We start from the raw sequence: 55,870 nt of genomic DNA, 5'->3' as shown, positions 1-55,870 counted from the left end.
AAAACGGCGGTCGTTTCCGTGGTCGGCCGCCCGAATGTGGGGAAATCCACCCTGACCAATAAGCTGGTAGGGCAGAAAGTGGCCATTGTGTCCAGCAAGCCGCAGACCACGCGCACCCGCATCACCGGCATACTCAACCGAGACGGCACGCAGTATGTGTTTCTGGACACGCCCGGCCTGCACAAGCCGCGCAGCCGTTTGGGCGACTACATGTGCAAGGTTGTGACCGACACCGTATCCGAGGTGGACGCGGCGGTGCTGGTGGTCGAGCCGATCGCCAACATCGGTCCGGCCGAGGAGAGCCTGATCGCACAGCTCAAGCAGCACCGCATGCCGGCTATCCTGGCGATCAACAAGATCGATACGCTGAAAAAGGAAGAGCTTCTTGCGGTGATCGCTGTTTACGCGCAGGCGCATGACTTTGAGGCGGTCGTCCCGATCTCCGCGCGCACGGGGGAGGGGCTGGACGAGCTGCTGGCCGAGATCGGCAGATACGCGGTCGAGGGTCCGCAGCTGTTTCCGGAGGATATGGTGTCCGACCAGCCGGAGCGCCAGCTTGCGGCCGAAATCGTGCGCGAAAAAATGCTGCGCCTGCTCGACCGCGAGGTTCCGCATGGCGTGGCGGTCGGCGTCGAACGCTGGAACGAGCGGGAGGACGGCCTGATCGAAATCAACGCGGTCATCTATTGTGAAAAGGCGAGCCACAAGGGCATTATCATCGGCAAGCAGGGTGCGATGCTGAAGGAGATCGGCCGGCAGGCCCGCGCGGATATTGAGCGCATGCTGGACGCCAAAGTGTTTCTCGAGCTTTGGGTCAAGGTCAAGGAGGGCTGGCGCAACAACCAGTACCAGATGCGCAATTTCGGCTACGAGGAGCTGTAAATGGCCGAGGTCAAGCTGCGCGCGCTCGGCCTGCGCGAGGTGGATTTCGGCGACTACGACCGTTATCTGACCGCGCTGACCGCGGATGGCCGCAGGATAGAGATTTTGTGCAAAAACGCGCGGCGGGGAAAAAAGCAGAATCCCGCCGCGCGGCAGTTTTGCTATTCCGAATTCATTCTGTATGAACGGGGTGGGAAGTATACGCTGCGCGAGGCGGGGCTGGTCCACTCGTTTTTTCCGCTGACGCAGGATATCGAGCGGTACGCGCTTGCCTGCTATCTGGCGGAGCTGGCAAGCGCGCTGGCCACGCCGGACGAGGACAGTCCGGCGCTGTGCGTCCTGCTGCTGTACGCGCTGCGCGCGCTGGAAGGCGGCGGGCGCGAGCCGGGGCTTGTCAAGGCTGCGTTCGAGTGGCGCGTGATGGCCGAAAGCGGCTATGCGCCCGACCTTTCGGGCTGCGGCGTGTGCGGCAGGGGGATCGAACGGCCGCCCGTGTATTTTTCCGTCCGCGCGGGTAATGCGGCGGACGGCGCGTGCGCGGAGCGGGTGGGCGGCTATGAGCGCCTTGCGGATTCCGCGCTGCGCGCGCTGGCGCATGTGTTGACGTGCGACGCCCGCAGGGCGTATGCGTTTGCGCTGACCGGACCGGCGCGCGCGCAGTTCTGCCGCATGGGCGAGGCGTATGTGCTGTACCACCTCGGCCGTGGGTTTGACAGCCTGGCGTTTTACCGGTCGGTCGCGCCGCAGGCATAGCTGCTTCATGCTGCAAGAGGGGGAGGCAGGTAAGACATGAAACTCACACGCAAACAGACCGCGCTGCGATACAACTGGTATGTGCAGCTCGCTGTGGATGCGGCGGCGCTGCTGGTGCTCGCGCTGAGCTGGCACAGGGGCGCGGTGCTGTTCCCGTGGGTGGCTGCGCTGCTTCTGCTCTCGCTCGGCAATGTGTTTGCGTGCGGGCGCAGCCTGCTTGGCACGCTCAAGCGCATGCTGCCGAATGAGGAATACCAGCGGCTTGCCGCACGCTATTTCCCCTATGGGAACCGCTGGCTGTGGACGCTGCTGCAATACAAACAGATGAAAGGCATGGCCGGCGAAACCGGCCGCGCGGTCCTGCGCCTGTGGCTGGGTGTGATCGGCGTGTGCGCGGGGTCGATGCTGGCCATCTATCTGGCGGCATATCTGCTGACAATCGTTTTATAATACGCTTCAGGAGTAAACCATGAACAGATTAGGCGAAAAATCCTTAAAAACATTGGAATATTACGAAATCCTCGACCGGCTCGCGGCACAGGCCGCGTCCGAGGCGGCAAAGGAGAAGTGCCGCGCGCTCCGGCCGCTGGACGACCATGAGCAGGCGCAGGTCTGGCTGGATCAGACGACCGACGCGAAAAACCGGATGATCCGGCAGGGCAGCCCGGGCTTCGGCGGCATCCGCGCGGTGGGCGCGATTTTGCTGCGCGCGGACCGCGGCGGCACACTCAACCCGCGCGAGCTGCTGGATGTGGCGAGCCTGCTGCAGACCGCGCGCCGCGCGCTGGTATACGACGCGGAGCAGGAGGAAAAAACGTCGCTTACGCCGATTTTCGGCCTGCTGACCGGCAACCGTGCGCTGGAGGAGGCCATCACAACCGCGATTGTCTCCGAAGAGGAGATTGCGGACGGCGCAAGCCCCGAGCTGCTCTCCATCCGCCGCGAACTGCGCCGCATCTCAGGCAAGGTGCGCGAGACGCTCAACCGCCTGATCGCGGGCGAGCGCTCCAAATACCTGCAGGAAACCATCGTCACCCAGCGCAACGGGCGCTTCGTCGTGCCGGTCAAGGCCGAGCACCGCGGCGACATCCCGGGCCTGGTGCATGATACCTCGTCCACCGGCGCGACCGTGTTCGTCGAGCCGCAGCAGGTGGTTGAGATCAACAACCAGATCAAGGTGCTCGAGGGCCGCGAGGAGGCCGAGATCGAGCGCATCCTGGCCGAACTGTCGGCCGAGGTTTCCATGCACAGGAGCGCGATCGAGCAGGATTATGACGCGCTGACAACGCTTGACTTTATTTTCGCGCGCGCAAAGCTCTCGTTTGAAATGAACGCCGCGCCGCCCGTGCTGGCCGCCGGCGCGAGCCGCTGCCGCCTGCTGCGGGCGCGGCACCCGCTGCTCGATAAGGACAAGGCCGTCCCCATCGATATTGCAATCGGCGGGGAATACGACACGCTGGTTATCACCGGCCCGAACACGGGCGGCAAGACCGTGTCGCTCAAAACGCTCGGCCTGCTGTCGCTGATGGCGGCGAGCGGACTGCACATTCCGGCGAACGAGCAGTCCGAGATCGGCCTGTTCGAGCATGTCTACGCGGATATCGGCGACGAGCAGAGCATCGAGCAGTCGCTTTCGACCTTCTCCGCGCACATGAAGACCATTGTGTCCATCATGGATTGCTGCGGGCAGGGCGATCTGGTGCTGTTTGACGAGCTGGGCGCGGGTACCGATCCGGTCGAGGGCGCGGCGCTCGCGGTCGCGGTGATCGGCTACGCGCGCCAGATGGGCGCGTGCGTGGCCGCGACCACGCACTACGCGGAGCTGAAAACCTTCGCGCTCACCACCGACGGGGTGGAGAACGCCTCGTGCGAGTTCAACGTGCAGTCGCTGCAGCCGACCTACCGCCTGCTGACCGGCATCCCCGGCAAGTCCAACGCGTTCGCCATCGCGGCGCGGCTGGGCCTGCAGCCCACCATCATCGAGCGGGCGAAGGAGCAGGTTTCGACCGAGGACGCGCGCTTTGAGGACGTGCTGGCCGAGCTGGAGCGCGAGCGCCGCCGCATCGAACAGATGAAGGAGGAGGCGCAGAAAATGCGCGCCGCCGCGCAGTCCGAGCGGGACAGGATGCGCGCCGAGCGCGACGCGGCCGAGGCGCGCGCGGATAAGCTGCTCGAGGGCGCGCGCAGCCAGGCGGACCGTATTCTCAAGGACGCGCGCATGACCGCCGAAACCGTGTTCGACGAGCTGGAGGACATGAAAAAGAAAGCGCAGAAGGATACGGCCGGACAGAATCTGGCCGCGGCCAAGGCTGCGCTGCGCGGCGTCATTACGCAGACCGAGAACGAGCAGCGGCGCGGCATCCAGAAGCGCGTGATCGAGGCGGACGAGCAGCGGCCGGTCAAAAAGGGCGACCGCGTGCGGCTGATTAACGTGGGCGGCGTGCTGGCCGACGTGCTCGCGCCCGCGGACAAAAGCGGCAGCGTGCAGGTGCAGGCTGGACCGATGAAGATGACGGTCAAGGAGAACGAACTGCGCATCGTGGAGGAGCAGGCGCCCGTGAAAAAGCCGGTTCAGCCCCGCCGCGACGCGCCGAAACGCGAGTTGAACATCCGCTCGGCGGAGAGCGAGGTGGACGTGCGCGGCATGAGCGCGCAGGAGGCGCTGTTCGAGGTGGATAACTTCCTTTCCCGCGCGCTCATGGCCGGCCTGCCCTCGGTCACGGTCATCCACGGCAAAGGGACGGGCGTGCTGCGGGGTGCGGTGCAGCAGCACCTGCGGTCAAACAAGCGCGTCAAGAGCGTGCGCAGCGGTGTGTACGGTGAGGGCGAGCAGGGCGTGACCATCGTCGAATTGCGGTAAAAACGCACCGTTTTGGGAATAGAAAACCGATGTGCAGGGCAAAATGCCATATATTCCGGAAGAATGCAGGAAAAATTTCATTAAAAATACAAAGGGTGCGCGGGCATTTTATCCTTGACGAAACTGACAAAAGGCGCTATGCTATATATATCGGATTTGAAGAAATAGGAGCGATGCAGATTATGTATTCGAAAGAGGTACAGGTTACCAATCAGGTAGGCTTATATGCCCGACCGGCAACTTTTTTTATTCAGAAAGCCAATGAATTCAAGAGCACGATTCTGGTAGAGAAGGAAGAGCGCCGCGTGAATGCGAAGAGCCTGCTCGGTATCCTTTCCCTTGGCATTACCAAGGGTACTACCATCAACCTGATTGCGGACGGACCGGACGAGGAAGAAGCAGTATCCGCACTGGTTGAGTTGATTACGTCCAATTTCACCGACTGATTTTATCGCATCCTGCAAAAAAGCGCCGATATCGCATCGGCGCTTTTGTTTTACCCTGCGGCTTTTGCCAAAAGGGGGAAGCGGGAGGCTGGCGCTTTTTCAGCGCGCCACAAGGAAGAAAGGGGGCGGCCCGCCATAAACAGGGAGCAATTAAAAGAGCGTGTGCGCAAGCTGCCCATGCAGCCGGGCGTATACCTGCACAAGGACAAAACCGGCAAGGTGATCTACGTCGGCAAGGCGAAGCTGCTGAAAAATCGGGTGTCCAACTACTTCCAGGCGCCGGAGCGCCTGAACCCGAAAACGCGGCAGCTTGTCAGCCATATCGCGGATTTCGACATCATTGTGACCGAGACTGAGTTCGAGGCGCTGGTGCTGGAAAATTCGATGATCAAAAAGTACAAGCCCAAGTACAACATCCTTCTTAAGGACGATAAGGGCTATCCGTATATCCGGCTGAATATGGACGCGCCGTATCCGGCGTTTTCCGTGGTGTCCAAGCCGGGGTATGACGGGGCGCGGTATTTCGGCCCCTACCCGGGCCGCGTGGCCGCGCGTCGCGCGATCGATACGATCAGCGAGGCGCTGCATCTCAAAACCTGCTCGCGCGTGTTCCCGCGAGACATCGGCAAGGACCGGCCGTGCCTGAACCAGCATTTGGGGCGCTGCTGCGCGCCCTGCACGGGCAAGGTCAGTCCGGAGGAGTACCATGCGCTGATCGGCCAGGCAGTCGCCCTGTTTGAGGGCGACGCAAAGCGGCTGGAAAAGGAACTGACGGAGAAAATGAATGAAGCGGCCGAGGAGCTGCAGTTCGAACGCGCGGCGCTGCTGCGCGACCGCCTGCGCGCGGTGCAGCGGCTGGGAACGCGGCAGCATGTGGTCGCGGGCGCATTCGCGGAGCTGGACGTCGCGGCGTTTGTGCAGGGGCAGACGCGCGCCTGCGTGTGCGTGCTGCACTATGGCGGCGGCGCGCTGCAGGACAAGGAGTACACCCTGTTCCATCTGACCGAAAGCGATCCGGCCGAGGTGTTGTCCTCGTTCATCAAGCAGTATTATGCGCAGCGCGGCGCGGTGCCGAAAACCGTGCTCCTTTCGCATGAGCTTGAGGAGCAGGAGGCGGTGGCGGAATACCTGTCTTCAATTGCGGAGCGGCGGGTCGAACTGGCGGTCCCGCAGCGCGGCGAGCGCCGCGTGCTCGCCAGGCTTGCGGAAAAAAACGCGCGCGAGGAGATCGAGCGCAGGGAAAAGCAGTCCGAGCGGCGGCACAAATCGCTCGAGCTTCTGCAGAACGTCACCGGCATGATCGCGCTGCCGCTGCGGCTCGAGGCGTACGATATCTCCAACTTCGCGGGGCAGGATACGGTCGGCTCGATGGTTGTGTTCACGGAAGGGCAGCCGAAAAAAAGCGACTACCGCAAATTCCGGATCGCCTGCGCGGCCAACGGGCAGGACGACTACGCCTCCATGCGTGAAATGCTCACCCGCCGCGTACAGCGCTATGTGGACGGGGACGAGAAATTCACGCCGCTGCCGGGCGCCTTTTTGATCGACGGCGGCCTGGGGCATGTTCGCGTATGCAAGGAGGTGCTGGATTCGTTCGGGCTGACGACGCCCTGCTTCGGCATGGTCAAGGACGACCATCACCGCACGCGCGCGCTTGTCGCGCCGGATGGGCGCGAGTTCGGCATCTCGGCCACGCCCGCGCTGTTCGCGCTGATCGGCCGCATCCAGGAGGAAGTACACCGGTTTGCCATCGAGTATAACCGCAAGCTGGGCGGCAAAAAGGTGCGCGGTTCAACGCTCGACAAGATCGAGGGCATTGGGGACAAGCGGCGCGCCGAGCTGCTCCGGCACTTTGGCAGTATCGAGAACATCCGGCAGGCGAGCGAGCAGGAGCTTGCGCGGGTGCTGCCGCGCAATGCGGCGCAGGCGGTATACGATTTTTTCCATAAGGAGGACTGAAGCATGCGTGTGGTATCCGGCTCCGCGCGCGGCTGCAAACTGCAGCCCGTACCCGGCATGAGCACCCGCCCGACGACCGACCGCGTTAAGGAAAATGTATTCAACCTGATCCAGGAGCATGTCCGCGGCGCGGAGGTGCTCGACCTGTTTGCGGGAACGGGGCAGCTTGGGATCGAGGCGCTTTCGCGCGGCGCGCGGCACTGTGATTTTGTGGAGCGCGATAAGGCGGCATACAATATCGTGTGTAAAAATACAGAAACCGCCCGCGTGGCCGACCGCGCCTCGCTGCACCGGAAAGAGGCGGCCGACTTTGTTTCCCATGCCGGAAAGCGGCGCTACAGCTTGATTTTCCTCGATCCCCCTTACGGCGGCGAAATTCTGGAAAATGCATTATTACAAATAGAAACGTTTGACATTCTCTCTACAAATGGTATAATAATATGCGAAAGTGCAGTAGAGGACCGGTTTGCGCACGGGTTTGAGGTCGTCCGCGAACGCCGCTACGGCGCGACTTTGATTACCGTTCTGCGGAACGGCGAAACGGATGAAAAGCATGAGAGTAGCGATCTATCCGGGCAGCTTTGACCCGGTCACCCTGGGACATCTGGATATTATCCGCCGCGCGTCGGTCGTGTTTGACCGGCTGATCGTTGCGGTGATGCATAACCAGAATAAAAAGCCGATGTTTTCGGTGGACGAGCGCATGGATTTCCTGAAGCGGACGACGGGCGACCTGCCTAACGTGGAGATCGCGTCGTTTGGCGGCCTGCTCGCGGATTATGCGAAGCAGGAGGGCGCCTGTGCGGTGGTCAAGGGCCTGCGTGCAGTTTCGGATTTTGAATATGAGTTCCAGATGGCGCTGGCGAACCGGAAGCTTAATCCTGAATTGGACACGGTGTTCCTGATGACGAGCGCGGAGTATATGTATTTATCCTCGTCCGTAGTAAAGGATATTGCGGTGCATGGCGGCAGCGTTGCCGGATTTGTCCCTGCAGAAATCATAGACGATATTGTGCGCCGCACAAGAAAGGAAGGCTAACGATGGCAACTTTGGACGAACTGATCAACAGCATGTACGATATGGTACAGGACGCGAAAGGCATCCCGCTGGCGGGCGAGAAGTGCATCTTGGAGCGCGACCGTCTGCTTGATCTGCTCGATGAGCTGCGCGCCACGCTGCCGAACGATTTGAAAACAGCGCAGGACATCGTTGAGAAACGCAGTGAAATGCTTGCCTCCGGCAAGCGCGAAGCGGAATCGATCCGCCGCCAGGCCGAGGAGGATGCCCGGCAGATGGTTTCCGAAACCGAGATCGTCGTGGCCGCGCGCCGCAAGGCAAAGGAAGTGCAGGGCAATGCGGAGATCCAGGCCCGCGAGCTGCGCCGCGTGACGAACGAATACTGCGAGGATACGCTCAAGCGCACCGAGGAGGCGGTGGCGCTTTCGCTGGAGGAGATCCGCAAGGTGCGCCAGCGCTTTAAGAGCATCGCCAAATAAATATTTTACAGCCATCCGAAAAGCCAGGTTTTTACCTGGCTTTTTTTGCTGCGTTTTGCCGGTGAAATAAGATGGAATAAACTGTAAAATAAGGGAAGGGTGGGAAAAGGGCGCGGCGCGGGCGGAAAGAATGCGCGTTTTTGTGGGATTTCTCCCCACCGTTCGCGCAGCCGAAAGAGGCGTTTGTGGAAAGGGAAAATAATCGAACAAGTGTTTGAAAAATTGCAAAAATCGCTGTTTTTTCATTTTACCGCCATAATCTTCCGCAAAAAAATACGAAAAAATTCTTGCAATCTGGAGGGCTTCTCGTTATAATGGATTCAAGGTGGTGAGAAGTGGGGTAAAGTGTCACGGATTCCACCAAAGGGAAAGCGTGGTGTGAATCGGTGAAAGGCGAATACAAGCATTCCATAGACGCCAAGGGGCGTCTGGCGATGCCGGCCAAGCTTCGTGATGAGCTGGGCGAACGCTTCACCGTCACCAAAGGGCTGGACGGATGTCTGGCCGTTTATCCGGAAAAAGAGTGGGAGGGGCTGGAAGAGCGCATCCGCTCCCTGCCCATGTCCAAATCCCGCGATCTGCAGCGCTTTTTCTTCTCGGCCGCGTTCGACGCCGAGCTGGACGCGCAGGGCCGCATCCTGCTGCCCGCCAACCTGCGCGCGTACGCAGGGCTGGGCAAGGAGACGGTCGTTATCGGCGCCTCCAACCATGCAGAAATCTGGGACGCCGCGAAATGGGCGGCTTACAATGACAACATCACCGATGATCGCATCATGGAGGCCATGGAGGATCTCGGGTTCTAAAAAGCGCCGGACAAGGAGGGTCAGCGTATGGAATTTCATCACGTTTCCATTTTGCTCGAACCCTGTCTGGAGGCGCTGCATATCAAGCCGGACGGCGTTTACGTCGATGCGACGACGGGCGGCGCCGGACATTCGCTCCGCATTGCGGAGCGTTTGCATGATACTGGGCGCCTGGTCTGCATCGATCGGGACGACGAGGCGCTGGAAAACGCAAAGGTGCGCCTGAAGGATGTCTGGCAGCGCGTATACACGGTGAAAAGCGACTTCCGCGAGATCGATCGGGTGCTTGCCGGCCTGGGGCTGGCGGGCGCGGACGGAATCCTGTTCGACCTGGGCGTTTCGTCGCCGCAGCTGGACCATGCGGAGCGGGGCTTTTCCTACATGAAGGATGCGCCGCTCGACATGCGGATGGACCGGACGCAGGCGTTGACCGCGCACGACGTGGTAAACGGCTGGAGCAGGGAGGAGTTGCGCCGCATCCTGTTCGAATACGGCGAAGAACGCTATGCGCCGCTGATCGCCGCGGCCATCGAGCGGGAGCGGGAAAAAAAGCCGATAGAAACGACGGGAGAGCTTGTCGAAATCATAAAGGGTGCGATGCCGGCCAAGGCGCTGCGGGAAAAACAGCATCCGGCCAAGCGCAGTTTCCAGGCGATCCGCATAGCCGTTAATGACGAGCTTGGCGCGGTGCGGGAAGCGATGGACAAGGCGATCGACTGCCTGAACCCGGGCGGGCGCCTGGCGGTGATCACATTCCACAGCCTGGAGGACCGCATTGTCAAAGCCGCGTTCCAGCAGGCGGCGCAGGGCTGCACCTGCCCGAAGGATTTTCCGGTCTGCGTCTGCGGCGGGAAGCCTAAAGTCAGGCTGACGCCCCGCAAGCCGATTCTGCCGGATGAGAAAGAACTTGCAGACAACCCGCGGGCGCGGAGCGCAAAGCTCCGCGTGTGCGAAAAGATAGGAACAGACGCATAGGACAGAAAGGAAATGCAATGATGACTGCCAGCAGGGAGAGCGTAGCGTACAAACAGTATGAAGAGCGCATGGCGCCCGTACAACAGGAAAGAACACGCGACCTCCGTGCAGTCCCGACGCCGCGCCGCCGCAAAAAAGCCGCCGTGCGGCTGAACGTGTTCGTGTGCGTCAGCGTCATTGCGATCGCAGCGGTGTATATCTTGTTCTGCCAGATGCAGCTGACCCAGCTGACCGCGCAGGTCAGCACCCAGACCGAGGCGCTCGACGAGCTTGCGGCGGAAAATGTTTCCCTGTCAAGCAAGCAGATGAACAGCATGGACATGACGCAGGTGGAGGAATATGCGGTGAACCGCCTGGGCATGGTAAAAATGGACAATTCACAGATCGAATATGTGGAACTGACCAATCCGGATACGGTCACGGTGGCGCAGAGCGGGGTGTCGCTGGACGCGCTGTTTTCCGGCCTGGCCCGTAGCTTTTCTGCGGCCCTGGAATATATCCGGTAAGTAAATGAATAGGATGCGTAATAGGGGAGTGAGAGGTGGAAACTTCTGACTCCTTACGCTTTTTTTCGACCAAACGGCAGTGGAGGGATGCAACGCAAATGGCAGCAAAGGGACCGAACAATTTAATGCGCTCGCGCATCGTGATACTCACGCTGGCGTTTGTGGTGATCGGCTTTGGCCTGGTCGCCGTGCGCCTGCTGTATATGCAGGTGTTCCGCAACGACTTTTATGTGCAGCAGGCGACAACGCTGCAGACGCGGGACACGCTGGTCACGCCCAACCGCGGCACGATCTATGACGCGAACATGCAGGTGCTGGCCGAATCGGCCTCAGTCGCCCGCATTACGGTCAATCCCAAGGCTGTGATCGACGAGTCCAAGGTGAACAAGGGGATACCGGCGGAACAGCAGCAGCAGGAGCTGGCGCAGATCCTTGCCGACACGCTGGAGCTGGACTACGACACCGTGCTGGGGAAAATCAAAAGAACCGATACCCAGTATCAGATCATCGCCCAAAAGGTAGATAAGGACACGGAAAACGTCCTGTATGAAAAGCTCGAGGCCGCGGGCTGCGGCAACGCGGTCTATTCCGAGCCGGACACCAAGCGGTATTACAAATACGGCGCTTTCCTTTCCACCGTGCTGGGCTATGTCAACGACGATAACGTGGGCGTTTACGGCCTGGAATCCGAATACGAGAGCGAGCTTGCCGGTACTGCAGGGCGCATCGTCCGTGCGCAGAATGCCAAAAACCAGGATATGCCGTATGATTATCAGCAGTACATTCCGGCAACGGACGGAAACTCGCTTGTGCTGACGATCGACAGCGACATCCAGAATATCCTGGAAAAGCATCTGGAAACCGCGCTGGCGGATAATCCCAACGCACGCGACGGCGTATCGGGTATTGTAATGGATGTCAAGACCGGCGCGGTGCTCGCGATGGCCAACCTGCCGGACTTCGACCCCAACCAGCCGCGCGTGATCTCGGACGAACGGTACCTGAACGAGCTGAAGGAGACTGTGCAGAAGCTTTTGGAGGAAGCCGGCGTATCGGCGGAGATCCCTGACAAATACTATCAGGAGGGCGGGCTGGATAACCTGCCGGAGAGCGTGCAGAACAATGAGGCCCTGGTTGACGCGCTGACGGACGCGCGGACCGAGGAGCTTTACAAGATGTGGTATAATCCGGTTGTGACCGATACCTACGAGCCGGGCTCGACCTTCAAGCTGATGAACGTGGCGACCGCGTATGAGCTGGGCGTGGTGCATGCGGAGGATACCTTTTACTGCGGCGGCTCGATGATGGTCGGCGACTGGAAGGAACCGATCAAATGCCACAACACCAACGGGCATGGCTCGCAGACGCTGACGCAGGCGGTGATGAACTCCTGCAACGTGGCGATGATGCAGATTGTGGCAAAGACCGGCAGGGAACGCTTTTACGATTTTTTCAAGGCGTTCGGCATGAACAGCAGGACTGGCATCGACGTGCCGAATGAAAGCCCGGGCATCTTCTTTGACGTGGAGGACAGCACCTCGTGGAACGAGGTGGCGCTCGCGGTATCCTCGTTCGGCCAGCGCTTCCAGGTAACGCCGATCCAGATGGCGAGCATGATTTCGGCCATCGTGGACGACGGGAGGCTGAAAAAGCCTTATCTGGTCCGCGAGGTGCTGAATGCGGACGGTTCGATCAAATCCACGACCGAGACCGAGGTTGTCCGCCAAGTCATTTCGGAGGACACCTCCGCGTACATGCGCGATACAATGCTGCAGGTTGTGTCCAGTGGCACTGGTAAAAACGCCTATGTACCCGGCTACCGTGTGGGCGGCAAAACCGCGACCTCGGAGATTCTGAAAGAGGCGGAGGACGTCGAGGACCGCTATACGGCTTCGTTTATCGGCGTGGCGCCGATGGACGATCCGCAGATCGTGGTGCTGGTCGCGATCAGCGACCTGCCGGAATCCTCGCCGCACGGCGGCGGCGCAATCGCCGCGCCGGTCGTCGGCCGCATCATGGAGGATGTGCTGCCGTATATCGGCGTGACGCCGGTGTATACCGATGAGGAAAACGACCGCCGCGAGCTGACTGTACCCGGCGTGGTCGGTTCCACGCAGGAGCAGGCGGCGAGCACGCTGCAGCAGGCGGGCTTTGCGTACCGCGTCGTCGGCAGCGGCGACACGGTCACCGACCAGGTGCCGGCCAGCGGCGTGCGCATTCCGGCCAGCGGCAAGGTTATCCTGTATATGGGCGAGGATAAGCCTGCGGAGCAGATCGAGGTACCTGACCTGACCGGACTGACGCCGGACGAGTGCCGCGACACGCTGGAGCAGTACGGACTGTACCTCAAGCAGAAGGGGGTCGCCTCCTCGCAGATCACAGGCAATACCACCGCGAGCCAGCAGAGTCCGGCAAAAGGGACCAAGGTGAATATCGGCGCGGTGGTCACGGTTGAATTTTCCGACACAACGGGTGTCGACGACCGATAGGAGGAACGGAATGAAATTACAGGAATTGCTGGCCGGCGTTGCGGTGCAGAGCCGCACGGCGGCGCCGGAGCTGGAAATCGGCGAGGTGCGGTATGATTCGCGCGCGGTGGAAAAGGGCGACCTGTTCGTCGCCATCCGCGGCTATGCGACGGATGGCCACCGGTATATCGAAAAGGCGCTCGCGCAGGGCGCGGCGGCGGTCGTATGTGAAGAAGCGCCGGCGGGGGTGCCGGCGGTCGTGGTGGAGAACTCCCGCCGCGCGCTGGCGGAGATCGCGGCCAACCGCTTCGGCCATCCGGCGGACAGCATGGTCATGCTCGGCGTGACCGGAACGAACGGCAAAACCACCACGACCTACCTTGTCAAGCATATTCTGGAGCAGGCGGGGCATACGGTCGGGCTGATCGGCACCAACCAGAACCTGATCGGAAGCGAGGTCATCGAAACCGAACGCACCACGCCGGAGAGCTATGAGCTGCAGGCGCTGTTCGCCCGCATGCGGGACGCCGGCTGCACGCATGTGATTATGGAGGTGTCCTCGCACTCGCTCGTGCTCGACCGCGTACACGGCATCCGCTTTGCGGTCGGCGCGTTCACCAATCTGACGCAGGACCACCTGGATTTCCACAAAACCATGGAGGAGTACCGCAGGGCAAAGGCGCGTCTGTTCGCGGTCAGCGACAGGGGCGTGATCAATCTGGACGATCCGGCGGCCGGCGCCATGCTGGCCGACGCCCTGTGTCCATGCCTGACGTTTTCCTGTGAAAAGGACGCCGCCGACCTGACCGCCAGAAATATCGGCCTGCATGCGGATGGCGTTTCCTTCCTGGCCAACACCAGGGGCGAGCTGGCGCGCGTCCGTCTGGCGATACCCGGCCATTTTTCCGTGGAGAATGCGCTGGCCGCGCTGGGGATCGCGCTGCAGCTGGATATGCCGCTCGCGGATGCCGCGAAGGCGCTGGCCACGGCAACGGGCGTGAAAGGCCGCGTCGAGGTGGTGCCGACCGATACGGATTATACGGTGCTGATCGACTACGCGCACTCGCCCGACGGGGTGGAAAACGTCCTGCGCGCCGTGCGCGGCTTTGCCAAGGGGCGGGTCGTAGCGCTGTTTGGCTGCGGCGGGGACCGCGACCGGACCAAGCGGCCTAAAATGGGCGCGATCGCGGCGGCGCTGGCGGATTTCTGCATCGTGACGAGCGACAATCCGCGCACCGAAGAGCCGCAGGCCATTATCGACGATATCCTGGAGGGCATGAAAGACACCAAAACGCCGACGCAGGTCATCGTCGACCGGCCGGAAGCGATCCGGTGGGCGCTTGCGCACGCCAGGAAAGAGGATATCATCGTCCTGATGGGCAAGGGACACGAAACCTATCAGGAGGTCAACCATGTGAAGCATCATATGGATGAACGGGAGATTGTCGCGGATTATTTCGCGGATAGGAAGTAAGAAAAATAGCTTGGGGGAATCGATTGATGGAACGCTTTACACTGGCGCAGGCAGCGGAATGGACCGGAGGGGAGGCGCACGGGGCGGCGTCCCTGTCGTCGGTCTCCACGGATTCCAGGCAGATACCGCCGGAAACGCTGTTCCTGCCGCTCAAGGGCGAGCGCTTCGACGCGCATGACTTTATTGCGAAGGCGGTGGATAACGGCGCCGCGGCCGTGGTGTCGCACCGGCAGAACGAAACCTATCCGGTGCCGGCCCTGTATGTGGAGAACACCGCGCAGGCGCTGTTGGATCTGGCGGGCGGCTACCGCCGGCTGTGCGGCGGCAAGGTGGTCGGCGTGACCGGCTCGGTCGGCAAAACGACGACCAAGGAGCTGCTTTACGCCGTGCTCAGGCAGCAGTTCTGCGCACAGAAAACCGAAGGCAACCTGAATAACGAGGTCGGCCTGCCCCTCACCCTGCTCCAAATGACCAGGAAAACCGAGGTTATGGTTGCGGAAATGGGCATGAACCATTTCGGGGAGCTGTCCCGCATGACCGCGGCCGCGCAGCCGGATATCGCGGTCATCACCAATATCGGCACCTCGCATATTGAATTTCTTGGCTCGCGCGAGGGCATCTGCAGGGCGAAGCTCGAGATTTTGGAGGGCCTCCGGCCGGACGGCTGCGCTGTGCTCTGCGGAGACGAACCCCTTCTCTGGGAGAAGCGGGACGCGCTGGGCTGCCGGACGGTTACCTATGGAATAGAAAATCCGGCGTGTGATTTAACGGCATACTTGCATGAAGACGGTGCATTTGATATAGTAAATAACGGTCTGCCGGCGGCCGCATTGCCGCAGGGCGGACGTTTTTCGGCAAAACTCAGCATACCGGGCGCGCATAATATACTTAACGCGCTTGCGGCGGCGGCGGTCGGCCTGCTGCTGGGCGAGACGCCGGAGCATATCGCCGCAGGGCTTTCCTCCTATGAGGCGAGCGGCATGCGGCAGAATATTTACGAGCAGAACGGCTACTGCATCTTTGCGGACTGCTATAACGCCAGTCCGGACGCCATGGAGGCGGCGCTCAAGGTGCTCGGCGGCATGGCGGAAGGCGGGCGGCGGCTCGCGGTGCTTGGCTCCATGCTGGAGCTGGGCGGCTATGCGGAGGAGGGCCACCGCCGCGCGGGACGCGCGGCCGCGGAAAACGCCGACGCGCTGTATGCCTATGGGCCGGACGCGGGCGCGATGGTCGCGGGCGCGAAGGAGCGCGGCATGGCCGCGGCGTATGCGTTTGACGACCAGGCCGCGCTTGTCGCGGCGCTGCGGCGAGATGCGGAAAAGGGCGACGCGCTGCTGTTCAAAGGCAGCCGCGGCATGCGGATGGAGCGCGCGCTCGCATGGTTCTTAGGGGAGGACGTGGAAGAATGACACCGATCAATATCCGGACTGCGCTGATTGTCTGCGCGGTCGCATTTGTGATCACGGCGGCGATCGGGCCGGCGGTGATCCGCTATCTGCGCAAGATGAAATTCGGCCAGAAAATATTGGAGATCGGGCCGAAATGGCATATGAACAAGCAGAACATCCCGACGATGGGCGGGTTTATGTTTATCATCGGCATTGCAGTGGCGGTGCTGGCGGGCAACACGCTGCTGGGAGGGGTTTCGGTTTCCTCGCTGGCGGTGCTGGGCCTTGCCGCAGCGTACGGCGCGGTCGGTCTGGTGGATGATTACGCCAAAATCCGCAAAAAGGAAAACGCGGGGCTGACGCCCAAGCAGAAGCTGGTGCTTCAAATTCTGGTGGCGGGCGCGTTCATCCTGGTGCTGTTTCTGGAGTCAGACGGACTGCCCGCCCTCTGGATCCCGTTTACCGCTGTGGCGATCCCGCTTCCCTGGCCGCTGTACATCATCTTCGCCGCGTTCGTTATCGTGGGCGCGGATAACGCGGTCAACCTGACCGACGGTATCGACGGCCTGGCCGCAGGCGTGACCCTGCCGGTCGCCATCTTCTTTGTGTTTGTCGGCATTGCGCGGCAGGACGCTGGCGTGATGCTGTTCGCGGCGGCGCTCGCGGGCGGCCTGGCGGCGTTCCTGATCTATAATTTCAATCCGGCCAAGGTTTTCATGGGGGACACGGGCTCGCTGTTCCTTGGCGGCGCGGTGGCAGGTCTGGCGTTTGCCTGCGATATGCCGCTGATCCTGCTGCTGGTCGGGCTGATCTATATTATCGAAACGCTGTCCGTCATCCTGCAGGTGACGTACTTCAAGGTTTCCGGCGGCAAGCGCCTGTTCAAGATGGCGCCGATCCATCATCATTTTGAAATGTGCGGCTGGGGCGAAAAGAAGATCGTGCTGATATTTTCCGGCGCGACCATTCTGCTCTGCCTGCTGGCGTATTATGTAGCGCTGGCGCCGGTCCTGTAAACTGTTTGTAATTCAAAGCCCGTTCGGAGGTGTCCACATGGCAACGACAACCAGACAAGCGCGCACGGTGCGCAGGATGACCGCGGGACCGCGGTATGCGGACCGTCCCGCCATGCGGGCGGAAGAGAGGGGCGAGGCGGCGCTGCAGCCCTCGGACGGCCGGCTCCGCGAGCGGACGCGCGTGCGCGCCCATACCTGGGACGCGGGTATTTTCTTTTCGGTTATGCTGCTGCTGGCGATCGGTCTGGTCGCGCTGTTTTCCGCGAGCTATTCGACCGGCTATTACAATTTCAAAGGCGATTCCCTGCATTTCGTTACGCGGCAGGGCATGGTCGCCGCGGCCGGCGTGGTCGCAATGATCGTTATTTCCAAGTTCAGCTATAAGCTGTACGCCAGGTTTTATAAGCCGTTTCTGGCGGTGTCGGTCGTGCTGCTGATCCTGGTTGCGATACCGGGCATCGGCACCTGGTATAATGGCGCGCGGCGCTGGCTGTTCGGCTTTCAGCCGTCCGAGCTGGCAAAGCTTGCCGTTATTGTGTGCTTCGCGTATTGGATTGCGCGCGACGCGCAGAGCGTGCGCAGCTTTAAGGGGCTGCTCCGGCCGTACGGCTTCCTGCTTGCGGTATACGTTGTGCTGCTGGCGCTCGAACCGCACACCTCGGCGATGATGATTGTCTGCGGCATCGGCGTGTGCATCCTCGTTGCGGGCGGCATGCGGCTGTGGTATTTCGTTCCGATCGGCGTGGTAGGCGCCGGAACGCTGACGGCGTTTTATTTCATGTTCTCCCATGTGCGGGACCGTTTCGCGGTATGGCTCGACCCGTTTTCGGATATGACGGATAAGGGCTTCCAGGGGGCGATGAGCCAGATTGCCATCGGCTCGGGCGGCTTTTTCGGCTTTGGGCTTGGGCAGGGACGGCAGAAGCACCTGTACCTGCCCGAACCGCAGAACGATTTCATCTTTGCCTCGTGGTGTGAGGAAATGGGCTTTATCGGCGCGCTGCTGGTGATTTTGCTGTTCGCTTATCTGATTTACCGCGGGTTCCGCGTCGCGCGGGCGGCGCCGGATAAATTCAGCGCGATGCTGGCGACCGGCATTACCGCAAAGCTGGCGATACAGACATTGATGAACCTGTTCGTCGTTACGGGCATTATTCCGGTGACGGGCGCGGCGCTTCCGTTTTTCAGCTATGGCGGCACGGCGCTGCTCATGCAGCTCGGAGAAATGGGGATACTGCTGAATATATCGCGGTATATGCGGATAGACGCGCGCAACGAAGAATGAAGCGATAGGGGGAAATCAGGTTTGAGGCTGTATATCACTGGCGGCGGCACGGGCGGGCATGTGACGCCCGGGCTTGCCATCGCGCGGTATTTTGAGCAGAAGCATCCGGATGCGGTCGTCCGGTTCGCGGGATCGGCGCGCGGTATTGAAAACAAGCTGGTCCCGCGCGAGGGGTATCCGCTGGATACCATTGAGATCATCGGCTTGTCCCGTTCCATGAGCCCGAAGGGGCTTGCGCACAACCTGAAAGCGGCGCGGCTCGCCGTGTCCGCAGTCGGCAAGGCGAAAAAGCTGCTGCGGGAGGCGCGGCCGGACTGCGTGATTGGCTGCGGCGGCTATGCGTCGTTCGCGGTCGTCCGCGCGGCGCAGCAAATGGGGATACCGACCGTGCTGCTCGAGGTCAACGCTCTGCCGGGCAAGGTGACGCAAATGCTGGCGAAAAAGGCGGACCGCGTGCTGGTCTGCTTTGAGCAGGCGAAAACGCTGCTCGGCGGCGGCGACAAGGTGGTCGTGACCGGCGCGCCCGTGCGCGGCGAGATTTTGTCAGCGGACCGGAAAAAGGCGCGCGCCCGCTTCGGCCTGTCTGAGGACGATCAGCTTGTCGTCTCGTTCTGGGGCTCCATGGGCGCGAAATATATGAATGAGCACATGGCGGGTACGATCGCGCTGGAATGCAAAAACAATGTGCCGTACCGGCATGTACACGCGTCGGGCGCGGCGGCGCGCGACTGGATGCCGCGGCTTGCGGAGGAGCAGGGCGCGGCTTTGCGGGAGCATCCCAATATCGAACTGACCGAGTATATTTACGATATGGCAGACCGCATGGCGGCGGCTGACCTGATCGTCTGCCGCGCGGGCGCGGCGACGATGGGCGAGCTGTGCATGCTGGGGCGGCCCGCGCTGCTGGTGCCTTCGCCGTTCGTGGCGGAGAACCATCAGGAGAAAAACGCGCGCGCGCTCGAGCAGGCAGGCGGCTGCCGCGTGCTGCTGGAGAAGGACGCTTCGCCCCAGCGGCTGTACGACGAGATCGGGGAGCTGCTGTCCGATCGGGAACGCCTGCGGCAGATGGGGCGCGACGCGACGCGCCTGGCCGCGCATGACGCAAGCGAAAAAATTTACCGCGAGATCATGCAGGCTGTCCGCGAGCGGCAAAAATAAGGCAAAGGGGCGCTTGCATGAGACGCAGGAAGCGAAAACAGAAAACGCCGGAACAGATGCGGAAACGGGCGAACCGGCGGCAGCGGTTTTTCCATACGGTCGGCCGGCTGCTGTTTGTCGGCATACTGCTGTCGGCCGCCGTGCTCGCCCTGACGGTCTTTTTCAAGGTAGACACGATTTCCGTGGAGGGGTCCACCAAATACACGCCCGAGGAGATCGTCGCGGGCATGGATGTGAAAAAAGGGGACAACCTTTATCTTTGGAATAAGGTAAAAACGACAAACAGCCTGCTGGAGCAGTTTCCCTATCTGGAAACCGTGCAGATCCGGCGACACCTGCCGGATGCGCTGGTCGTCACAGTGACCGAATGCCGGGCGGCAGTGGCCGTTTCCACCAACGGCGTGTACTATCTGGTCAGCGCGCAGGGCAAAGTGCTGGAGCAGGCGGCGACGGATAACGGCCTGCCGGTCGTGGCCGGCGTGACGCTCGAGGCGGTCCAGCCGGGGCAGATGCTGGAGCCGGCTGCGGATGCCTATGTGGACGCGCTGCTGACCGTGCTGCAAACGCTGGATGCGGCGGACATGCTCTCGGAAACCGATTTCATCAACCTGCAGTCGCTCACCGATGTGCGCGTCGGCTATCTGGACCGGTTCGATATCCGCGTCGGTACGATGGAGCAGCTTGCCTACCGGCTGCGCTTTGCGCAGACTGTGATCGATGGGCGGCTCTCGCCCTCCGATATCGGGCGGCTGTACTGGGATGCGAAAAACAGGCTGCATTTTGTGCCGGATACCGCGGAGAACATCGCGCGTTCCGCAACCGGACAGGAGACGGATGACAGCCCGATTGTCGATCCGGACGCGCTGGACGCAGCCGGCGGAGACAATACAGGAGAAGCCGACGGCGGGGCGGACAGCGGCGCCGCCGGTTCGGAGGGTCCCGAATGACCGGCACGCCGCCCTGTCCCGTTAAAAGGCTGCAGCGCCCGCACAAGGCTTTTTCACGGCGGAGAGATACACGGATATTGGTGAAAAATACCGGCGCCGCCTTTGGTGGAAAGATACAGAAAAACTCAATATTTTTTTGAGGGATTCACTAATATGTGTTGCAAAATAGAACAAAAAGAGGTAAAATTAAAACAATAGGGGCTGTCTGTCCATTCCGCTTCCGGAGAGGGACAGGCCGTTGATATTGTGTAACGAAGATAATCTGAAAGATTTTTTATCATAACGGAGGATGGCAACAATGGGTTTTGAGTTTGAACAGGGCTTGGATAATGTAGTAAATATCAAAGTCATCGGCGTGGGCGGCGGCGGCGGCAATGCGGTCAACCGCATGGTCGAAAGCGGCGTGCAGGGCGTTGAGTTTATCTCGATCAATACAGATATGCAGGCGCTGAACTTCTCTCAGGCCGGCACCAAGATCCAGATCGGCGAGAAGCTGACCAAGGGACAGGGTGCGGGCGCAAACCCGGAGATCGGCCGCAAGGCTGCGGAGGAGAGCAAGGAGCAGATCGCCGCGGCGCTGGCCAACACCCATATGGTGTTCATCACCGCCGGTATGGGCGGCGGCACCGGCACCGGCGCGGCGCCGGTTGTGGCGCAGATCGCCCGTGAAATGGGTATCCTGACGGTCGGCGTTGTCACCCGTCCGTTTGCGTTCGAGGGTAAGAAGCGTCTGGAGCAGGCGTTGGGCGGCATCGACGAGCTGAACAAGAACGTCGATTCGCTGGTCATCATCCCGAACGAGCGCCTGAAATATGTTTCCGAACAGAAGATCACGTTCAAGAACGCGTTTGAGATTGCGGACGGCGTGCTGCGGCAGGCGGTCGCGAATATTTCCGAGCTGATTACCGTGCCGGGCTTCATCAACCTGGACTTTGCGGACGTTACCTCGGTGATGAAGGACGCGGGCTATGCGCATATCGGCACGGGCCGCGCCGCTGGGAAGGACAAGGCGGCGGAGGCCGCGCGCATGGCGATTTCCAGCCCGCTGCTCGAAACCTCGATCGATATGGCGCACGGTGTTATCGTTTCTGTTATCGGTTCGGATGATATCGGCCTGGATGAGGTCGAAACCGCTGCGACGATGGTCCAGCAGGCGGCGCATCCGGACGCGCATATCATCTTTGGCGCGTTTATCGACGACACGATGGACGACGAGATCCGCGTAGTCGTTATTGCCACCGGATTTGACAACATCCCCAATTCCGCGAAGCTGAATATGGATGGAAAGGCTCCGGAGCCGGCGTCCTCCGGCTTGTTCACCGAGGCGTCGACCGCGGCAGCGGAGGACAAGTCCGCTTCCGTCAAGAGCAGCCAGTCGAACGAGCTTGGCTCGGACGACGCGGCGTTCGACGTGCTGATGCGCATTTTTGATAAGGATCACCGCTGATTCTGTTGATGCTTGTATAATCATGCAAAACAGCCCTTTACAGGGCTGTTTTGGTCTGAAAAGGCCTTGTAAAGTTCGTGTAAAAGGAGTGTGATCACCGTGAGTGCGGACCCTCGAAGTATGAAAATAATAAATGCTCGCGGTGGCGCAGAGGGATAATTGCCGCCGCAGAAAGGCGGTAAGATATGGTAGAATTTTACAAGACGATCGACGGCCGCGTAACCGAGCTTTCGGGCTTTACGGAGGGCTGCTGGGTCAATATGGTGCATCCCAGCTCGGACGAGCTGGAGGAGATCGCGCGGGTGGCGCGGGTGGAAGAGGAATTTATCCGCGCGGCGCTCGATCCGGAGGAAAGCTCCCGTGTCGAGACGGAGGACGACCAGCTTTTGATGATCGTCGACATTCCGATGGTGGAGAAAAGCTCGGTCGAAGATGGCGGGCAGATGTTCAGCACCCTGCCAATGGGGATTGTAGTGGGGCAGAACGCGGTTATCACGGTTTGCCTGGACGACAGCATCATCCTGCGGTCGATCGCGGAGGGCGCGGTAAAGGGCGTCCATACGGCGATGCGCACGCGGTTTGTGTTCCAGATCTTGCTGCGGGTGGCGGGCCGCTTCCTGAAAAACCTGCGCATGATTGAACGCGACTTCACCCGAATCGAAAAGCGGCTGTATGATTCGCTCAAAAACGAGGAGCTGATCCAGCTTCTGGGCCTTTCCAAATCCCTGGTATACTTTTCCGCTTCCCTGAAGGGCAACGAAGTTACCATGGAAAAGGTGCTGCGCGGACGGGTGCTCAAGCTGTATGAGGACGATCGGGATATCCTGGAGGACGCGCTGATCGAGATTCGGCAGGCGATCGAAATGGCGGGCATCTATTCGAGCATTTTGTCCGGCACGATGGATGCTTACGCGTCGGTCGTTTCCAACAATCTGAACATCATCATGAAGGTGCTGACCGTGCTGACCATCATCATGACGATCCCCAATATCATCTTTGGCTTTTATGGGATGAATATAGAGGGAGGACGGATACCGGGCGATTTTGTCTGGTGGATTCCGCTGGCGATCTCGGTCGGGGGCTGCTTTTTCGCCTGGTTCATGCTGAAAAAGAAAAATCTGGATTAACCTATTGCGCCGCGGATGCGGCGCTTTTTCTTTGCCGGTTTGACGGATGGGTCCCGCCATTATATAATGAAAGGGCAGAGATAAAAACACGGTCCGGTTGGTAGTCCGGACGCGGCGGGGGGACCGCCGCCAGTAACCTGCCTCCTTTGGTTGTCCGTTCTCTGTGCGCAGAACCAATAAAGGAGGAATTTCTATGCGCACAGTCAATTGCCGTGTGACCGTGTATTTTGACGACCCGTTCTGGGCCGTGCTGTATGAGCGGGAGAGCGGCGGCTGGTATGAGGCGAGCCGGACGGTGTTCGGCGCGGAGCCCAGGGATCACGAGGTGTATGCGTTCCTGCTGCAAAGCTGGCGGCGGCTGCGGTTCAGCCCGCCGATACCGGCGGGCGAGCGGCCGGCGCGGCCGGATAACCCCAAGCGCCGCCAGCGCGCCGCCCGTCAGGCGGTGGAGCGGTCGGGGACCGGTACGCGGGCGCAGCGGGCGCTTGCCGCCCAGCGCGAGCAGGGGAAAACCGCGCGCCGCATCCGCACACGGGAGGAAAAAGCGCGGGAGGCTGCGGAACGCTATGAAAAGCACCGGCAAAAGCGCAGGGAAAAGCACAAGGGACACTGAATCGTGTCCCTTGTGCTTTTTAACGGTATAACGGCGCTCCCTTTCATCACGATAACAGTTAAACGGCCCAATGTGACGGACGGCAGGGAAAAATATCAAAAAAATTAAGAAATCCTTCATGGAATCCGTCCGGTTTTCTGCTATACTGCAATAAATAATGTGACAGAAATACGACAAAAAAGTATGATGAAAATTACAGAAAAAATATCTGGGTTTTTGTGCGAACAGTGAAAAATGCAAGGAGGTGGTGAATTTCCAGCAAAAACTTATTGCATAATACGGCAATAGTGCTATGATAGTACAAGGATTAGAGAGAGTAACTTTGCGAGTGGGAATGAAGGAGACGAGTTTTCGCCATGCTTCGCTTTTTAGAAAGTTTACAGTTTGTTTTATTCATATTTTTTACCGCAGCCTATGCATACCAGATCGTTTACCTGCTGGTCGGCTTTTTCGGAAAGGGGAAAGGCGGGAAGCAGGCCCCCGCGCTGCACCGCTATGCGGCGATCATCGCCGCGCGCAACGAGGAGAACGTGATCGGCGACCTGATCAAAAGCCTCAAGCGGCAGGACTATCCCGCCGAGCTGCTGGACGTGATCGTGATTGCGGATAACTGCACCGACCGCACGGCGGAGGTATCCCGTCAGGCGGGCGCGATCGTTTACGAGCGCTTTAACAAGGTGCAGGTCGGCAAGGGATATGCGCTCGACTATCTGTTCCGCCGCATTTTCGAGGACCAGGGCGAGCAGGCCTACGAAGGCTTCTTCGTGTTTGACGCGGACAATCTGGTTGACCCGCAGTTTGTGCGGGAAATGAACAAGATGTTCGACACCGGCGAATACGCGGCCCTGACCAGCTACCGCAATTCCAAAAACTTCTGTGACAACTGGATTTCCGCGGGCTATGCGCTGTGGTTCCTGCGGGAAGCGCGCTACCTGAACCGCCCGCGCACCCAGCTCGGGGTGAACTGCGCGGTTTCCGGCACCGGCTTCCTGGTCGCGGCGGATGTGATACGCGAGGATGGCGGCTGGCCTTACCATCTGCTGACCGAGGACATTGAGTTTTCTGTTTCATGCGCGATCCGCGGCCGGAAGATCGGCTACTGCGGCACGGCCGTGATCTACGACGAGCAGCCGACCGTGTTCCGGCAGTCGTGGGATCAGCGAATGCGCTGGACCAAGGGCTTTTACCAGATCGACGCGCGCTATACCGGCGCGCTGCTGGGCGGCTGCCTGCGCGGCGGGCGCCGCAGCATGTCCTGTTATGATATGCTGATGACGGTCGCGCCCGGCAACCTGGTCACGCTCGGCGTGCTGGCGCTGGCGCTGATCGCCTGCCTGAGCAGCCTTGCGCAGCCGGCGTTTATCACATACCGCGTGCTGCGTATGCTGGGCCGGATTATTTGGATGACGGTTAAGGGGATTTCGTTCAGCCTGTTCCTGTTCGGGGCGGTCACGATGCTGTCCGAATGGAAGAAAATTGATGGTCCGGCATGGAAAAAGATTGTGTTTATGTTCACGTTTCCGCTGTTTATGCTGACGTACATACCGATCTCGCTTGCCGCCCTGGTGAACAAGGTGGAGTGGAAGCCGATCCGGCATGGCTTGGCGGCCAAGGCGGAAAAGGGAAAAGAACGGGCATAAAAGACTAAAAAGCCTGCTGCGGGGAACGCAGCAGGCTTTCATTATTCTTCGATGCGGTGCGGCCGGCCGCCGGCGTAAAGCTCCCTGCGGATCGCGGCGAACATGCGCTCGGCCATATCCAGATACCGCCGGATCTCGTGCTCGTCGATCTCAAAAGGGAGGTCGGTGGGGTAGCGCGTTTCAATATAAAGGTCGTTGAGCGCCGCGCTTTCATCGAGGTATTCGGTAAACGTATCCGGATCGATGCGGATGGCCTGCCGGCACAGATAGGTGAGGTTGTGTCCGTCAAAGTGTCTGCCGGTGCGGTAGAGCAGATAGCCCTTGAGCGCTTTTTCAATCGCCTGCTGGCAGTGGAACGCGGTGTTGTAAGGGTCGCCGCCATAGGTCAGAAGCAGGCGGGCGCACTGCAGGTCGCACAGCGCTTTGTCCAGCCATTTGTAATAGAAATGACTGTCGGAGGCCCCTTTACGTCGTCGGCTCATAGATTACCTGGCCTTTCCGGGCGATCCAGGCGGCGTACGAGGTTTCGTCGGCGCACAGGTCCTCCCATTCCTCTGCGGTGTATACGCTCAGATTGACCGGCACATCGGCCGAGATCGCAAGGTGCAGGCGCGGCCGCAGCTTGCGGCAGTCCACGTCGTCCGGCACAATGACGCACAGGCTGAGCGCTTTGAGCTTGCCGGTCGCCATCGTGCGTTTTTCGGCAAAAAGGATGATTTTTTCCGGCCTGCAGATCCGCAGGATATCGTCGGCCGTTTGCTTTATCAGATCGGTCATGCTTCAGGACACCTGCCTTTCCAGAGGGGACAATGTGGCGAGCGCTTCAAAATGCGGCTTTCCATCCGCCTCGCCGCGGACGTAGCGGGCCGCGCCCACCGTGCCGCAGAGAAGCGCGAGCTGCTCGCCGAACGTGGTTTCCGCCGTGTAGTTAACCTGCAGCTCGGAGATAAAGCCCGGCTGCCGCTGCAGGTCGAGCGCGTCCGAGATCAGCTCGACGACGCGGACGTTGTTGACATGGTTGTTGACGTCCAGATCGGAATACAGGACGGGGTGGACATGATGCGGCTTGACAGACGCGCAGGAGAGCTTGGGCAGCGGGTCGAATAACGCGCCGCGCGCCGTATGCAGGTAATCCGCGGCCGCTGGGAAGCCGCTGGGACGCAGGATGCGGTGGGTCTGCGGGTCAAGCGTCACCCACATGGACTGGGCCTCGCCGACCAGCTTTTCGTTGGCAAAAAACGCAAAGCAGCGGTACCAGCTTGCGCCGCGGATGCCGGGACACCAGGTTTCGCAGCGGATGCGCTCATAGGGCAGCAGCGGCCGCAGGAGCGTGGCGCGCATTCGAGACAGGACCCACAGGATGCGAAGCTCTGCGGGGCCGAGATGCAGCGCCTCCGCGTGTACGGTCGCCGCGTCCTGCATGATGTTCCACAGGAAAGACGGCTTTGCGATGCCGCGGTTGTCAACATGGCTGTAATTGACCTCATATTCACGGGAAAGCAGGTCGGCCAAGGGAATGCGCCTCCAATCGGTTAATAAAACAGGCTGGTGATAAAGCGGGAAAGGATTTCCAGCAGACTGCTGTGCTGCGCGGACTCGCCGGCGGCGTCTCCGGGCGGGACGCCGTCAATCTCGGTATAGTGCTCGGTCAGCATGGACGAGCAGTTGGCGGTATCGATCAGGGAGGAATAGCTGAAAAACACCTCGCCCTGCACATCGATGCTGCTTTCGATCATGTCCAGCTGCCGCTCCAGTTCGGCCGTGCCATACCAGACGTCGCCGGGCTGCGCCTCGGCCGCGCGGTACGCGCCGATGCCGATATAGAGCGCGACGTCGCTGGTTGCCACAACGTTCTGCCACCAGTCGAGCAGGATCTCGAAGTCCGCGATCTCGTAGCCGATGGACCAATAGAGCTGAGGGCAGATATAATCGACCGTGCCGGCCTCGATCCACTCGACCGAATCGCAGTATATCTCACGGTAGGAGGAGCGGCCGTTGGTTTCGCTGCCCTCGGGATTGGAGGAGCGGTTATCCCAGATACCCGCGGGGCTGACGCCGAAAGAGAGGTCGGGGTCAAGCTCATGCAGCGCCGTGTCGAGCGCGGCGATCAGCGTGTTGACATTGTCGCGCCGCCAGTCCCCGATATCCTCAAAATCGCCGCCGTAGCGCGCGAACGAGGTGGCGTCGTTAAAATCCGGCCCTGGATAAAAATAATCGTCAAGATGGATGCCGTCCACCTCGTAATTGCGGACGATTTCCTCCGCGCCGTCAATGACGAGCTGCTGCACGGCGGACAGGCCGGGGTCAAAATAGTAATTCCCATCGTACTGCACGACCCATTCCGGATGCTGCTTGGCCGGACTGCTTTCCGGCAGCGCGGCCCATTCCGCCTCGCCGTCCTTGGTGATGCGGTAAGGGTTGATCCAGGCGTGGAGCTGCAGGCCGCGGCTGTGCGCGCCGTTTACCCAATAGGCGAGCAGGTCGAGGCCGCCGTCGGGCGCCTGACCCGTCGTGCCGCTCACATAACGGCTCCAGGGGAAAAGGTCGGACTGGTACAGCGCGTCCGCGGAGGGGCGGACCTGAAAGAACACGGTGTTCAGGCCCATGGACGCAATGTTGTCCAAAATCGCGTCCGCTTCGCTTTTGAGTTCGTCCGCGGTCATGCCCTGTCGGGTGGGATAGTCGATATTATAAACGCTGGAAACCCAGACGCCGCGGATACCGTCCCTGGCCGCGCTGCCGTTTGCGGCCGAAGCGGTGGGAAGCAGCAGGGCAAGCAGGAGAAAAAGCGATAAAATACGTCGTTTCAGCATGAAAATACTCCTTTGGTAAATGCGCGTAGCTTTATTCTTATTTTACCATTTTGGCCGGCGGAAAGCAAGGAATACGTCGTCCGGCTGCGGAAAGGAGCATTGACTTTGCCGGCGATCCATCGTATGATGGACAGGGAAAAGGATGTGAAAGGCTTTCATGCAGAAAAAAGTTTTGGCGCTGCACGACCTGTCCGGATTCGGGCGCTCGTCGCTCGTGCCGATCATTGCGGTGCTTTCCGCGGCGGGGCATCAGTGCGTGCCGCTGCCAACAGCGGTGTTTTCCACCCATACGGCGATCCCAAACTGGGTGACGACCGACTTAACCGGCGCGATGCAGGGAACAATAGAGCAGTACGACGCGCTGGGGCTGCGGTTTGAAGCGGTCTATGCGGGTTTTCTTGGCTCCGCGGATCAGATCGATCGGGTGCGGGAGGCGGCGCGGCGGCTGAAGGCCGTGGACGGGATCACCCTGATCGACCCTGTGATGGGCGACAACGGCAGGATATACGACACCTACACGCCCGAGATGTGTACTCGCATGCGGGAGCTTTGCGCCATCGCGGATATCATCACCCCCAATACGACCGAAGCCGCGATCCTGCTCGACCGCGACCCGTCCGGCAAGCCGCGCGGCGCGGAGGAGGCCTGGGAATGGATGCGCGCGCTGCGCGCGCGGTATGGCGCGCAGGTTGTGCTGACCGGCCTGGATTTTGCGGAAGGGCGCGTAGGCTCGGGTTGTCTGACGGCGGAGGGCGGCGCGCTGAGTCTGCACCGCCGCATCGACCGGTACTACCCGGGAACAGGGGACCTGTTCGCCTCCGTGATGCTGGGCAGCCTTCTGAACGGGGAAAAGCTGGCCGCGGCGTGCGACCGCGCGGGCGAATATGTCAAGGACTGCATCGCCTATACGGCGGCGCAGCAGACCGACCCGATGCACGGCGTACAATTTGAAAAGCTGCTGTATCATTTGGCGGGAGGATGCGATGAAGCACAAGGAAGAACTGAAGGAGATCATTAAGGCTTACCGCGATCGGGGCGCTGCCCGTGACCAGAACGAGCTGATCCAGCTTTTGCGGGAGGTCCAGACGCTGTTCGGCGGCGTGATACCGCAGAAAGCGCTGGAAAGGACCGCGGAAAAGCTGGAGCTGAAAATGACGTTCATCGATGCGCTGCTCAAGCGGTATCCGTCGATCCGAACCGAGGACGCGCCGCATACACTGTCTGTCTGCGGCGGGAAAAACTGCGCCAGACAGGCGGCGTTATCGGATTTTGTGGAACGGACCTATGGCGTGCAGGCGGGCGGCACGGCGGAAGCCGGCTTCCGCTACAAGGCGGCGGGCTGCATGAAAAAATGCGGCAAAGGCCCCTGCGTCAAATGGGACGGCGATATCCATACAGGGATGACGGAGGAAAAGCTGCGCAAGCTGATCGAGGGAGAATGTTAAAAGCGGGCGGCCTTTTCACAGGCCGCCCGCTTTTTGCGCGGAGCGAAACCACGCGATGACGGAAACAAAAACGCCTGTCCAAAAGACAGGCGTTTTTGTTTATTGGAGCGGCTGACGAGGCTCGAACTCGCTACCTCCACCTTGGCAAGGTGGCGCTCTACCAGATGAGCTACAGCCGCAGGCTATCGCGCCGGACTTATCAGCGCGATATTTATTATAGCAAAGGTGTGATGAACTGTCAAGCATAAAAATGAAAAAACAGAAAAATTTTCAGCCCTTGCCGCCGCGTGTGCGAAGCTGGATACGCAAGCATACGAACAGGTACAGCGCGAGCGCCAGGGGGAACTGGAGCAGGACGCTGACGGCGAACCGCTGTGCGGCCAGCCACAGTATCATCCAGGCTGCCCACATGCAGGGCATCAGCGCGAGCGGGAAGATGTTGCGCCGCCAAAAGCGGGCCCGCAAAGCGAGGCCTTTTGCGGCGTCCTGCGACCCGATCGAGCTGCATAAGCCCAGGAACAGTGCGCACATCCCGATCTGGATCAGCAGGCCGAGGATAGTGGGGATGCAGTAGTAGGTCTGCTGCCACCAGTCGAATAGCAATAGCGCCGCGCCGAACACGCAGCCGCCGGTCGTCAGGTCGAGCAGCATGGGCGCGCTGCGCAGCATATCGGACAGGGCAGGGACAGCGGCCCCGCCGTCCGCCTGCTCCGCCGGCGGCTCGATATCCCGCAGCAGCCAGTCGGTCGTGACGTCAAAATAGTCTGCGAGCGCGATTACCTTATCCGTGTCCGGCGTGGCGTCCTCGGTCTCCCATTTGGAAACCGCCTGCCGCGATACGCCGAGTGTGATGGCCAGCTCCTCCTGCGATAAGCCGCGCTGTTTGCGCAGGCTGATGATTTTTTCTCCAAGCGTCATGTTTGCTTACCTCCTTGCTTGATGAGACTAATTTTACCGGAAAAAGCGGTTGCATGCCACCAAGCGGGGCTGGAAATTGCGCAACCGGCGGTTGCAGACAGGAAAAAGGCGCGTTTTTCGCAAAACGCGCCGGAAAGATCAATAGCCGAGCGGCTCGCCGATCAGCACGACCTCGCACTTTTCCATTTTGGTGGGCGGCCCCATGTGGATCACCATGGCGCGGCAGAGCTTTTCCACAATCTCCGGATCATCCTTTCCGGACAGTCGTTTAGCGTTGAGGGGGGCGGCGACGTTTTTCGCGCGGTCGATCGCGCTTTCCAGATCGGGACACAGCTTGTTGATGCCGCAGACAAAGATGCAGCGCTTCGGGCCGAACAGCGTACCCGCGACGCGGTTGCAGGTGCCGTCGATATTGACGATCTCGCCGTTTTCCGACAGGCCGTTGGCGGAGCAGAGATAAATGTCGGGCGTCTGGAAGAATTCACCTGGCTTGAGCCAGTGCCAGTGGACAGAGGTGTTTCCGGCAAAGGCTTCCGGAAAACCCAGCTCCTTGAGCGTCATCGAGCCGCCGAGAGAAACCGATTTGCCCGCGCAGGCGTCGGTCAGATAGCGCTGCGCCTCCTGCGCGGTGGGGAAGTAAGTAAAGCCGAAGCCGCGCGCGGTGAAGGCCCTGCAGATCGCGTCCACCCCCGGCAGGCCGCGTTCGAACATCGGCAGCAATTCGGACGGGTCGCTTACCAGTGCCTGCGCGCCGGCGGCTTTCAGCTCCTCGGCCGGACGGAAGCCCCAGGTCACGCCGACAGCGGTCAGGCCGGCGTTTCGCGCGGTCTGCATATCGACCGCGCTGTCTCCGATGTAGAGGGCGGTCGCCGCGTCGCCGCCCAGCTCGCGCAGCAGTTGGAGCGCGCTGGTCGGATCAGGCTTGCGGGGGGTGTCCGGCCGCTCGCCGCAGGTGACCTGCACCAGATCACCGAAATAATGCCGGATCAGCCCCTTGGCGGCCAGATCATATTTGTTGGAAAGCACGCCGACCGAAACGCCGGCTTTTTTCAGCGCCTTGAGCAGCGGGAGGATGCCGTCATACGGTTGGGTGCGGTTCATCATGCGCTCGTTATAGGCGGTGCGGAAGTCGTCGAGGCAGGCGTCAACCATGGCCTCGGTGCGTTTGTTTTCCGGAATGCAGCGCTCGACCAGCTTGCGCACGCCGTTGCCCGCGCGCTTGCGCGTCTGCTCCTCGGTCACGGCGGGGAAGCCGCGCCGCATGACCGCGCAGTTGACGCTGTCGCACAGGTCGCCGAGGGTGTTGAGCAGGGTGCCGTCCAAATCAAAGATTGCCGTGTTGATTTTCATGCTATCGCTATCCTTTTTATCTGTTTGGGTGGGCGCGGCTTCAGCCGCGCATATAGGTTTGCGTGATCTCGGCCAGCAGGGAGGAAACCGTCGGGTTGAGCGCCTCCCGCCGCACGCGCCAGCGCCAGTTCTTGCCGCCGATCGTCCCGGGCGTGTTCATGTGCGCGTCCGCGCCGAGCGAGAGCAGGTCCTGCAGGGTGGTCATGGCGATGCACGCGGGCGAGGCCCAGACGCTTTTGATCGCGCTCCAGCCCATGGCCTCGCTGTGCGAGGTGCGCAGGTACCGGTAGGCAAACTGCTTTTCCGGCTCGGTGCAGATATCCATGATCTGCTCGCATACGGTCTGGGAGTCGTGCGTGGAGGTGTAAACGATGCTGTTCGGCACGAAGTTATGCGGCAGGTGCTCGTTGTCCTCGGCCGGCGTGAAGCCGAAGATCAGCACCTTCATGCCCGGCAGGCCGCTTTCTGCGAGCAGTTCGCGCACCTCGTCGGTCTGCACGCCCAGATCCTCCGCGATGAGCCGGACCGGACCGAGCGCCTGTTCGATGGCGCGGAGCAGCTCCATGCCCGGGCCTTTGCGCCAACGGCCTTTGATCGCGTTTTCCGATCCGGCCTTGACCTCCCAGTAGGCCGCGAAACCGCGGAAGTGGTCGAGCCGCACCACATCGAACAGCGCCATGTTGCTTTTCATGCGCCAGATCCACCAGGCGTAGTTCTCCGCGCGGTGCGCATCCCAGTCATACACCGGATTGCCCCAGAGCTGGCCGGTGGCCGAATAGTAGTCGGGCGGCACGCCCGCGACCAGCTTGGGGCTGCGGTCGGCCTTGAGCTTGAACAGTGTCGGGTGCGTCCACACATCCGAGGAGTCCGCGGAAACGTAGATCGGGATATCCCCGATGATCTGGATGCCTTTCTCATTGGCGTAGGCATGCAGCGCGTTCCACTGCTGGAAAAAGACATATTGCAGGAAGATGCGGAAGTCGATCTCGTCCCGCAGCTCGGCGGCCGCCTTTTCAAGCGCGGCGGGCTTGCGGTCGCGCACCGCCTTGTCCGGCCAAAGATAGACCGGCATATTGTGGTATTTTTCCTCCTTGAGCGCCATAAACAGCGCATAATCCGGCAGCCAGGCGGCATTTTCCTCGCGGAACGCGTCGATCTTGGCGCGCAGCGCGTCGTCTGCGCGGCGGTACGCCTTGCGGAACAGCGGCCAGCGGGTATCCGCGAGCTGTTCGAAATCCGCCTCGTCCGGTGAGGCCTCGAAGTCGCCGGCCCTGACCTCGGCCGCGGTCAGCAGGCCGTCCTCCACCAGCAGGTCGAGGTCGATCAGGTACGGGTTGCCCGCCGCTGCGGAAAAGCACTGATACGGCGAATCACCGAAACCGGTGTGGCCGAGCGGCAGGACCTGCCAATAGGTCTGACGGGCGGCGGCGAGAAAATCCACAAAATCATACGCGGCCTTGCCCATGGTACCCACGCCGTGCGGCGAGGGCAGAGAAGTGACGTGCGCGAGCACGCCGCTGGAGCGTTTGAACATACTGCGTTCCCCCAATTCAATATGACTCATTATAACACAGTTCGGCCGATTTCCCAAGAGTTATTCTTGCCGGCAAAGACTGGAAGCGGACGAGGGCAACGGGAGACCGTGCGGAATCCGCTTGCAAACGGCTGGCCGGCAGGCTATAATAAGAGGGTTAAAAACACAAAAAAGGGGAATATCAACGCATGAGAATGCGCAAAAAGAAAAACCTGGACGTGCGCTTTGCCGCGTGCGCGGATGTGATGGCGTTCAAGCCGAAGGAAAAGCGCGGCCGCTGGCGCGCGCTGTTCGGCAACGACCACCCGCTGCATGTGGAGATCGGCTGCGGCAAGGGGCGCTTTGCGATCGGCATGGCGGAGCAGCATCCGGAGATCAACTTTATCGCGGTCGAACGGGAGGAGGGCGCGCTCATCATGGCGGCGGAGCGCTGCCAGCAGCACCCGCTGCCCAACCTGCGGTTCGTATCCTTTGACGCGGCCGAGCTGCGCGAGGTGTTCGCCCCGGGCGAGGTGGACCGCATCTACCTGAACTTTTCCGACCCGTGGCCGCCTAACCGCCAACGCAAGCGCCGCCTGACGTGGCGCGCGTATTTGGAGGTATATGACGAGCTGCTGAAGCAGCAGGGCGACCTGTGCTTCAAGACCGACAACCAGCGCTTTTTTGAGTGGACGCTCGCGGAGATCTGTCAGTACGGCTGGCTGCTCCAGAATATCTCGCTCGACCTGCACCACTCGGATTTCGAGGGCAACGTGATGACCGAATATGAGGAGAAGTTCTCGTCCGAGGGCGCGCGCATCTACCGTCTGGAGGCGCGCCGGCGGCTGCCGGAATTTTTAAGAAAATAGAGGGAGGATGAAAAGCGGCCGCAGGGCCGCTTTTTCCTGTGGAAAATAAAAGTTATTGACATATGCCGGAAAAGTGCTATCCTATATTTATAACCGGCATATGCCGAAAATGAAAAACGGAGGCGCAGCTATATGAAAATCGCAGTCACTTATGAGGATGGACAGATATTCCAGCACTTTGGGCATACCGCCCAGTTCAAAGTATATGAAACAGCGGACGGGAAAATCCTTTCCTCTCAGATCGTTGATACTAATGGCAGCGGGCATGGGGCGCTTGCGGGCTTCCTGGCGGCGCAGGGCGTGGATACGCTGATTTGCGGCGGCATCGGCGGCGGTGCGCAGGCCGCGCTGGCCGATGCCGGCATCCGCCTGCTGGGCGGCGTGCAGGGCGGGGCGGACGAAGCGGTCGGGGCGTTCCTGTCCGGCTCGCTCCAGTATGATCCGGATGTCCGGTGTAGCCACCACGAGCATCACGGCGAGGGGCATGACTGTGCCTCGCACGGCGGCCACACCTGCGGCGGCCACTGCCACGGGTAAACGCGGATGCCAAGGCCGAAAAAGTGCCGCAGGGTATGCGGGCTGCCGGCCTGCCGGGAATTCGGTCCGCGCGGCATGGGCTGCGCGGGGGAGCCGGTTGTCATGGGGCTGGATGAGTACGAGGCGCTCCGCCTGATCGATCTGGAGGGCCTGCAGCAGGAGCAGGCCGCCGTGCAGATGGGGGTCGCGCGCACCACGGTGCAGGCGATTTACAACACCGCCCGCCGCAAGCTGACGGACTGCCTGGTCAACGGCAGGCTGCTGCGGCTCCAGGGCGGGGATGTGGAGGTCTGCGAGCGGCGCGCGCATTGCCCGAGAGCCGGCTGCTGCCTACGGCGAAGCTGCGATAAGGAAAGGCCGGAGGGATGATTCCCTCCGGCCTTTTTCTCTGGATGCGCCTGCGTTTGACAGACGGACGCCCCCCATACGGGCTTACAGCTTGGTGTATCCGCGCGGGGTGACGATAGCGTCCAGCGGGACGCCGGCCGCGCACGCGGGGCAGTCCTTACCGCGGACAAAATTGTGGTAATGCGGGAAATCCTCGCCCGAAAACAGGCGGACGACCGGCTTGCCGTCCAGCTCGGAAATGTTGGAGAACAGCGCGGAATAGCCGGCGACGCGGCCGCCGTAATATTCGATGCACTCGCGCGTCTGGGACAGGGTTTGACCGGTCGAGGCCGTGTTGACCAGCACCAGCACATTGCGGTTTTCGATCATGGGGCGGAGGTTGTCCGCGAACATGAACTGCCCGTTGACGTTGTTGTCCGGCTCGACAAGATAGACGGATTTGCCGGAATTCAGGCTGCCGATACCCGAGGAGGAAAGCTCGCGGGCCAGATAGGCGCCGATGTATTCCGTACCCTCCAGGCACAGGAGCGTGTCCACGCTGACCGCGCTGAAGTGGAAGGCGATGCTGCGCGCCGCTTCAAGCGCCATGGACATATTGTGCTTGATTTCGGACATATCGACATAATAATTGATGTGCGAATGGTTTGTGGCGAAATGCCCGGGGATCGCATCCGCGTAAAGGCGCTTGTTGGCATGGGAGATGATTCGGATCGGCTGCTGCATAAGGAAACCACCTTTCTTGCGACAATATAAGAAATCACACCCTTATTATACCGCATTTTACCGCGCAGGGCAAGAAAAAGCCGAGCGCTTTGGACGGCGTTTCCAGACGGGGAAAATAAAAAAGCAGCCGCACAGCGGCTGCCGTTCCATTGAAATGCGCGGGGCGCATGCGCCCGAAAGGTAATAAGCCCCGCCCTGCCGATGCGGCCCAATTAGTAACCTGCACGACTCGGCAGGTGGGTTTTCTGTTTGGCATGTCTGCGCTTCCAACATCCGTGTATACCCGGGAGGCCTGCTGCTCGATGCCAAAACTTTCCGAAATCCCGTACTAAAAATGTGGGTTAAAAAAAGGCCGCTGTCGCACAGGGCAGGGTGGCGTCCGGCAAAGCCTTGCCGGACGCCGGAAAGGAAGATGGGCTCAGCCCTCTTCGTCCTCCTCCGCTTCCGCGCGCTCCATCACGATATTGAACACGGCGTCCGCGATCTCGTCGTCCTCGACCGCTTCCAGCATTTCCTCGCCGTTTTCCTCCACGATCTGCATGATGACGACCTCCGCGTCTTCCTCAACGGCAAGCTCGGCCGGAATAAACGCCAGATAGGTCGTACCCTCATATTCCACGGTGTCGATGTGCTCAAACTCCACTTCGTTGCCGTCCTCATCGATCAGCGTGACAAAATCGTTGCCGTACTCCTCGCTCATGGTTCCGGCACCTCCTTGTGTTTGGTTTCAGATTGGGGGAGGATTGCTCTCCCCGCTTTAAGCATAACAAATCGCGCCGGATTTGTAAAGCCAAATTATCGGGGCGGCGCCACTGTCATAGTATGCCGCCCATGCGAATTATCATACCAGCAGGAGCGCAAGAAATAAAGCCTTGACTTTGCCTTTTATTTCTGCTATAGTATTACAGGTAACAAAGAAGAAGGCCGCGTCCTCACCCGCAGCGCTTGAGCAAACGGGTTAATCATTCCGCAAAGCCGCAGGGCAGTTTTGCGCTTTTGTGATGGAGGACGACCGTAAAGGGCCGGTCCTTTTTTCTTTTTGTATTTTAATCCGTTTTTGTTTGGAGGTGCTTACCAATCAGCAGCATGGAACATCAGATCAATGAAGAGATCCGCGACAAGGAAGTCCGTCTGATCAGCGACGACGGCGAACAGCTCGGCATCGTGCCTATCCAGCAGGCGCAGGACATCGCAGTGGAAAAGGGCATGGACCTGGTCAAGATCGCCCCGCAGGCAAAGCCGCCGGTGTGCAAGATCATGGACTACGGCAAATTCCGCTTTGAACAGGCCAAGCGGGAAAAGGAAGCGAGAAAAAATCAGCGCGTCGTGGAGATCAAAGAGATTCGCCTGACCCCCAATATCGACGTCGGCGACCTGAATACCAAGGTGAAAAACGCCTGCCGCTTCCTCAAGGACGGCGACAAGGTCAAGGTTTCGGTCCGCTTCCGCGGCCGTGAGGTCACCCATGCGTCGCTCGGTCAGGACCTGCTCCATCGCTTCGCGGAGCTGTGCGCGGAATGCAGCACGGTGGAAAAGCAGCCCAAGCTCGAAGGCCGCCAGATGCTTATGTTCCTGGCGCCCGCAAAAGACAAGTAAACCAAAAAGCGCGTTTTCAGCGCAAATTCAGAGAGGAGCAAACCCTTATGCCTAAGATCAAAACGCACAGCGGTGCAAAGAAAAGATTTTCCGTCACCAAGAACGGTAAATTCAAGCGCGGCCATGTCGGTAAACGCCATCTGCTCAACGGCCACGGAAAGACCACCAAGCTCAAGCGCCACCTCCGCAAGGAAGGCTTTGCGGATTCCACCAATGTGGCGCAGCTCAAGCGTCTGCTGCCGTATAAGTAAGTAAAATCACATCTTTCATATAGGAGGCAATCACAATGGCAAGAGTTAAGGGCGCGATGATGACGCGCAAAAGAAGAAAGAAGATCCTCAAGCGTGCCAAGGGCTACTGGGGTGCGAAATCCACCCATTACCGCGTAGCCAACCAGGCGGTCATGAAGAGCCTGAAGTACGCGTATATCGGCCGCAAGCACAAGAAGCGCGACTTCCGCCGCCTGTGGATCACCCGTATTTCGGCTGCCGCCAAGTCCTGCGGCATGAATTACAGCCGCTTTATGAACGGCCTCAAGAAAGCCGGCATCGACCTCAACCGTAAGATGCTCGCGGACCTTGCGGTCAACGACAAGGCTGCGTTCGCCGCGCTGGCGGAAAAGGCGAAGGCGGCGCTCTGATCCCCGAAGTGCCGGAAGACTCTGCGGAAACCGCTTGCTGTTTGTGAAAAAGGCCGTTTTACGGCCTTTTTCTTTTTTTGGCGGCCGCGCAGCTGCGGCTGGGAACGGCGCGGCGTGTCGAAAAATTGTTACATTTGTGTAACTTTACAGGAATTTTATTTGATTTTTTTGCATAATATGTTATACTGGATAACAGATAAATCAATAAGAGGAGGTGCAAAGGCTGATGAGACATATCCGAATCCCGCAAAAGCCCGACCGGCCGGACATCGATGATTTGATTTTCGGTGATGAGCATGAGACGCAAAGCGAAAAGTAAAACGCTTTATGGATTGGTCCACGCAGGGCGCGCATCGGGATTGAAATGCGGCCGCGTGGTTTTTTTATATTTATTTCCCGGCAATAAAAACAGGGGAGTTCCATTCTGAATATGAAAAACGCGTCTCAAAAGAAGTGATGCCCGAAGCGGTTTTTCCGTTTCGGGCATTTTGTTTGTTCAATTTTCCGCCGGAATGGCCGCGCGCAGGCGGTCGAGCGCGGCTTGGAAGCGCGGCTCGTCCCGCAGGGGCGCGTACCGCTCGTCCTCCTCAATTGCGCGGAGCGTCAGACGGTGGGTTTCGATGATATCATTCTGTGTAGGGACATGCGTCTGCACCGCGGCAAAAAACGGGTTATCACGGTAATCGAGCGTATAGGCAAGGCGCGTGTCGATATACTGCTCAAACAGGTCGAGCGCCTGCGCCTGGTCGCCCTCCTCCTGCGCGAGCATGATGCCGAGCAGCAGGCCGTTCGATCGGTCAAGCCCGAACAGCGCATCGACCGCGCGGTAGGCGTCAACCAGACGGTGGGCGGCGGCAAACGCCTTTTGCCGGCGGGTGATGGTGGTCAGGCTCATCAGCGCGGTTGATACCTCGCCCACATGGGTCAGCAGCGCGCGGCGCGCAAGCTGCTCTGCCTCGGTCAGCTTTTCCTGTGCCAGGTAAAGGGACAGGCGCAGCGCATCCGAATCGATGCCCTGCTTTGGCGGCAGGCTGTCGATCAGCGCCTCGGCCTCGTCATAACGGCCCAGCATGGTGAGCATGCTGATGCGCAGGGAGCGGGAAACCAGCTTTTCGCCGGTTTCCTCGGATTGCTGCTCCCCCTGCTCAAACAGGGCGAGGCATCGCTCCGTAATATCGGACGCCGTCTGTTCCGTATCCTCCGCACGGTTGAGGGCTGCGGCGATGTAACGATAATACAGCGCGCCTGCGAGCAGCTTGATCGAGCCGCTGTGCGGGTATTCGCGCAGTACCGCCTCGACCGCCCGCACGCCCGCGTCAAAGCCCTGGTCGTCAAATACCTGATGCAGCCGGCTGGAAATGGCAAGCTGCTCCTCGCGCGCAGGGTCGCGGCGGAAATCGAGAAGGGCGTCCACGGACAGGCCGAGCGCGCGGGCCAGCGGCGGCAGCAGCGTGATATCCGGATAGCTCGCGCAGGTTTCCCACTTGCTGACTGCGGCGGCGGACACGCCTACCATGTCAGCGAGCGTTTCCTGCGTCATCCCTTTTTCGCGGCGTGTTTGCATAATGATTTTTCCAATTTGCAGTTCCATCAAGAAAACCAGCTCTCTAAAATAGGATCAAAGGGCTCTTTGTCATGCCTATCGTATCATATGGCGCGCCGCCGCACAATGGAGGCAAAGTTTAACCAACGGTTGCATCATTCAACCGCCGGTTAAGCTGCGATGCAGATATGGACGCCAAAGCGGGGAGGGGGGGGAGCTGGGTTACAGGCGAAGCCCCTTGACATCCTTGATGCGGGACAGGATAACGTGTGTTTTCACGCTGACCGCACCGTCCAGGCGGTCGATTTCGTTCCGGATGAACGTATCAAGCTCGTCCTGTGAGGCGGCGACGGCATGCACATGCAGGCAGCAATTGCCGCTCATGCGGTAGATCTGGGTGACGGTGCCGCACTGATAAAGCCGGTCGATCACGGCGTTCAGTGCGTCGGGAGCCGTTTCGATCTCAAAATAGCAGGATACAGCGCCGCTGATTTTCTGCGGGTTGATGATGGTCGTGTATTCCTCGATGATCCCCTTTTTCTCCAGCGCGTCGATCCGGCCTTTCACCGCGACGCGCGAAAGGCCGACCAGCTCGCCGATCTCGGAATAGGAATAGCGGGCGTTCTGTGTGAGCAGGGTGAGGATCTTCTGGTCGAGGGCGTCCAGACAGTCCAGATACATGGGGAAGCCTCCTTTTCAGGGTGGGATGATATAAGAATAGTATAACACAGGGGAGGAACAAATAGAAATATATAATTGACGAATTAATAAAATATTGCTACTATAGTATTGCATAAAGAAAGATAAAAATTGCGTTTAGAAAAAGGTGGACGTATGCGAGGCGATTTGACAGAGGGCGATATCACCAAAAAGCTGTTGCTGTTCGCCCTGCCGCTGATGGCGGGCAACCTGCTGCAGCAGATGTATAACGTGGCGGATACGCTGATCGTGGGCCGTTTCCTGGGCGCGGACGCGCTGGCGGCGGTCGGTTCGTCGTATACGCTGATGGTGTTCCTGACCTCCATCCTGCTCGGGCTGTGTATGGGGAGCAGCGCGTTTTTCTCCATCCAGTTCGGGCGGAAGGATATGGAGCGGCTCCGGACCAGCTTCGCCCTGTCGTTTCTGCTGATCGGCGCGGCGGCGGTGCTGCTCAACCTCCTCTCGTTTGCCGGACTGGACTGGATCATCCGCGCCCTGCAGGTGCCGCGGGAGGTCGTCGGGCTGATGCGGGAATACCTGTTCTGCATCTTTTTCGGCATTCCGGCGACCTTTCTTTATAATTACTTTGCCAATCTGCTGCGCGCGGTCGGGGATTCGGTCACGCCGCTGCTGTTTTTGGGCGTTGCGGCGGTGATGAACATTGCGCTCGACCTGGTGTTCGTGCTTGTTTTCCGCTGGGGCGTAACGGGCGCGGCGGCTGCGACCGTCCTGGCGCAGTATGCGTCCGGCCTGGGGATATTGCTGTATTACCTGCTCCGCTTTCCGGAGCTGCGGGTCGCGCGGCGGCATATCCGCTGGGACAGCGGCATCGTCCGCGAGATCGCGGGCCTGTCGGTCCTGACCTGCGTGCAGCAATCCATTATGAACCTCGGCATCCTGATGGTACAGGGCCTGGTCAACAGCTTCGGCAAGGTGGTGATGGCGGCGTTTGCCGCCGCGGTCAAGATCGATTCGTTCGCTTATATGCCGGTACAGGATTTCGGCAATGCGTTTTCCACCTTTATCGCCCAGAATTACGGCGCGCGAAAGGCGGAGCGGATCCGGCGCGGGATAAAAAGCGCGGCGCTGTCCGCGTTCGCGTTCTGCGCGGCCATCAGCCTTGCGGTATGCGCGCTGGCCCGTCCGCTCATGGGGCTGTTTGTCGACGCTGGGGACACGGCGATCATCGAGGCCGGCGTGGGCTACCTGCGGATCGAGGGGGCGTTCTATTTCGGTATCGGCCTGTTGTTTCTGCTGTACGGTTTTTATCGGGCGGTCAAGATGCCCGGGATGTCGGTGGTGCTGACGGTGTTTTCGCTGGGTACGCGTGTGGCATTGGCCTACGCGCTGTCGGCTGTCCCCGCGCTGGGTGTGACCGGCATCTGGATGTCGGTACCGATCGGCTGGGCGCTGGCCGATGCGGTGGGCGTGCTGTATTACTACAGAAACCGGACGCGCATCCTTGCTGGGGGATAGGGCGGGATGAAACACGGGAGGGCGGCATAATGCCGCCCTCCCGCGTTGTTTATCGTCCGAAATAGCTGAAATGCATGTAGTCGCGTTTGCTCGACCAGGCGTTCCCGCCCCAGGAAAAGCCGTATTTCGTGAAAGCGTTGTATACATCCCCGCCCTCTGGTATGGAGTAGGGGTCCTCGTAGGGCGACCAGTGCGTGCCGGTGGTCGGGGTGAGCGAGCCGTCCGCGTTGATGGTGGCCTCCATGTTTTCCTCCCAGTTGATATCGATTGCGGTACCCTGTGAATGCTCGCCCGTGCGCCAGGAATAGCAGCCGACATTCTTGATCGGGAACTGCTCGTCGCCGTTATAAATTTCCTCAAAGATTGCCTCGTAAATCGGGGCGAGCGACTGATTGACCTCGATATACGCGGTGCCGGAGGTCTTGCTCCCGTCGGCCTGGAGCCGCCAGACCGGAACCGAGATTTCCACCATGTGCGCCTCGGCCTCCTCGGCGGTCTGGTATTTTTCACCGCCCACGCCGTAGACGAGCGTCATTTTGTCTGCTTCCGTGGAGGGGAACATGAGGTCGGGATCGAGCCAGTAGTCAGGGACCGAAACGGCGTCCTCCTCGCCGGAAGGCTCCTCTTCAGGCTCCTGGCCTTCAAAGGCCTGGCAGAAGCGCTCCGCCATGATAAGCGCCTGCTCGCGTGTCGCCGTGCCGTTGGGCGCTAACAGCGTAGCCTCGTCCGCGGCGGAAATGCCGTTTACGATCGTGTAATCGACCATGGTAATCATGGCGTTGACCGCATAATCGCTGATTTCCGGAACGTCGGGATAATCCTCCACGCAGGCGTCGCCGGCGATGGCGGGGGCGTCGATGCCGGCGGCGCCCAGGATATTATACAGCATCACACAAAGGTCCTGCCGCTTGATGCTGGCGTCCGGATCGAAAATGCCGTCGCCGCGGCCGCTTACCAGGCCGAGCTCATATGCCGCGACCACATTGGGGTCGTCGCAGTCGCGGAACGGTTTTTTGGCCGAAGCGAACACCGCCTTGCCGCTCACCGCCTTATAAGCGTTTACGGCAATGCCGCAGAATTCCGCGCGGGTGATCTCGGCCTTTGCGTTGAGCGCTTCGAGCGCGCTGGGCATCAGGCCGGCTTCCTGCGCGGCCGCGACGCCCTCCTCCGCCCAGGAGGAAATATTGGAAAGCGCGCCGGCCTGCTGGGCGAACAACGCCGCTGTCAGCGCCAGCGCACCCGCCCGGCGGGCAAAGGGATGGGACATAGGGAAAGACCTCCTTGCGTCTCAATAAAGAGAATTAGGATATTTTATGGAGCGGTTCACCGCAGAAATCTGGAAAAAACCGTCGAAAAAGGAATTTATTCACAATATACACAGGTTTTTCCACAACCTGCCGCGCAGAAGCGGGTCAACCGGCGGCCGCACGGTCGAGCGTGCGGTACTGCAGGGCCTCGGCAAGATGCTCGGCCTGGATGGACGCGCTGCCGGCCAGATCAGCGACCGTTCTCGCCACGCGCAGCACGCGGTCGTGCGCGCGGGCGGTGAGGCCGAGCCGCTCAAACGCCGCCGCGAACATGCGGGAGGCGTCGTCGGACAGGGCGCAGTACAGCGCCAATTGCGCGGGCGGGATTCTGGCGTTGCAGATACCGTCGCCCTGCCGCTGGTACTGGACTGCGCGGGCGGCGCACACGCGGTTGCGGATCGCTGCCGAAGGCTCCTCGGCAGCCTGTCCGCGGGCGGCCAGCGCCGCGTATTCGACAGGCCGTACCGCGATCTGCAGGTCGATGCGGTCGAGCAGAGGGCCGGACAGCCGCCGCAGGTACTGCTGTACGGAAGCGGGCGAGCAGGTGCAGCGGCTGGTTCCGTACCAGCCGCATTTACAGGGGTTCATGGCTGCGATCAATTGAAAATGCGCCGGATAGGTCACCTGCCCGGCAACGCGGGAGATCGTGATTTTTCCGTCTTCGAGCGGCTGGCGCAGGGTTTCGAGCACATCGCGGTGGAATTCGGGCAGCTCGTCCAGAAATAATACCCCCTGGTGGGCCAGTGTGACCTCGCCGGGGACGGGCAGCCGCCCGCCGGTACCCGCGCCGCCCGCGACCGCGTTTGCGGAGGAGTTATGGTGCGGCGCGCGGAACGGCCGCTCCGCGCGGGCGACCGCTTCCTGGCCGCGGCCGACCGCCGACCAGACTCGGATGACCTCCAGCCGCTCCGCATCGGACAAGGGCGGCAGGATGGTGGGGAAGCGTTTTGCCACCATGCTCTTGCCCGACCCGGGCGGGCCGGAGAGCAGGATATTGTGTCCGCCCGCGGCGGCGATCTCGAGCGCGCGCTTGACCGCGTGCTGTCCCATGACGTGCGAGAAATCGAGGGCCGCGCTGCACGGCTGCGGCGCGGCAGGCGGGGGGCAGGGAGAAAGCGGGCGGCGCCCGTTCAGATGGGCGAGCAGGTCGTTCAGGCCGGCCGCCGGCAGCACGGTAATGCCGGCGGCGTAGGCGGCCTCGGCCGCGTTCTGCTGTGGGACGAACACCGTGCGAAAGCCGGCGTCCCGCGCGGCAAGCGCCATGGAAAGCGCGCCGCAGACCGGACGCAGCTCGCCGGTCAGGGACAGCTCGCCGAGAAAGACGGCGTCCTGCGGCGGGGGATCGATCTCGCCCGCGGCCGCAAGGATGGAAAGCAGGATCGGAAGGTCATAGGCGGCGCCGGCCTTTTTGGTATCTGCGGGGGCGAGGTTGACCGTCAGGCGGGAGACCGGCCAGTCGAAGCCGCAGGATTTGACTGCGGCGCGCACACGCTCCCCGGCTTCGCTGACCGCGCCGGTCGGCAGGCCGACGATATCCAGGCGGGGCAGGCCGCTGGACAGAAAGCATTCGGCCGTGACGATATACCCGTCGATGCCGCGCAGGCCGGCTGAGAAGACACGCGATACCATGTTAAGCCCCTCCGAAACGCCAATTCTTACCGCTAATACTATACTACAAAATGTCAAATTCCGCAATGCAAAACGTCAAATGCAAACTAAATGTAATATTTATGGTACAAAAAGAGCAATTTGTTTCACGATATGAAATCGGTCCCGAAAAAGCGGAAATCGTTATGAATTTGTCATATTGGGTGTTTACAATTTGAGGGAGGAGTGCTAAAATAAATACGGTTGGTGAAGATCGCTTTTTCGGCGCAAAACTGGTGCGGAAAGGTCCTTTTTCACCCCTTCAGCATGTTATAACTGAATAGGAGGATATAAACATGGCAAGAAAGATGAAGTCCATGGACGGTAACACTGCGGCCGCGCACGTGTCGTATGCGTTTACCGAGGTCGCGGGTATCTATCCGATCACCCCGTCCAGCCCCATGGCAGACAGCGTTGACCAGTGGGCAGCCGCGGGTCAGAAGAACATTTTCGGTACAACCGTCAAGGTGATCGAAATGCAGTCCGAGGCGGGTGCTGCGGGTACGGTACACGGCTCCCTTGCGGCCGGTGCGCTGACCACCACCTACACCGCGTCCCAGGGCCTGCTGCTGATGATCCCGAATATGTACAAGATCGCGGGCGAGCTGCTTCCCTGTGTCTTCCATGTTTCGGCGCGTACGGTTGCGTCCCATGCGCTGAACATCTTTGGCGACCATTCCGACGTTATGGCCTGCCGCCAGACCGGTTTCGCCATGCTGGCTGAAACCAACCCGCAGGAAGTGATGGATCTGGGCGCGGTCGCGCACCTGGCGACCATCAAGTCCCGCGTTCCGTTCATCAACTTCTTCGACGGCTTCCGCACCTCCCACGAGATCCAGAAGATCGAGGTTTGGGACTACGAGGACCTGAAGGAAATGTGCGACATGGACGCTGTCGAGGCGTTCCGCAAGCGCGCCCTCAATCCGGAGCATGCGATGATGCGCGGCTCGCACGAGAACGGCGACGTATTCTTCCAGCACCGCGAGGCCTGCAACAAGTTCTACGACGCTGTTCCGGAGATCGTAGAGGAGTACATGGGCAAGGTCAACGCCAAGCTCGGCACCGACTATCAGCTGTTCAACTACTACGGCGCTGCCGACGCTGACCGCGTGATTATCGCGATGGGCTCGATCTGCGACGTGGCGGAGGAAGTAATCGATTACCTGAACGCGCACGGCGAAAAGGTCGGTCTTGTCAAGGTCCGTCTGTACCGTCCGTGGCGTGCGGACAAGCTGCTGGCCGCGATTCCGGCTACCGCCAAGAAGATCGCTGTCCTCGACCGCACCAAGGAGCCCGGCGCGCAGGGCGAGCCGCTCTACCTCGATGTCGTCACCGCGCTGGCGAACGCCGGCATCACCGATAAGGTCGTTATCGGCGGCCGCTACGGCCTCGGCTCCAAGGACACGCCTCCGGCGTCCGTCTTTGCCGTATATGAGGAGCTGACCAAGGCCGAGCCCAAGCCCCAGTTCACCATCGGCATCACCGACGACGTCACCTACCTGTCCCTCGAGGAGAAGCCGGCGCCGAACACCGCGGCGGAAGGCACCATCGAGTGCAAGTTCTGGGGTCTCGGCGGCGACGGCACGGTCGGCGCGAACAAGAACTCCATCAAGATCATCGGCGACCATACCGACAAGTATGTTCAGGCGTACTTCCAGTACGACTCCAAGAAGACCGGCGGCGTGACCATTTCGCACCTGCGCTTTGGCGACAAGCCGATCAAGTCTCCTTACTATATCAACAAGGCGGACTTTGTTGCCTGCCATAATCCCTCCTATATCGTTAAGGGCTTCCCGATGGTCCGCGACGTTAAGCCGGGCGGTATCTTCATGATCAACTGCCAGTGGACCGACGAAGAGCTTGACCACCACATGCCGGCTGTTGCCAAGCGCTATATCGCTGCCAACAACATCCAGCTTTACACGATCAACGCGATCGACAAGGCGATTGAGATCGGCATGGGCAAGCGCACCAACACCATCCTGCAGTCTGCGTTCTTCACGCTGGCCAAGGTTATGCCGCAGGAAGAAGCGATCGGCTACATGAAGGATGCCGCTACCAAGTCCTACCTGAAGAAAGGCCAGGATATCGTCGATATGAACCACAAGGCGATCGACGTTGGCGCGACCGCGTTCCACAAGGTTGAGATTCCGGCGTCCTGGGCGAATGCTGCGGACGAAGCGGACAACCGCGACCTGCAGGGCCGTCCGGAAGTCGTCAAGATGGTCAAGGACGTTATGGAGCCCATCGGCCGCATGGACGGCGACTCCCTGCCGGTATCCGCTTTCGCCGGCGAGCATGTTGACGGTTCGTTCGAGCATGGCGCTGCCGCTTATGAGAAGCGCGGCGTAGCCGTTACCGTTCCGACCTGGAACGCCGAGACCTGCGTACAGTGCAACCAGTGCGCTTATGTCTGCCCGCACGCCACCATCCGTCCGTTCGCGCTGACCGAGGAAGAGGCTGCCGCCGCTCCGGCTTCCGCCAAGATCGTGGACATCAAGGCCGGTAAGGGCAAGGGCGTGTACAAGTACACGATGGCCGTTTCCCCGCTCGACTGCATGGGCTGCGGCGTGTGCGTAGGCGTATGCCCGACCAAGTCGCTCACCATGGTTCCGCAGGAGCAGGAAGCTGCCCAGCAGGATGCGTTCGATTACTGCGTAGCCAAGGTTGCCGAGAAGGCCGATATGATCTCGACTGCTTCCGTCAAGGACAGCCAGTTCAAGAAGCCGCTGCTTGAGTTCTCCGGCTCGTGCGCAGGCTGCGCCGAGACCTCTTACGCCCGCCTGATCACCCAGGTCTGCGGCGACCGTATGTATATCTCCAACGCTACTGGATGCTCGTCCATCTGGGGCGGTCCGGCTGCTACCAGCCCGTACACCGTCGACGCGAACGGCCACGGTCCGGCCTGGGCGAACAGCCTGTTCGAGGACAACGCGGAGCACGGCCTCGGCATGTACTATGGCCAGCTCGCCATCCGTGAGCGCCTGATCTCCAAGCTCGAAGAGATGGCTGCGGCGGACGCGACTCCGGCCGAGACCAAGGACGCGATCGCCAAGTTCCTGGAAACCAAGGACAACGGCGCTGCCAACGCGGAGCCGGCCAAGGCTCTGGCCGCTGTGCTTGAGCAGGGCGCGGCTGCCGGCTGCGACGCCTGCAAGGAAATCGTTGCGCATAAGGAATACCTGGCCAAGAAGTCCGTCTGGATCTTCGGCGGCGACGGCTGGGCTTATGATATCGGCTTCGGCGGCCTGGATCATGTCCTCGCTTCCGGCCAGGATGTAAACGTCATGGTATTCGATACCGAGGTTTACTCCAACACCGGCGGTCAGGCCTCCAAGGCGACCAACATCGGCGCGGTTGCGCAGTTCGCGGCGTCCGGCAAGACCACCAAGAAGAAGAGCCTCGCCGAGATCGCAATGAGTTACGGCTATGTATACGTTGCCCAGATCGCTATGGGCGCGAACATGAACCAGACCCTCAAGGCGATTGCGGAAGCGGAAGCCTACCCGGGACCGTCCCTCATCATCGGCTACGCCCCGTGCGAGATGCACTCCATCAAGGGCGGCATGACCAACTGCCAGGCCGAGATGAAGAAGGCTGTCGACTGCGGCTACTGGAACCTGTTCCGCTTCAACCCGCAGCTGGCGGAAGAGGGCAAGAACCCGTTCATCCTGGAGTCCAAGGAGCCCAAGACCGAGGACTACCGCAAGTTCATGATGAACGAAGCGCGCTACTCCGCGCTGACCCGTTCGTTCCCGGATCGCGCCGAGAAGCTGTTCTCCGAATCCGAGGTCGAGTCCACCAAGCGCTATGCACACCTCAAGCGCCTGCAGGACCTGTATGCTCCGGAAGCGTAAGCTACAAAAGAATGACAAAGCCCCCGCGGATATTTATCCGCGGGGGCTTTTGTGTTACAATAGGAAAAAGGAGGGAGCGGTATGAAGCGGGGGATCTTCAGGCGCCTGTGCGGTCTGCTGCTGGCGGCTGCGGCGGTGTATGGGCTGACATTCGGCGCGCTGGCGCTGCGCGGCCTGCGTTATGTGGCGCCGGACGCGGAAAGCTGGCGGCTGCTGCCGTATATCGTACCCGCCGCGCGGTATGAGCAGGAAACGAGCGTTCGGCACCGGCAGGGCGTGCAAGCGGAGGCATCCCTTGTCATCCGGTGCTATGACGCGCAGGGACGGCTGTGCCGGAGTATTGTCTGGGACAAGGGCGACTGGGTTCCGCGCCTGACCGACTTCACCTATGATGGCGCGGTCCGGACGGAATGGACCAAGGGCGCGGCGGCGTACGGCTGGCTGCGCGTGACAACGGACCAGGCGGGGCGCGATACCAGGGTCGAGCTGGACGATGGCCGGACTGCGGTGCTGTCCTATCAGGCGGATCAGACCGAACCGTACCGGACCGAATGGTTCGGCCCGCAGGGCAACCTGATCGAATGGAGCCTGTGGGAGCGGGAGGGCGATACGGCGGTTTATACCTCGGGCGGCGCGGATCGCGCGGCGTCCACCCGAATCGTTTACCGGTACGACAGCCGCGGCAATCTGCTGTCCGCTCAGGGCGGCATTGTCGGAGAGCCGCCGATCGACAAACAGTGGAGCTGGACCTATCATGATGCGGAGCGGACCGCCGTAAGGCACGGCGGCGGCCAAACCGTCCGCTTTTGCTATGACGCACAGGGGCGCACGATCACCGAAAGCGTCTATGCGGAGGATGGGGCGGAAACCTATCGTGCCGAGAGCGTTTACCGCGAGATTACCAGACAGCGTACCGAATAAAAAGGAGGATGGAACGATGAAAAGATGGATAGCAGCCGTGCTGACGGCCTGCATGCTGGCGGTTCCGGCGGGAGCCGCGGACCAGCCGAGCGACTGGGCGCAGGAAGCGGTGCAGACCGCGCGCGAGGCGGGGCTGGTGCCGGAAAAGCTGGACAGCGCCTATGAACGGGCGGCGACACGGGCGGAGTTTTGCGCGCTGGCGGCGGCGGTTTACCGTTCATGGGAAACCGAAGGGCTGCTGGGCAAAGCGGAAAAGGATACCGTATTGTTCACGGACTGTAAGGATGGGGATGTGCTGCTGTGCGCGTCGGTCGGCATCGTCAATGGAGTGGGCGGCGGAAAGTTCGAGCCGAACCGGCCGCTTCAGAGGCAGGAGGCGGCCAGTATGCTGCACCGGCTGGGCGCGCTGCGGGCGGATTACGACGGCAGCGTGCAAGGCCGTCTGCCGCATGTGTTTGCGGATGGCGCGGATATCGCCTCGTGGGCGCGCAATGATATCAACTGGGTCTACTGCCACGGCATCATGACGGGGACGGGAGACAATGCGTTTGAGCCGGCGGATGAGTATACCCGCGAGCAGTCGATCGCAACCATGCTGCGCATATATGATGCGCAGTATGCGGCCGAGATTCCGAAAGAGCAGGGGGAAGCATACCGTGTCGTGGTGGACTATTCCGGCGCGGGGGTGGGCCGCGTACATATCGAGGATGCGGCCGGCAACCGCCTGCTGACCGATTTTGCGGATACAGACGGCTATTTTTATGATGCCAAGCTGTTAGGCGAATGGGCAAGCCTGCACTGGCAGCCGGATGCGGAAAGCGGATTTGCGTGCGCGTTATACAACCTGAGAACCGGCGACACATTGGCGGATTATCAGGCTGACACCGTGGATGCACAGTCGGGCCTGGCATGGGCGTACTCGATAGGCGAAGACACGGCGGACAGCCGCATCCTGTATGCGAACGGTACCTACAGTACGGAAACCTATCAGCCGGTGACCGATTGGGCGGACGGCAGGGCCGTGATCCGCGAGGGGGATGCCGTGTGTGCGATCAACCATAAGGGGGAGCGCCTCTGGCGCATGAATATTTCGCTCGATCAGGTGCAGGTGTACGGCGGGATCGGAGACCGCTTTGTGATAGAGCGCGACGGGGCATACTGCCTGATTACCGATGGCAGGATGGGAACGGTGAGCGAAACGCCGATGCTCCTGAACCGATGGAGCGATACTTATATCGCGCAGGACAGCGGGTACTATACGCTGTATGACTTTTCCGGCCGCCGCTTGAGCGAAACCTATGCCAACGCGATGATCGAGGCGGGGCAGGACCTTTATGCCTGCTGGCTGTCGGACACTGAGTACACCTATATCCGCTGCACGGAGTACGGAAATCCCCAAACGCTGTTTACGGTTTCCGTCAACCAGCGGCCGGGGCCGCTGGCGACCGACGGCGCGGGGGTGTATGCCCTGCAGACCGGCGCGCAGACCGTTGCCTGCTTCGACCGCTTTGGGGATACGCTCGGCACGATCGAAGCGCCGTTCGCAGTCGGGGAAGTGGACTTTGCAGACGGATGTGTCCGTATCAGGGGGAAGGCGCTTGAAACCGCTCAGCAGACCGCGCTCTTCCTTCCGACCGGAGAGCCGGCCGAATAAACCAAAACGCGAAACAGGAGCAGCAAGCGCTGCTCCTGTTCCGCGTTTTACCGCACGCCCGTCAGATCCTTGATACACTCGCCCGCGAGGATCATGCCCGCTACCGGCGGCACAAAGGAAACGCTGCCGGGTACGGCGCGCCCGGCGGTGCCTTTCTGCTCGGCCGAGGGCAGGGGCGTGCGCGGTTCCTCCCTGGAGTAGACGACCTTCAGGCGCTTGATGCGGCGTTTTTTGCATTCCAGCCGGATGACCCGCGCGAGCGGGCAGACCGAGGTCTTGTAAATATCCGCGACTTCAAACCGCGTGGGATCGAGCTTGTTGCCTGTCCCCATGGAGCAAATCAGCGGCACGCCCAGCCGGTCGCATGCGGCGATCAGATGCAGCTTGGCGGTCACGGTGTCGATCGCGTCGATCACATAGTCGAAACGGGTGAGGTCGAGCGCGCTGTCCGGCGTGTAGAACATGCGGAGCGCATGGACGGTGCAGCGCGGGTTGATATCCGCGATGCGCGCGCGCATCGCGTCCACCTTCGGCTGGCCGGACGTGGACGCAAGCGCGATAAGCTGGCGGTTGCGGTTGGTGAGCGCGACCGTATCGTTGTCGATCAGCGTCATCTCGCCTACGCCGGCGCGCGCGAGCGCTTCACACGCGAACGAGCCGACACCGCCTACGCCGAACACGGCGACATGGGACGCGGCGAGCGTCTGGATGGCCTGTGCGCCGAGCAGCAGCTCAGCGCGGGAAAATTCATGCAACATAAAGAAACCTCGTAAACAGCCACGCGGCGGCACAGAACGCGCCGGTGAAAATGAAACGCACCGAGACCCTCTGGGCGGCCTCGGTGCGGGACGGACAGATCAGCTGCGCGGTTCGGAGGCGGTCAGCTCCGCCTGGACGACCAGCCGCTGCTTGAGCGAACCGGACGGCGTGCCGGTAAACAGGGTGAGCACGGCCTCGCGCCCCTCGACAGGCTCGGTCACCCAGACCTCGGTAGGCTCGACCGTTACCGCCTGGAATACCGTATAGGTATATTGCGTGTCCTGGTCGGCGAGCAGGATGGTATCCCCTTCGCCGAGCAATTCCAGATGACGCATCAGAGCGTCGGAGCGGTCGCCCGCGATCACGCAGTTGCCGGGCGCACCGGGCAGCGCGCTTCCCGCGAGATGCCCCGCGCCGAGCGCGAGGTCTTTCAGCTCAGTGCCTTCGACCACATTGTCGGCAGTGCCGAGCTTGGGCAGCTTAATCACGCCGACCTGCAGCGCCTCTTCCGGAGCGGTAGCCGTGCCGTAGGCGTCGCAGTCGGTCAGGTAGACCAGCTCCTCCTCGTCGGGGATGCTCTGCTCAATCCATTGCTCGGAAACCGGCGCGGGGTCCGCCGCGATCGTCTCTTTACCGACCAGCGTACCCCAGGGATAGTTGATGCCCTCGGTCAGCAGGCCGAAGGCCGCGATCGCGATACCCGAGATCAACAGGCCGCGTTCGATGGTTGTCTTTGTTTTACGTTCCATGCAAATCACCTAATAAGAGAGTATACTGAACGGCGGCGCGTTGTCAACCGCCATGCGGAAAAACTGAAAAAAACCTGTCCGCGGGACAGGTTTTTGGATGGAGCGGCTGACGAGGCTCGAACTCGCTACCTCCACCTTGGCAAGGTGGCGCTCTACCAGATGAGCTACAGCCGCATATAAATGGTGCCTCCGGGCGGAATCGCTTTGCTGCGGCAAAGCCACGGCGGTTAAAACAATCCACCGGATTGTTTTCAAGTGCCGCCTTTCGATTCCCTCGTCAGCGGGATTGTTTTTGATAAGCGCCACATGGCGCTTATCAAAAAGTGGTGCCTCCGGGCGGAATCGAACCACCGACACGGGGATTTTCAGTCCCCTGCTCTACCGACTGAGCTACAGAGGCGTTTCGCAACGTGCCTGTTAAGTATAGTCGATTTTTGCGGAAAAGTCAACCATAAATTTTCCTTTTCTGTGGGGAGCTTGCGCGCATGTTCGGGTTCATGGTATGATAAAAAGCAATGGAAGGGGAGAGTGCCATGCGCATTTGGACCGGCCGCGCGGGCAGCGGCAAAACAACGGCGATCCTGCGGGAGATCGCCGCCCGCTGTGAAAGCGGCGAGGGACGGCAGATCTTGCTTGTGCCGGAGCTGAACTCACACCGGATGGAGCGGTCGCTCGCCACGGCGACGGACAATCGGGGCGCGCGCACCGCAGAGGTGCTGACGTTCTCCCGCCTGGCTGATCGGGTGTTTTCCGAGGTCGGCGGGCTGGCGCAGCAGATGTTGACGCCGGCCGGACAGCTCCTCACTCTGCAGGAGGCCGCGCGCCGTGTTCAGGGCGGGCTGTCCGTATGGGGCGGCCTGGCGGACAAGCCCGAGCTGCTCGGCGAGGCGCTGGGGCTGGTGGACGAGTGCAAGACCTGTGCGGTCGCGCCGGAGGCGCTGTTCGCCGCCGCGGAGACGTGCGGGGACACGGCGCTTGCAGCGAAGCTGTCCGACCTGGCGCAGTTATTGACCGCGTATGAGCGCCTGTGCGACGAATCCCTGCCCGACCCGCGCGACCGGCTGACCCATCTGCGCGACCGGCTTGCGGAAAGTCATGTGCTGGACGGCGCGGCGGTGTATCTGGACGGCTTTCTGGGCTTTACGCCGCAGGAGCTGGCCGTGGTCGATGCCATGCTGGCGGCGGGCGTGCCGCTGGCGGCCGCGGTCGCCTGCGATATGGCGTATCCGGAAATATTCGTCACGGGCTGCAAAACGGTCAAGACCCTGGAGCGCATGGCAAAGCGGCATAACCGGAAAGCGGAGCGCATCGAGCTTGGCGCAAGCAGGGTTGCGCGGCCGGCGGGCCTGGCGGCGGTGGAGGCGCAAGGCCTGCTGCCCGTGCGCGTTCCGCAGGAGGCGTGCGAAGGGGTGCGCCTGTACGCCGCCGCGTCGCCGTTTGACGAGTGCGAGCACGCGGCGGCCTATATCCGGCGCAAGGTGCGCGATGAGGGCGCGCGCTACCGCGATTTCGTGGTGGCCGCGCGCGACATCGAGCCGTACAGCGCGTTCCTCGCCATGGCGATGGCGCGATATGACGTGCCGGTGTTCCTGGCGGAAAAGCCCGACCTGCTCTCCCGCCCGCCGATGGCGCTGGTCACGGGCGCGCTGAACGCGGCGCAGTCCTATTTCAAATACGAGGACCTGTTCGGCTGTCTCAAAACCGGCTTGATGCACCTGACGCGCGAGGAGTCGGACAAGCTGGAGAATTACGCGCTGACCTGGAATATCCGCGGCGGCGCGTGGGAGCGGGAATGGACCGAGCATCCGGACGGGTACGGTCAGCCGTTCGACGACCGCGCGCGGGCGCAGCTTGCGGAGCTGAACGCGCTGCGCGCGCGCTTGATCGGCCCGTTTTCCGCGCTGCGCGAAAGGCTGAAAGGGGAGCAGCCGGCGTCTGGCTGTGTGCGTGCGCTGTACGACTTCCTGCTCGCGGTGGACGCGCCGCGGCGCATGGCCGATCGCGCGGCCGCGCACGAGGCGGCCGGACGCCTGCAGCTTGCGGATGAGTACCGCCAGCTGTGGGAGATTCTGGTGTCCGCCATGGAGCAGTTCGCATGGGTATGCGGGGATACGCCGCTGACGGCGGAACGGTTTGCGAAGCTGTTCCGTCTGGTGCTGGGCGAATACGACGTAGGTACGATACCCGTCTCGCTCGACCGTGTGACCTGCGGCAATATCGAACGCGCATGCGGGGAAAACGCGAAATATGTGATCCTGCTCGGGGTAAACGACGGGCTGATCCCCAAGGCGCCCTCCTCCGCCTCGCTGCTCAGCGATATGGAGCGGGACAAGCTGGACGCGCTGGGGGTGGAACTGAAAGCCTACGGCGTGGAGCGCCTGCTCATGGAGCAGGAGACCCTGTACCGCGCGCTTGCCTGCCCCACCGAGGAGTTGCTGCTCATCTGGCATATGAGCGACGCCGCGGGAGGGGAGACGCGCCCGTCGTATTTTGTGGGCGTGGTGCGGGGGCTGCTGCCCGACGCGCCGTTTTCCACGCACCAGACGGAAACCGCGCAGGACCGCCTGCAGGCGGAGCGTCCGGCGGTCGAAATGGCCTGCGCATACCTGTCCGGCGACCGCACGGCGGCGGTGCGCGCGGCCTACGGCTTTTACCGCGACGACGAGCGGGTACACCATGCCGCGCGGCAGCGGCGCGGGCGGGGGCCGCTGACCAGCCCGCATACGATAGAGGGGCTGTATGGGAAAAGCCTCAACCTGACCGCCTCGCGCGTGGACACCTTTTACTCCTGCCGGTTCGCGTTTTTCATGCAGTACGGCCTGAAAGCCAGGCCGCGCCGCGTGGCGCGGTTTGACGCGCTCGAAACCGGCACGTTCATCCACTATGTGCTGGAGCATGCGCTGAACGCGCTGGGAAAAGGCGCGGGCGGCGCGGCGGCTGCGGAGGAAGCGGCGGTCCGGCGCGCCTGCCGCGCGGCGGTCCGGCAGTATGTGCAGGAGGAACTGGGCGGCCTGGAGAACAAGACCGCGCGCTTCCGCTATCTGTTCGGGCGGCTGACACGCACGGTCGAGCAAATTTTGGACAACGTGATCGACGAGCTGCGCGTTTCCGACTTCGCACCGATCGATTATGAGGTGGATTTTTCGCGCGGCGGCGACCTGCCGCCCGTCCTGTGCGCGGAGGGGGACGTTTCGGTGTCCCTCTCGGGCAAGGTGGACCGCGTGGACGGGTATATCAAAAACGGGCGGCTGTACCTGCGCGT

At 61.0% G+C, this 55,870-nt stretch carries 51 protein-coding genes, 3 tRNA genes and 1 other RNA gene (2 of these 55 only partly in view); 36 read left to right on the top strand and 19 right to left on the bottom strand.

Annotated elements, in window-relative coordinates:
- From era to ACYQ3S_RS05085, 23 genes are all read left to right on the top strand, one after another.
- Nucleotides 1-882 carry the 3' portion of a GTPase Era gene (era, locus tag ACYQ3S_RS05195; RefSeq protein WP_459687642.1) on the top strand. 15 nt of this gene lie to the left of the window's left edge, so the window shows 882 of its 897 coding nt (coding positions 16-897); its start codon lies off the left edge, out of view; the stop codon is at nucleotides 880-882.
- Complete coding sequence (gene recO, locus ACYQ3S_RS05190; RefSeq protein WP_459687641.1) at nucleotides 883-1,635, top strand: DNA repair protein RecO; 753 nt, start codon at nucleotides 883-885, stop codon at nucleotides 1,633-1,635.
- Between the two features lie 36 nt (nucleotides 1,636-1,671).
- Nucleotides 1,672-2,085, top strand: a complete 414-nt coding sequence (locus ACYQ3S_RS05185) for a hypothetical protein (RefSeq protein WP_459687640.1) — start codon at nucleotides 1,672-1,674, stop codon at nucleotides 2,083-2,085.
- A gap of 19 nt (nucleotides 2,086-2,104) precedes the next feature.
- Entirely contained in the window at nucleotides 2,105-4,495 is a 2,391-nt protein-coding gene (locus ACYQ3S_RS05180) for an endonuclease MutS2 (RefSeq protein WP_459687639.1), read from the top strand.
- Nucleotides 4,496-4,677: 182 nt separating this feature from the next.
- The gene (locus tag ACYQ3S_RS05175) at nucleotides 4,678-4,941 is read left to right on the top strand and encodes an HPr family phosphocarrier protein (protein WP_107632189.1); all 264 of its coding nucleotides are present in this window, start codon (nucleotides 4,678-4,680) and stop codon (nucleotides 4,939-4,941) included.
- Between the two features lie 135 nt (nucleotides 4,942-5,076).
- Nucleotides 5,077-6,900 (top strand): excinuclease ABC subunit UvrC, encoded by a 1,824-nt coding sequence (gene uvrC, locus ACYQ3S_RS05170; protein ID WP_459687666.1) that lies wholly within the window; start codon nucleotides 5,077-5,079, stop codon nucleotides 6,898-6,900.
- Nucleotides 6,901-6,903: 3 nt separating this feature from the next.
- Complete coding sequence (gene rsmD / locus ACYQ3S_RS05165; protein ID WP_459687638.1) at nucleotides 6,904-7,485, top strand: 16S rRNA (guanine(966)-N(2))-methyltransferase RsmD; 582 nt, start codon at nucleotides 6,904-6,906, stop codon at nucleotides 7,483-7,485.
- A complete protein-coding gene (gene coaD, locus ACYQ3S_RS05160) occupies nucleotides 7,454-7,939 on the top strand; it encodes a pantetheine-phosphate adenylyltransferase (RefSeq protein ID WP_459687637.1) in 486 nt (161 codons plus the stop codon). Before rsmD ends, coaD begins: the two co-directional genes overlap by 32 nt.
- A gap of 2 nt (nucleotides 7,940-7,941) precedes the next feature.
- Complete coding sequence (locus tag ACYQ3S_RS05155; RefSeq protein ID WP_054327156.1) at nucleotides 7,942-8,397, top strand: hypothetical protein; 456 nt, start codon at nucleotides 7,942-7,944, stop codon at nucleotides 8,395-8,397.
- Between the two features lie 386 nt (nucleotides 8,398-8,783).
- Nucleotides 8,784-9,200: a division/cell wall cluster transcriptional repressor MraZ gene (gene mraZ, locus ACYQ3S_RS05150; RefSeq protein WP_459687636.1), complete on the top strand. Its 417-nt coding sequence runs from the start codon at nucleotides 8,784-8,786 to the stop codon at nucleotides 9,198-9,200.
- A gap of 27 nt (nucleotides 9,201-9,227) precedes the next feature.
- Complete coding sequence (rsmH, locus tag ACYQ3S_RS05145) at nucleotides 9,228-10,175, top strand: 16S rRNA (cytosine(1402)-N(4))-methyltransferase RsmH (RefSeq protein ID WP_459687635.1); 948 nt, start codon at nucleotides 9,228-9,230, stop codon at nucleotides 10,173-10,175.
- A gap of 20 nt (nucleotides 10,176-10,195) precedes the next feature.
- Nucleotides 10,196-10,681, top strand: a complete 486-nt coding sequence (locus ACYQ3S_RS05140) for a cell division protein FtsL (RefSeq protein ID WP_459687634.1) — start codon at nucleotides 10,196-10,198, stop codon at nucleotides 10,679-10,681.
- A 98-nt stretch (nucleotides 10,682-10,779) separates the two neighbouring features.
- Nucleotides 10,780-13,170, top strand: coding sequence for a penicillin-binding transpeptidase domain-containing protein (locus tag ACYQ3S_RS05135; protein WP_459687633.1), 2,391 nt, complete (start codon nucleotides 10,780-10,782; stop codon nucleotides 13,168-13,170).
- A gap of 10 nt (nucleotides 13,171-13,180) precedes the next feature.
- The gene (locus ACYQ3S_RS05130) at nucleotides 13,181-14,623 is read left to right on the top strand and encodes a UDP-N-acetylmuramoyl-L-alanyl-D-glutamate--2,6-diaminopimelate ligase (protein ID WP_459687632.1); all 1,443 of its coding nucleotides are present in this window, start codon (nucleotides 13,181-13,183) and stop codon (nucleotides 14,621-14,623) included.
- A 26-nt stretch (nucleotides 14,624-14,649) separates the two neighbouring features.
- Nucleotides 14,650-16,032: a UDP-N-acetylmuramoyl-tripeptide--D-alanyl-D-alanine ligase gene (locus ACYQ3S_RS05125; protein WP_459687631.1), complete on the top strand. Its 1,383-nt coding sequence runs from the start codon at nucleotides 14,650-14,652 to the stop codon at nucleotides 16,030-16,032.
- On the top strand, nucleotides 16,029-17,027 hold the full coding sequence (mraY, locus tag ACYQ3S_RS05120; protein WP_199855202.1) for a phospho-N-acetylmuramoyl-pentapeptide-transferase: 999 nt from the start codon (nucleotides 16,029-16,031) through the stop codon (nucleotides 17,025-17,027). The genes ACYQ3S_RS05125 and mraY overlap by 4 nt, the downstream gene beginning before the upstream one ends.
- A 37-nt stretch (nucleotides 17,028-17,064) precedes the next feature.
- Nucleotides 17,065-18,312 carry an FtsW/RodA/SpoVE family cell cycle protein gene (locus ACYQ3S_RS05115; RefSeq protein ID WP_459687630.1) on the top strand — a complete coding sequence of 416 codons (1,248 nt, stop codon included), beginning with the start codon at nucleotides 17,065-17,067 and terminating at the stop codon, nucleotides 18,310-18,312.
- Between the two features lie 21 nt (nucleotides 18,313-18,333).
- Nucleotides 18,334-19,470 carry an undecaprenyldiphospho-muramoylpentapeptide beta-N-acetylglucosaminyltransferase gene (murG, locus tag ACYQ3S_RS05110; RefSeq protein WP_459687629.1) on the top strand — a complete coding sequence of 379 codons (1,137 nt, stop codon included), beginning with the start codon at nucleotides 18,334-18,336 and terminating at the stop codon, nucleotides 19,468-19,470.
- Between the two features lie 17 nt (nucleotides 19,471-19,487).
- Entirely contained in the window at nucleotides 19,488-20,417 is a 930-nt protein-coding gene (locus ACYQ3S_RS05105; protein ID WP_459687628.1) for a cell division protein FtsQ/DivIB, read from the top strand.
- 298 nt (nucleotides 20,418-20,715) lie between these two features.
- Nucleotides 20,716-21,864 carry a cell division protein FtsZ gene (gene ftsZ / locus ACYQ3S_RS05100; protein ID WP_459687627.1) on the top strand — a complete coding sequence of 383 codons (1,149 nt, stop codon included), beginning with the start codon at nucleotides 20,716-20,718 and terminating at the stop codon, nucleotides 21,862-21,864.
- Between the two features lie 185 nt (nucleotides 21,865-22,049).
- Complete coding sequence (locus tag ACYQ3S_RS05095; RefSeq protein WP_459687626.1) at nucleotides 22,050-22,991, top strand: magnesium transporter CorA family protein; 942 nt, start codon at nucleotides 22,050-22,052, stop codon at nucleotides 22,989-22,991.
- 193 nt (nucleotides 22,992-23,184) lie between these two features.
- Entirely contained in the window at nucleotides 23,185-23,604 is a 420-nt protein-coding gene (locus ACYQ3S_RS05090; RefSeq protein ID WP_459687625.1) for a YjdF family protein, read from the top strand.
- A gap of 356 nt (nucleotides 23,605-23,960) precedes the next feature.
- Nucleotides 23,961-25,244 (top strand): glycosyltransferase family 2 protein, encoded by a 1,284-nt coding sequence (locus ACYQ3S_RS05085; protein WP_459687624.1) that lies wholly within the window; start codon nucleotides 23,961-23,963, stop codon nucleotides 25,242-25,244.
- Nucleotides 25,245-25,285: 41 nt separating this feature from the next.
- Here the strand turns inward: ACYQ3S_RS05085 and ACYQ3S_RS05080 are convergent, their stop codons facing one another.
- Genes ACYQ3S_RS05080 through ACYQ3S_RS05065 form a run of 4 tightly spaced genes read right to left on the bottom strand, consistent with a single transcriptional unit; the run spans nucleotide 25,286 to nucleotide 28,057 of the window.
- Nucleotides 25,286-25,726: a HEPN domain-containing protein gene (locus tag ACYQ3S_RS05080; RefSeq protein ID WP_459687623.1), complete on the bottom strand. Its 441-nt coding sequence runs from the start codon at nucleotides 25,724-25,726 to the stop codon at nucleotides 25,286-25,288.
- Nucleotides 25,710-26,021, bottom strand: coding sequence for a hypothetical protein (locus ACYQ3S_RS05075; RefSeq protein WP_459687622.1), 312 nt, complete (start codon nucleotides 26,019-26,021; stop codon nucleotides 25,710-25,712). The genes ACYQ3S_RS05080 and ACYQ3S_RS05075 overlap by 17 nt, the downstream gene beginning before the upstream one ends.
- A 3-nt stretch (nucleotides 26,022-26,024) precedes the next feature.
- On the bottom strand, nucleotides 26,025-26,756 hold the full coding sequence (locus ACYQ3S_RS05070; RefSeq protein ID WP_459687621.1) for an acyl-[acyl-carrier-protein] thioesterase: 732 nt from the start codon (nucleotides 26,754-26,756) through the stop codon (nucleotides 26,025-26,027).
- A gap of 20 nt (nucleotides 26,757-26,776) precedes the next feature.
- Entirely contained in the window at nucleotides 26,777-28,057 is a 1,281-nt protein-coding gene (locus ACYQ3S_RS05065; RefSeq protein ID WP_459687620.1) for a glycoside hydrolase family 10 protein, read from the bottom strand.
- 157 nt (nucleotides 28,058-28,214) lie between these two features.
- Here ACYQ3S_RS05065 and ACYQ3S_RS05060 point away from each other — a divergent pair, with 157 nt between their 5' ends.
- Together ACYQ3S_RS05060 and ACYQ3S_RS05055 are read left to right on the top strand one after the other, a co-directional pair.
- Entirely contained in the window at nucleotides 28,215-29,075 is an 861-nt protein-coding gene (locus ACYQ3S_RS05060) for a pyridoxamine kinase (protein WP_459687619.1), read from the top strand.
- A complete protein-coding gene (locus ACYQ3S_RS05055) occupies nucleotides 29,041-29,502 on the top strand; it encodes an NAD(P)H-dependent oxidoreductase subunit E (protein ID WP_459687618.1) in 462 nt (153 codons plus the stop codon). Before ACYQ3S_RS05060 ends, ACYQ3S_RS05055 begins: the two co-directional genes overlap by 35 nt.
- A gap of 103 nt (nucleotides 29,503-29,605) precedes the next feature.
- On the opposite strand, the gene ACYQ3S_RS05050 is transcribed toward ACYQ3S_RS05055, so the two are convergent.
- From ACYQ3S_RS05050 to malQ, 4 genes are all read right to left on the bottom strand, one after another.
- A tRNA-Gly gene (locus tag ACYQ3S_RS05050) sits at nucleotides 29,606-29,681 on the bottom strand.
- 91 nt (nucleotides 29,682-29,772) lie between these two features.
- Nucleotides 29,773-30,420, bottom strand: a complete 648-nt coding sequence (locus ACYQ3S_RS05045) for a helix-turn-helix domain-containing protein (RefSeq protein WP_459687617.1) — start codon at nucleotides 30,418-30,420, stop codon at nucleotides 29,773-29,775.
- A 138-nt stretch (nucleotides 30,421-30,558) separates the two neighbouring features.
- Nucleotides 30,559-31,770, bottom strand: coding sequence for an HAD-IA family hydrolase (locus ACYQ3S_RS05040; protein ID WP_459687616.1), 1,212 nt, complete (start codon nucleotides 31,768-31,770; stop codon nucleotides 30,559-30,561).
- Between the two features lie 40 nt (nucleotides 31,771-31,810).
- Nucleotides 31,811-33,304, bottom strand: a complete 1,494-nt coding sequence (malQ, locus tag ACYQ3S_RS05035) for a 4-alpha-glucanotransferase (protein WP_459687615.1) — start codon at nucleotides 33,302-33,304, stop codon at nucleotides 31,811-31,813.
- A gap of 188 nt (nucleotides 33,305-33,492) precedes the next feature.
- On the opposite strand from malQ, the gene trmB reads away from it, so the two are divergent.
- From trmB to ACYQ3S_RS05020, 3 genes are all read left to right on the top strand, one after another.
- A complete protein-coding gene (gene trmB, locus ACYQ3S_RS05030; protein WP_459687614.1) occupies nucleotides 33,493-34,152 on the top strand; it encodes a tRNA (guanosine(46)-N7)-methyltransferase TrmB in 660 nt (219 codons plus the stop codon).
- 132 nt (nucleotides 34,153-34,284) lie between these two features.
- The gene (locus tag ACYQ3S_RS05025) at nucleotides 34,285-34,689 is read left to right on the top strand and encodes a NifB/NifX family molybdenum-iron cluster-binding protein (RefSeq protein WP_459687613.1); all 405 of its coding nucleotides are present in this window, start codon (nucleotides 34,285-34,287) and stop codon (nucleotides 34,687-34,689) included.
- Between the two features lie 6 nt (nucleotides 34,690-34,695).
- Nucleotides 34,696-35,058 carry a DUF134 domain-containing protein gene (locus ACYQ3S_RS05020; protein ID WP_459687612.1) on the top strand — a complete coding sequence of 121 codons (363 nt, stop codon included), beginning with the start codon at nucleotides 34,696-34,698 and terminating at the stop codon, nucleotides 35,056-35,058.
- Between the two features lie 63 nt (nucleotides 35,059-35,121).
- Here ACYQ3S_RS05020 and ACYQ3S_RS05015 read toward each other — a convergent pair whose 3' ends face one another.
- From ACYQ3S_RS05015 to ACYQ3S_RS05005, 3 genes are all read right to left on the bottom strand, one after another.
- Complete coding sequence (locus ACYQ3S_RS05015) at nucleotides 35,122-35,760, bottom strand: type I phosphoribosyltransferase (protein ID WP_459687611.1); 639 nt, start codon at nucleotides 35,758-35,760, stop codon at nucleotides 35,122-35,124.
- Nucleotides 35,761-35,943: 183 nt separating this feature from the next.
- Nucleotides 35,944-36,137, bottom strand: a non-coding RNA gene (gene ssrS, locus ACYQ3S_RS05010) — 6S RNA.
- A 41-nt stretch (nucleotides 36,138-36,178) separates the two neighbouring features.
- Nucleotides 36,179-36,460, bottom strand: a complete 282-nt coding sequence (locus ACYQ3S_RS05005; protein ID WP_107631922.1) for a DUF1292 domain-containing protein — start codon at nucleotides 36,458-36,460, stop codon at nucleotides 36,179-36,181.
- A 386-nt stretch (nucleotides 36,461-36,846) separates the two neighbouring features.
- On the opposite strand from ACYQ3S_RS05005, the gene infC reads away from it, so the two are divergent.
- From infC to rplT, 3 genes are read left to right on the top strand one after another with little or no spacing between them, the layout of a single operon-like run.
- Nucleotides 36,847-37,356, top strand: coding sequence for a translation initiation factor IF-3 (gene infC, locus ACYQ3S_RS05000; RefSeq protein ID WP_054327618.1), 510 nt, complete (start codon nucleotides 36,847-36,849; stop codon nucleotides 37,354-37,356).
- 47 nt (nucleotides 37,357-37,403) lie between these two features.
- Complete coding sequence (gene rpmI / locus ACYQ3S_RS04995; protein ID WP_054327617.1) at nucleotides 37,404-37,607, top strand: 50S ribosomal protein L35; 204 nt, start codon at nucleotides 37,404-37,406, stop codon at nucleotides 37,605-37,607.
- Between the two features lie 35 nt (nucleotides 37,608-37,642).
- Nucleotides 37,643-37,996 (top strand): 50S ribosomal protein L20, encoded by a 354-nt coding sequence (gene rplT / locus ACYQ3S_RS04990; RefSeq protein ID WP_054327616.1) that lies wholly within the window; start codon nucleotides 37,643-37,645, stop codon nucleotides 37,994-37,996.
- Nucleotides 37,997-38,492: 496 nt separating this feature from the next.
- Here the strand turns inward: rplT and ACYQ3S_RS04985 are convergent, their stop codons facing one another.
- Entirely contained in the window at nucleotides 38,493-39,560 is a 1,068-nt protein-coding gene (locus tag ACYQ3S_RS04985; RefSeq protein ID WP_459687610.1) for a helix-turn-helix domain-containing protein, read from the bottom strand.
- A 201-nt stretch (nucleotides 39,561-39,761) separates the two neighbouring features.
- On the bottom strand, nucleotides 39,762-40,220 hold the full coding sequence (locus tag ACYQ3S_RS04980) for an Lrp/AsnC family transcriptional regulator (protein WP_459687609.1): 459 nt from the start codon (nucleotides 40,218-40,220) through the stop codon (nucleotides 39,762-39,764).
- 153 nt (nucleotides 40,221-40,373) lie between these two features.
- Here ACYQ3S_RS04980 and ACYQ3S_RS04975 point away from each other — a divergent pair, with 153 nt between their 5' ends.
- Nucleotides 40,374-41,714, top strand: coding sequence for an MATE family efflux transporter (locus tag ACYQ3S_RS04975; RefSeq protein ID WP_459687608.1), 1,341 nt, complete (start codon nucleotides 40,374-40,376; stop codon nucleotides 41,712-41,714).
- Nucleotides 41,715-41,763: 49 nt separating this feature from the next.
- Here the strand turns inward: ACYQ3S_RS04975 and ACYQ3S_RS04970 are convergent, their stop codons facing one another.
- Nucleotides 41,764-42,981 carry a M15 family metallopeptidase gene (locus tag ACYQ3S_RS04970; RefSeq protein ID WP_459687607.1) on the bottom strand — a complete coding sequence of 406 codons (1,218 nt, stop codon included), beginning with the start codon at nucleotides 42,979-42,981 and terminating at the stop codon, nucleotides 41,764-41,766.
- 145 nt (nucleotides 42,982-43,126) lie between these two features.
- Complete coding sequence (locus tag ACYQ3S_RS04965; RefSeq protein ID WP_459687606.1) at nucleotides 43,127-44,650, bottom strand: YifB family Mg chelatase-like AAA ATPase; 1,524 nt, start codon at nucleotides 44,648-44,650, stop codon at nucleotides 43,127-43,129.
- A 314-nt stretch (nucleotides 44,651-44,964) separates the two neighbouring features.
- On the opposite strand from ACYQ3S_RS04965, the gene nifJ reads away from it, so the two are divergent.
- From nifJ to ACYQ3S_RS04950, 3 genes are all read left to right on the top strand, one after another.
- The gene (gene nifJ, locus ACYQ3S_RS04960) at nucleotides 44,965-48,525 is read left to right on the top strand and encodes a pyruvate:ferredoxin (flavodoxin) oxidoreductase (protein WP_459687605.1); all 3,561 of its coding nucleotides are present in this window, start codon (nucleotides 44,965-44,967) and stop codon (nucleotides 48,523-48,525) included.
- Nucleotides 48,526-48,606: 81 nt separating this feature from the next.
- Nucleotides 48,607-49,446 carry a hypothetical protein gene (locus ACYQ3S_RS04955; RefSeq protein ID WP_459687604.1) on the top strand — a complete coding sequence of 280 codons (840 nt, stop codon included), beginning with the start codon at nucleotides 48,607-48,609 and terminating at the stop codon, nucleotides 49,444-49,446.
- 16 nt (nucleotides 49,447-49,462) lie between these two features.
- The gene (locus ACYQ3S_RS04950) at nucleotides 49,463-51,100 is read left to right on the top strand and encodes an S-layer homology domain-containing protein (RefSeq protein ID WP_459687603.1); all 1,638 of its coding nucleotides are present in this window, start codon (nucleotides 49,463-49,465) and stop codon (nucleotides 51,098-51,100) included.
- Nucleotides 51,101-51,147: 47 nt separating this feature from the next.
- On the opposite strand, the gene ACYQ3S_RS04945 is transcribed toward ACYQ3S_RS04950, so the two are convergent.
- The 4 genes from ACYQ3S_RS04945 to ACYQ3S_RS04930 form a co-directional block, all read right to left on the bottom strand.
- Nucleotides 51,148-51,858, bottom strand: a complete 711-nt coding sequence (locus ACYQ3S_RS04945) for a tRNA threonylcarbamoyladenosine dehydratase (protein WP_459687602.1) — start codon at nucleotides 51,856-51,858, stop codon at nucleotides 51,148-51,150.
- Between the two features lie 99 nt (nucleotides 51,859-51,957).
- Nucleotides 51,958-52,608, bottom strand: coding sequence for a sortase (locus tag ACYQ3S_RS04940; RefSeq protein ID WP_459687601.1), 651 nt, complete (start codon nucleotides 52,606-52,608; stop codon nucleotides 51,958-51,960).
- Nucleotides 52,609-52,706: 98 nt separating this feature from the next.
- Nucleotides 52,707-52,782 (bottom strand) — tRNA-Gly (locus ACYQ3S_RS04935).
- A 150-nt stretch (nucleotides 52,783-52,932) separates the two neighbouring features.
- Nucleotides 52,933-53,008 (bottom strand) — tRNA-Phe (locus ACYQ3S_RS04930).
- A 133-nt stretch (nucleotides 53,009-53,141) separates the two neighbouring features.
- Here ACYQ3S_RS04930 and ACYQ3S_RS04925 point away from each other — a divergent pair.
- Nucleotides 53,142-55,870, top strand: the 5' portion of a protein-coding gene (locus ACYQ3S_RS04925) for a PD-(D/E)XK nuclease family protein (RefSeq protein WP_459687600.1). 637 nt of this gene lie beyond the right edge of the window; only the first 2,729 of its 3,366 coding nucleotides appear in the window; it begins with the start codon at nucleotides 53,142-53,144; its stop codon lies off the right edge, out of view.

Source organism: Agathobaculum sp. TL06, assembly GCF_054658635.1.
Note: the sequence above shows the minus strand (reverse complement) of the source record. Positions and strands in the feature narration are given on the sequence as shown.

What these genes read in the sequence shown, in the direction of transcription:
- recO (WP_459687641.1), top strand. Translation starts at nt 883, where the DNA reads ATGGCCGAGGTCAAGCTGCGCGCGCTCGGCCTGCGCGAGGTGGATTTC.
- ACYQ3S_RS05185 (WP_459687640.1), top strand. Translation starts at nt 1,672, where the DNA reads ATGAAACTCACACGCAAACAGACCGCGCTGCGATACAACTGGTATGTG.
- ACYQ3S_RS05180 (WP_459687639.1), top strand. Translation starts at nt 2,105, where the DNA reads ATGAACAGATTAGGCGAAAAATCCTTAAAAACATTGGAATATTACGAA.
- ACYQ3S_RS05175 (WP_107632189.1), top strand. Translation starts at nt 4,678, where the DNA reads ATGTATTCGAAAGAGGTACAGGTTACCAATCAGGTAGGCTTATATGCC.
- rsmD (WP_459687638.1), top strand. Translation starts at nt 6,904, where the DNA reads ATGCGTGTGGTATCCGGCTCCGCGCGCGGCTGCAAACTGCAGCCCGTA.
- coaD (WP_459687637.1), top strand. Translation starts at nt 7,454, where the DNA reads ATGAGAGTAGCGATCTATCCGGGCAGCTTTGACCCGGTCACCCTGGGA.
- ACYQ3S_RS05155 (WP_054327156.1), top strand. Translation starts at nt 7,942, where the DNA reads ATGGCAACTTTGGACGAACTGATCAACAGCATGTACGATATGGTACAG.
- rsmH (WP_459687635.1), top strand. Translation starts at nt 9,228, where the DNA reads ATGGAATTTCATCACGTTTCCATTTTGCTCGAACCCTGTCTGGAGGCG.
- ACYQ3S_RS05140 (WP_459687634.1), top strand. Translation starts at nt 10,196, where the DNA reads ATGACTGCCAGCAGGGAGAGCGTAGCGTACAAACAGTATGAAGAGCGC.
- ACYQ3S_RS05135 (WP_459687633.1), top strand. Translation starts at nt 10,780, where the DNA reads ATGGCAGCAAAGGGACCGAACAATTTAATGCGCTCGCGCATCGTGATA.
- ACYQ3S_RS05130 (WP_459687632.1), top strand. Translation starts at nt 13,181, where the DNA reads ATGAAATTACAGGAATTGCTGGCCGGCGTTGCGGTGCAGAGCCGCACG.
- ACYQ3S_RS05125 (WP_459687631.1), top strand. Translation starts at nt 14,650, where the DNA reads ATGGAACGCTTTACACTGGCGCAGGCAGCGGAATGGACCGGAGGGGAG.
- mraY (WP_199855202.1), top strand. Translation starts at nt 16,029, where the DNA reads ATGACACCGATCAATATCCGGACTGCGCTGATTGTCTGCGCGGTCGCA.
- ACYQ3S_RS05115 (WP_459687630.1), top strand. Translation starts at nt 17,065, where the DNA reads ATGGCAACGACAACCAGACAAGCGCGCACGGTGCGCAGGATGACCGCG.
- ACYQ3S_RS05105 (WP_459687628.1), top strand. Translation starts at nt 19,488, where the DNA reads ATGAGACGCAGGAAGCGAAAACAGAAAACGCCGGAACAGATGCGGAAA.
- ftsZ (WP_459687627.1), top strand. Translation starts at nt 20,716, where the DNA reads ATGGGTTTTGAGTTTGAACAGGGCTTGGATAATGTAGTAAATATCAAA.
- ACYQ3S_RS05095 (WP_459687626.1), top strand. Translation starts at nt 22,050, where the DNA reads ATGGTAGAATTTTACAAGACGATCGACGGCCGCGTAACCGAGCTTTCG.
- ACYQ3S_RS05090 (WP_459687625.1), top strand. Translation starts at nt 23,185, where the DNA reads ATGCGCACAGTCAATTGCCGTGTGACCGTGTATTTTGACGACCCGTTC.
- ACYQ3S_RS05085 (WP_459687624.1), top strand. Translation starts at nt 23,961, where the DNA reads ATGCTTCGCTTTTTAGAAAGTTTACAGTTTGTTTTATTCATATTTTTT.
- ACYQ3S_RS05080 (WP_459687623.1), bottom strand. Translation starts at nt 25,726, where the DNA reads ATGAGCCGACGACGTAAAGGGGCCTCCGACAGTCATTTCTATTACAAA.
- ACYQ3S_RS05075 (WP_459687622.1), bottom strand. Translation starts at nt 26,021, where the DNA reads ATGACCGATCTGATAAAGCAAACGGCCGACGATATCCTGCGGATCTGC.
- ACYQ3S_RS05065 (WP_459687620.1), bottom strand. Translation starts at nt 28,057, where the DNA reads ATGCTGAAACGACGTATTTTATCGCTTTTTCTCCTGCTTGCCCTGCTG.
- ACYQ3S_RS05060 (WP_459687619.1), top strand. Translation starts at nt 28,215, where the DNA reads ATGCAGAAAAAAGTTTTGGCGCTGCACGACCTGTCCGGATTCGGGCGC.
- ACYQ3S_RS05055 (WP_459687618.1), top strand. Translation starts at nt 29,041, where the DNA reads ATGAAGCACAAGGAAGAACTGAAGGAGATCATTAAGGCTTACCGCGAT.
- ACYQ3S_RS05045 (WP_459687617.1), bottom strand. Translation starts at nt 30,420, where the DNA reads ATGACGCTTGGAGAAAAAATCATCAGCCTGCGCAAACAGCGCGGCTTA.
- ACYQ3S_RS05040 (WP_459687616.1), bottom strand. Translation starts at nt 31,770, where the DNA reads ATGAAAATCAACACGGCAATCTTTGATTTGGACGGCACCCTGCTCAAC.
- malQ (WP_459687615.1), bottom strand. Translation starts at nt 33,304, where the DNA reads ATGTTCAAACGCTCCAGCGGCGTGCTCGCGCACGTCACTTCTCTGCCC.
- trmB (WP_459687614.1), top strand. Translation starts at nt 33,493, where the DNA reads ATGAGAATGCGCAAAAAGAAAAACCTGGACGTGCGCTTTGCCGCGTGC.
- ACYQ3S_RS05025 (WP_459687613.1), top strand. Translation starts at nt 34,285, where the DNA reads ATGAAAATCGCAGTCACTTATGAGGATGGACAGATATTCCAGCACTTT.
- ACYQ3S_RS05020 (WP_459687612.1), top strand. Translation starts at nt 34,696, where the DNA reads ATGCCAAGGCCGAAAAAGTGCCGCAGGGTATGCGGGCTGCCGGCCTGC.
- ACYQ3S_RS05015 (WP_459687611.1), bottom strand. Translation starts at nt 35,760, where the DNA reads ATGCAGCAGCCGATCCGAATCATCTCCCATGCCAACAAGCGCCTTTAC.
- ACYQ3S_RS05005 (WP_107631922.1), bottom strand. Translation starts at nt 36,460, where the DNA reads ATGAGCGAGGAGTACGGCAACGATTTTGTCACGCTGATCGATGAGGAC.
- infC (WP_054327618.1), top strand. Translation starts at nt 36,847, where the DNA reads ATGGAACATCAGATCAATGAAGAGATCCGCGACAAGGAAGTCCGTCTG.
- rpmI (WP_054327617.1), top strand. Translation starts at nt 37,404, where the DNA reads ATGCCTAAGATCAAAACGCACAGCGGTGCAAAGAAAAGATTTTCCGTC.
- rplT (WP_054327616.1), top strand. Translation starts at nt 37,643, where the DNA reads ATGGCAAGAGTTAAGGGCGCGATGATGACGCGCAAAAGAAGAAAGAAG.
- ACYQ3S_RS04985 (WP_459687610.1), bottom strand. Translation starts at nt 39,560, where the DNA reads ATGCAAACACGCCGCGAAAAAGGGATGACGCAGGAAACGCTCGCTGAC.
- ACYQ3S_RS04980 (WP_459687609.1), bottom strand. Translation starts at nt 40,220, where the DNA reads ATGTATCTGGACTGTCTGGACGCCCTCGACCAGAAGATCCTCACCCTG.
- ACYQ3S_RS04975 (WP_459687608.1), top strand. Translation starts at nt 40,374, where the DNA reads ATGCGAGGCGATTTGACAGAGGGCGATATCACCAAAAAGCTGTTGCTG.
- ACYQ3S_RS04970 (WP_459687607.1), bottom strand. Translation starts at nt 42,981, where the DNA reads ATGTCCCATCCCTTTGCCCGCCGGGCGGGTGCGCTGGCGCTGACAGCG.
- ACYQ3S_RS04965 (WP_459687606.1), bottom strand. Translation starts at nt 44,650, where the DNA reads ATGGTATCGCGTGTCTTCTCAGCCGGCCTGCGCGGCATCGACGGGTAT.
- nifJ (WP_459687605.1), top strand. Translation starts at nt 44,965, where the DNA reads ATGGCAAGAAAGATGAAGTCCATGGACGGTAACACTGCGGCCGCGCAC.
- ACYQ3S_RS04955 (WP_459687604.1), top strand. Translation starts at nt 48,607, where the DNA reads ATGAAGCGGGGGATCTTCAGGCGCCTGTGCGGTCTGCTGCTGGCGGCT.
- ACYQ3S_RS04950 (WP_459687603.1), top strand. Translation starts at nt 49,463, where the DNA reads ATGAAAAGATGGATAGCAGCCGTGCTGACGGCCTGCATGCTGGCGGTT.
- ACYQ3S_RS04945 (WP_459687602.1), bottom strand. Translation starts at nt 51,858, where the DNA reads ATGTTGCATGAATTTTCCCGCGCTGAGCTGCTGCTCGGCGCACAGGCC.
- ACYQ3S_RS04940 (WP_459687601.1), bottom strand. Translation starts at nt 52,608, where the DNA reads ATGGAACGTAAAACAAAGACAACCATCGAACGCGGCCTGTTGATCTCG.